The sequence below is a fragment of the Mycobacterium sp. ITM-2016-00317 genome (assembly GCF_002968295.1).
Lineage (GTDB): Bacteria > Actinomycetota > Actinomycetes > Mycobacteriales > Mycobacteriaceae > Mycobacterium.
Genome location: NZ_CP134399.1, coordinates 518,669 through 575,430 on the forward strand (window position 1 = coordinate 518,669; position 56,762 = coordinate 575,430).

Consider the following 56,762-nt stretch of genomic DNA (forward strand, 5'->3'; position numbering starts at 1 on the left):
GTTGAAGAACACCGAGCCGCCCGAATCGGTCTTGAACAGGCGCTGGATCGCGTAGCTGAAGTCGGACGCCTTGATCGGCGTGCCGTCGGAGTACTTCATGTTCGGCCGCAGTTTGAGCTTGTAGGTCAGCTCGTCGGGCGAGATCTCCGGCAATGACTCGGCCAGCCCCGGCACCACCTTGGTGCCCTCCTCACCCGCCTCGTGCTTGTAGGTCAACAGCGGGGTGTAGACGTTCCACAGCACCTCCCAGCCCTCCACGGTGTAGGACATCTGCGGATCGACGTAGTCGGGGAACGAGGTCGCCGACACGGTGATCTCGCCGCCTCCGCCACCGCCTCCGCCGGAACTGTCGTCGCTGCCGCAGGCCGTCGCCCCGGAGGCCGCCAGCGCGACGATCCAGGCGATGGTCAGTGCTTGTCGCGCCACGCGCGGTAGGTGCATTGCGGTCCCCTGCTGTTATCGGTGAATTCCGTGAATCGTTCCGCTTACTTATTCGAACCGTTAAGCATCTTGGAGGAATTTTTCCGATCGGCAACTCGAGTTTCACAGGTTTCTTCCAGTCAGGCCGGTTCGGGGCGACAATGGGGCGATGCCAGTCGAACAGAACAACAAGGTCGCGATCGTCGGGATGGGCAGCGTCGGCACCGCGATCGCGTACGCGTGTCTGATCCGGGGCTCAGCCGGAGCGCTCGCCCTCTACGACGTCAATGTCGCCAAGGTGCGCGCCGAGGTGCTCGACCTCAACCACGGCAGCCAGTTCGTTCCGCACTGCCGCATCACGGGCTCCGACGACATCGCCGTGACAGCGGGTTCGGCGGTCGTCGTGGTCACCGCGGGCGCCAAACAGAAGCCGGGGCAGAGCCGGCTCGATCTCGCCGCGGCCAACGTCGCGATGGCCCAGGAGCTGACTCCGCAACTTCTCGCGCATTCACCCAACGCCATCATCATTTTCGTCACCAACCCGGTCGACGTCGTCACCTTCGCGGCCACCCGGGCCGTCGACGCCGCTCCGGGACACGTCTTCGGATCCGGAACGGTGTTGGACTCCAGCAGGTTCCGCTATCTGATCGCCGAGCAGGCCGACCTCGCGGTCGCCAACGTGCACGGCTTCATCGTCGGCGAGCACGGTGACTCGGAGATCTCGCTGTGGTCGAGCGTGTCGATCGGCGGAGTTCCCGCCGCTCGGTTCCGCCGCGACGGTGTGCTCGTCTTCGACGAGGAGAACCAGCGCCGGATCTCAGCGGAGGTGGTCAACGCCGCGTACGCGATCATCGAAGGCAAGGGCGCGACCAACCTGGCCATCGGGCTGTCGTCGGCCCGCATCATCGAGGCCGTACTCGGCGACCAGCACCGCGTGTTGCCGGTGTCCACCGTGCAACAGGGGGCTCTCGGGATCTCGGGGGTGGCGCTGTCGTTGCCGACGGTCATCTCCGGGCGGGGGACCGGCCAGGTGCTGGAGGTGTCGGTGTCGGACGCGGAGCGGGAAGGCCTGCTGGCCTCGGCGGAGACGTTGCGGCAGGCCCAGCAGTCGCTAGGGCTGTGACTGGCGCGCGACCCAGCGCCGGCCGTGCTTCGCCGACCTCGCCAGCGCACCGCACTCGCCGAAGTAGGAGGCCACCGCGCCGACACCCGGCACCAGCCCCAACAAGCGGAACGGCGCCCGAGGTTGCGGGCGCTTGGCGAGTTCGTCGCCGATCGCGTCGAACAGACCGACCAGATTCCACCACGCCTTGACGACGCCGGCCGGGTGCTGCGGGATGCGGGTGAGCGGGCGGGCGGCGCTCGGCTCGTACACGATCACCGACAGATCGCGGTCGCACAGCACCGCAGCCAGCATGCGCACCTGCGCGCGTGGGTCGGTCAGGCCGAGTTCACGCGCCACCGCGACCAGCACGGTGGCCTGACTGACGAACCCGAGCAGATCCTGGATCGGCAGCCTGCGCCCCAGAACCCCCAGCACCCCGGGAAAGGCGACCGCGACGGTGTTCACCGCGCCGACCCGCCACACCCACCAGTCGATCCGGTCCTCGGCGTCCATGTCGTCCCACGCCGCCGTGCCGGGCAGGTCGACGGCGTTGAGGAACTGGCCGATGCCGTCGTCGCGACGCTTCAGCGCGAACGGGTCCATCCCCCACAACACGTCGAGCAGTGGGTTGATGATGCGCACCGCGGCGGTCAACGCGGCGTCCACCCCGGCGTCGGTGATCTGCACGTCGGGGGTGGGCAGCATCGGCAGCATGGTCACGGTCCTCTTGATGTCCGTCGATCCCGGAGCTCAAACGTCGGGGTGTTTGCCAGGGCGGGCTAGAACTTCAGGTAGCCGCCGTCGAGACGCAGCACGTCGCCGGTGTGGTAGGCGCTGGCCGGGCCGGCCAGATAGACGGCGACACCGGCGACGTCGTCGGCGGTGCCCCATCGCCGCACCGGCACCCGCGGCAGCACCCGTGCGCTGAACCGCTCGTCGGCCAGCCCGTCGGCGGTCATCTCGGTGTCGAACCAGCCGGGCTGGATCGTGTTGGCGCGGATGCCGTAGCGGGCCAGCTCCACCGCCATGCTGTCGATCAGCGACGTCACCGCGGCCTTGGACGCCGCGTAGGCCGGCTGCCGCGGCATGCCCTGCAGCGCGCCCAGGCTCGACACACCGACCAGGCTGCCGCCACGGCCGGCCTCGACCATCTGCCGCGCCGCCTCCCGCAGCGTCACGAACACACCGTCGAGGTCGACGCTGGTCACCGCGCGGAACTCGGCCAGCGACGTCTCCAGCGTCGGGGTGAATGTGCCGCGGATGCCGGCGTTGGCGAAACATGAGTCCAGGTAACCGAATTCGCTCCGGATGCGCGCCATCGCGTCGGTGACGGCCGGTTCGTCGGTGACGTCGCAGACCAGCGGCAGCACCGGATTGCCGTGTGCGCGCAGGGTCGCCGCGGCCGACTCCAGCCGCTGCGCGGAACGGCCCAGGATCGCGACCGTGGCCCCGGCGCGTGCCAGCCCCTCGGCCATGCCCAGCCCTATCCCGGAGCCGCCGCCGGTCACCACGGAGACGTGGCCGGTCAGGTCGAACGGGTTGGGCGCGGCGGCATCGGTCACAGGGTGACCCTACGCGGGCGGCCTCCGCGCGAAGTCCGGTGCGCGCTCGGGCCGCACCCCGACGCCGACGAGGTAGGCGGGAACGACCGCCAGCCAGGGCGCGCGCTCGACCACGCGCAGCAGCGCCGTGGGTGGACCGGCCAGGTGTCCGTGCACGATGGGGCCGAGGAACCGCCGGTCGATCAGGCGCTGCAAGGCCTGGGTGAGCACGGTCGGGACGACGCGCCTGCGCCGCACCGAGGCCAGTCGCCGCGGCGTCACCGTGCCCTCGCGCAGCGGTGCGGCCAGCAGCCGGGCCGCGGCCACGCCGTCCTGGATCGCCACGTTGATGCCGACCCCGCCGGCCGGGGACATCGCGTGAGCGGCGTCGCCGAGGAACAGCAGACCGTCGGTGTGCCAGCGCCGCAACCGGTTCAGCCGCACATCGAGGAACTTGACGTCGTCGAGCGTGGTGATGGTGCCGACGGCCGCGCCCGCTTCGGGCAGCAGCGCCAGCACGTCGGCGTGGAACGCGTCGAGACCCCTGGCCCGCAGTTCGGCGTCGGCGCCCTTCGGGATCAACAGCGCGATCTGCAGGTAGTCCTGCCGCGGGATCACGATCATCGCCTTGCCCGGCGCGAGCCGGGGGAACAGGGTGTAGATGGCATCGTCGTCGGGGCGGGGGAGCCGGAACCACCACACGTCGAAGCTCACCGGGAACTCGCGCAGTCGCAGACCGGTCTGTTGCCGCAGAACGGAATTGCGGCCGTCGCAGGCGATGGTCAGGTCGGCGCGCAGCTCTCCGGGACCGTCGTCGTCGCGGTAGCGGACGCCGGTGACGCGGTCACCGTCGCGCACCGGTCCGGTGACCTCGGTGCGCATCCGCAGCGTGAACGTCGGCTCGGCTTCGCCGGCCTCGGCGAGCAGGTTGAGCAGATCCCACTGCGGCACCATCGCGATGTACGGGTGGGGCTGGCGCAACCGGCCGAAATCGACCATCGTGACGGACCGCCCGGGCGCCACCTCCAGCGTCGCCCGCCGCAGTTCACTGTGCGGCAGCGCGGCGAATTTCGGCCACAGGCCGAGCTCGTCGAGCAGCCGCAATGTGGTCGGGTGCACGGTGTCGCCACGGAAGTCGCGCAGGAAATCCCCGTGCTTCTCCAGCACCGTCACCTCGACGCCTGCCCGGGCCAGCAGCAGGGCGAGCACCATGCCGGCAGGGCCACCGCCGACCACGGCGCAGGTGGTGGTGTCACTCACCCGGATCATGGTGCCACTTCGGCCGACTCAGATAGGCGTTCCGGCAGCATCACCTCCGATTCGCCGGGCAGTCACACCACACCAGCGCGATCGCGATCACTCAGTCGATCGAGTTCCTGAAGTCAGTTCGGATGGATCTGAAAAATGTTCAATGGAGCGGAGTCTTCATACTCCTTGCCCGAAGCGCCGAGGCGCGACGCCCAGGTCATTGCGTATTTCACTCGGCCCTCCTAGCACTTGGCTGAACTAGCGTGCTCAAGTGTGCCCCGCAACCGGCCCGCGTACGGACGAACGGAGGACGCCGACACAGCTACTTGCAGCGCGAAAAGCTAGCTGCTGCAACGGGTTGTCGCTGCTCGCCGGACGGAGGTGCTGCCCCGGGATGCGGGTCGCTTACCTATCTGATCTTGTCGGTTCGCCGTCAGTCGCGGTCCGAGGGCTCGTGGGTGACGTTCTCTTCGCCGGTATGCGCGACAAAGGAGCCGCCACGGTGCACAATGAACTGCGTAATTCGGCACCTGGTCGGGTGGCTTCACCAGGGGGGCCCAGTGGAGGCGAGCAACGAGCGAGCCGCCGACAACCGCCGCCGGGCGATTCGCGTCGCGGTAGTCGACGAGAACCACATCTTCCGGCGCGGAGTTCGGGCCTGCCTGGAAACAAGCAGCGACATCCTCATCGTCTTCGAAGGGCCCACCGGGCCCGTCCCTGAGGGCGTCGACGTCGTGATCGCCTCCGACCGGGCTGCCACCGACATCGCATCAGAATGGCCGACGTTGGTCTGCAGTGACGCCTCCGGCACGTGCGAGAGCGCGACAACCGCCGGCAACGTGGTCGCAGTTCTGCCCCGTGGCCATCTCACCGAGAGCCAGCTCGGCGCGGCCGTCCATGCCGCCGCGAGCGGACTTCGGGTCGTCGCCGCCGGCGCCGGTGCGAGCACCGTGCGGGGTGGCCTGCCCGAACGGTCCCTCAAGGTACTGCGGCTGCTGGCCGCGGGGTACGGGACACGGGAGATCTCGGACACCGTCGGGTGCTCCGAGCGGACGGTCAAGTACGCCATCCGCGATGCGGAGCGGCATCTGGAGGCGCGCAGCCGCGCCCAGGTGGTCGCGGAGGCGATTCGCCACGGCATGATCTGACATTTCCCATCGGGGCAGCACCAACGGGCAAACCGCCCGGCCGGAATGCCCGAAGGTACGCACCGCAACCCAGTCCGGTGAGGCGGCGATGTTGGTTCAATGGACCGATGGAGCACACGGTCACCCTCTGGGTGGATGACTCCAACGCGATCTTCCGGCGCGGCCTCGCACATTGCCTGACCTCGTCCGGGTTCGCGATCGTCGGAGAGAGCGTGCACCTCATTCCGGCACCGGACGTGACAGCTGCGGAGATCTGGTTGCTTGAACTCGACGGGCCGGCCGCGCTGGCCGCGGCCTGCGTCGCCGCCGACGGACCGCGATGTGTCGGTATCGCGGAAGCGGGGTCCTCGGCCCTGATGCAGAACGCCGTCAAGGCCGGATTCACCGGGCTGCTGATACGCGAGGAGATCACCCCCGCCTCATTGGTCGCTGCGTGCCGGGCAGTGGCCTGCGGCATCGGATCCATACCGTCGGCGATCCTGACGCCGCTGCTCGGCTGCGGAAGCAGTCCGGGCTCGCTGGTCGATCGCGGCGTGCTCGCCTGCCGTGAACTGAGCGTGCTGCGACTCCTCGCCCAGGGCAGCACAACCCGCGAGATCGCCGGTGAATTGAGCTATTCCGAACGCACGGTCAAAAACATCGTCCACGACACACTCGCCAAGCTGCACTGCCGGACGCGCGCCGAGGCCGTCGCGGTGATGGCGCGCCAGGGAGCGCTCTAGCGCGAAAGCTCGTTGCCCCGAAGGTTGCCCCGTGGGCTCTCGTCGCGCACGACGCGGCCCATTAGCGTCGGTCTCGTTAAGGGAGGAGGCCACATGTGCTCCAGGTTCTGCTGGCCGGTTTCGGCGAAGTGGCGCGGCGCGGCATCCGGGCCATCCTCTCGTCGCCGGAGTTGGTCATCGACGAGTGCGCGATCGAGCGTGTGATGAGCGCCGTTGTCGTCCTCACTCCGGACGTGGTGGTGATCGAGGCCGGTGTACGCGAGCTCGCGCGCGCCGAACGGGTGGCTTCCACCTGTCCTGCGGTGACGGTGGTGGCATGTTCGGCCAGCGAGGCGACGATCCGAATCTTCCCGAGATTCTGTGGCGGGCAGTACCGCTCGCGGCCCCTGAGTGCCGAGGCGTTACGCGAGAGCGTGCGGGACCGATGAGCATCTCCTGCGACACCGGCACCGCTCTCCTGACCAAATCCGGCGGGCCATTTCGTGTGACAACCAGACGCATACCGTCGGGGGCGCGCGGAACGGACTGGACGCTGGAGCAGATAAGGTCCTTCATCCTCGACGGCGCGAAGGACTTCACGGTGCGCAGGCGGGTGGTCGACATCCTGATGGCCCAGCGGGTCCGTGCGAGGGATTATCTCGGCGAGGTCAAGGCACTGTTCGAGTGGGTGCAGAGCAACGTCCGCTATACCCGTGACCCGCATCGAGTGGAGCTGCTGCATTCCGCACGACGAATGCTCGAACTGCGCGCCGGAGATTGCGACGACATGACCATTCTGCTCGGCGCGATGCTGCAATCCATCGGTCACCCGGTCCGGATCGTGGTGGTCGGGCCGGATCCCAAGCGTCCCAATTTGTTCACCCACGTCTATCCCGAGGTTCAGTTCCGGGGGCGGTGGATTGCTCTGGACGCCACAGTGCCGCATCCGATGGGGTGGAGGCCCCGGGCGATCGTGAAGAAAGTCATCTCGCTGCGAAGGAGACCGGTCATGAGCCTGCATGACTTCGACGACGGACTCGGTCAATCGTACGGTGCCGAGGATCTGATCGAGGCGGTACGGACCAGTGGTCTGCAACCGCGCGATCCACGGGTGAAGTCTGCCTGGGATCAACTGCGGTCCCGAGGAATACTGGCACGCGAGCTCTGGGTGCGGCGGCTGCTCGTGCGTTTGTGGCGGCAGGGGCTACCGCCGGGTAACCGGCCGCGCAGCGCCGCCAGACTCGACGTGGCGATCCGCAGTCCAGGACCGTCCGGCTACGAAACCCCGGTGGCGCCGGCGCATTACCCAGGCACGACGGTGTACTACCCGGGAACAACGGGTCTTTACCCACGTCCTGCCCCCTACGGTTGGCGTCCCGGACAGCGCCCCCCGCCGTGGCGACCGCGTCCTCTCCCGTGGCGACCGCCACGGGTGGTTCCCGGGCCGCCTTCCACGTACTACCGGCCTGTGGTCCGGCGGCATCGATGATCCGAAAGTTCGAGGAGGACCAGCAATGACCGAGTTCAAAATTGCACGCGTGAAGGGAGATTGAGACCATGGCACGTGTGACCGGCGTCAAGGAGAAGCTGCACAGCCCTCTCTACGATGCCATTTTCATCAACGAAGGGGAAACCCTCGCGGATGTGATGCGGGACCCGAGCGTCATCCGGTTCTTCGTCGACGTCCAGAACAAGACCCGACTGGAGACCAACCTACAGGCCTCCGGCGTGCTTCCCAGCCTGAACACATTCGAGGCCAGGGCCATGCGTGTGGTGATCAGCGGTCCGAACGCCGATCGCTACGACACCCGAGACCTGTTCATCCCGGAACTGATCTACGGATCGGTGGTGTCACTGTTGGTCGGTGAGAAGGAAGCCATCACGGCTCCGACGTACATGTTCCCTTCCGGTGCCGGCGTACTCGGAGGCGGCGGTGAGATGCCGCTCAGCCACGGCGAACCCGATCCCCTGTCGACTTTCCGGTTCGCTGAGCCGGTGTTCATCGATCCGCAGCAGAATTTCCGCGTCGAGATGCTGTTCCCGCGAGGGGTGGCGCCGCTGCTGCTTGAGGAGATCGGCCCGCGGCACATCTGGGTGGTCCTCGACGGCTACCTCACACGTGACGTGCAGTGACGAAAGGCGGCGATACCGATGCAGGACAACAATCTTGACGGCCTCGGCGACGAGGAGTTGATGACCGTGCAGGGTTTGGATGACGTCGCGGACTACGGTGCGCTCTATGAAGCGCCGGACGGGTCGCTGTTCCAGGTCCAAGGCTTCGACGATGGTCTGGAGGATTCGGCGGATGCGATGCCCGGCGAAGTACGGTTGGGCGATGACGGCAGGCTGTACCAGTGGGTGCAGGGGTACGACGGTCTCGGCGATCCGGTCGGCTTCTGGTCGCTGATTCCCGGCATAGCCAAGACAGTGCTGCCGATGGTGGCGTCCAGAATCGCACCACGCTTGCGGCGCTTCCTCGCGCCGGCGGTGCGGCCGGCGCCGGTCGTGCGGCGGGCACCGGTCGTGCGGCGCGCACCGGTGATGCAGCCGCCCCCCGACGTGCAACAGGCGATGGAGCCACCGGTGCCCGTCCCGGACGAGGCGGGCGATGTCCTTACCGGATTCGGCGCTCTGTACCAGGCGCCCGACGGGAGCCTGTACCAGATGCCGGGCGTCGGCGACGACGACCAGCTCTCCGACGACGATCTCGACGGTGACGACGACGAATTGCGCGGCACCGAGGGCTATCTCAGAGATCCCGGGGGTGGGGCGTGCTCGTGTTCCGGGTTGCGCGGGATGGACGCCTACGTGCCGGCCGAGCCGCCGCAGACCCCGGCATTCGTCCGGCCCGTGGTAGCACCCGACATGTGGCGCCCGCTGTGGTAGGAGGAGGACCTCATGCAGGATGAACAGTTGGGAGCCGCACGGTTGCTCGGCCCACGACAGGAGCTACAGCCCAATGGCTGGGTAGTACCTACGCGGCTCAAGGAGATTCCCTACGACCACGTCGCGGTCTTCACCCTGGCCGGCAGACGCGGTGCGCGGGTCGAGGACGTCATCAACGTCTCCGTCGACGGGGTGTTCATCGCGACATCCATCGGGTACAGCTTCGTGCCCGCCGAACCGGCGGGTCCCGTGGTGTTCAGCCTGCCTGACGTCAACCAGCTGTTGGCCGGCCTGTTCGATGATCCCAGGATAGGGCTGCGCGCCCTCGCCGCAAAGGTTTTCGGTATCGACTTCACCTACAGCATCATCGACAGCGGGACCGGTCGCGAGTTGCAGAATCGGTCGCTGCACAACATCGCCGGACTGGGCAGCCCGGACGGTCGGCGCCCGTTCCGGCCGATGGCCAAGCCGATGTTGTTCCAGCCGCGGTCCACGATCCGGGTGGTGGTCGACGAGATCTCGGCGGGTCCTCTGTACGAACGCGGACAGTTGTTCATCGCCCTGCACGGCTACAAGATCCTCGGCACCGGGATGTGACCGATGCCGGCGCATCAGGTGTGCGGGTGTCCCGGCGCAGGCCAATGCGATGTCTGCGACAACCCGCTCGATTCCGGGCCGTTCGACAGCAGCGCGGTTCTACCGGCTCCCGGACCGGGCCAGGAGATCGTGCTGGCGCGGTACTCGTTACGGCCGAGGCACTGCGGAATCTTGCGCTACTTCAATCAGTTCACCGACCGGCACGCCGCCGATCCGACCAAGATCCGGACACCGGGCTACCACTGGCAGATCCGCTCGGGAGCGCAGCCGCTCGATCCCTATCTGACATTCGAGCACATCATCAACCCGTGGGGATCCTCGGCCGTCCCGGTGGACATCCGGCTACCGGAGTCCGCGACCGTCGAGTTCATCCTCCGCAACGTCGGTGCCTCCGGTGCCGACGTGCTCTCCGAGGTCGGCGGACGGATTGTCGGACGCCATTGGTACGACACCCGTTTCGGCGGCGCGCCGCGTTCGTTGTGAACTGGTCGTCAGGGTGAATCAGGAGGCTCGTCAATGTATCTCAGTGATCAATCGACGCGTGCGGACACACAGAAAATGGTGCACCGCCGCAAAGCGGTCCGCGTCACGACCGGAATGGGTGGCGCGAGCACCGCACCGGATCTACTCGGCGCACCGATCTTCGACTTCCCCGCATGTGCGCCGTGTCCGTTGCCGAGTGCAGAACAGTGCGGAGCCGCCCTGCGGCAGGCGATCGTTCGGGCGATCGTCCTGGCCGACAACGCTGCTGACAAGGTCGACGCATCGATCAGCGTGCCGCCCGCAGCCCGGAGCGCAGATGCCGTGCGCACCGCCACGGTCTTCCGCAGCTTCTTCGGGCATGATCCGTCGCGACCGGTTCCGTGGGCCGGCAACGAGGCGTCCGGAGTCAGCGTCGCCAAACGATTGCGGTCAGTGGCCAGGGAGCTCGACGGTGGCCGTCGCATCACCTTCGAATGCCGGCGGTGGCCGGCTGCGCAGGCAACGATCTGACGTGTTGCACACCGTGCGACAACGCCTGGGTGCATGCGAACGTCGGTCGCAGCACGGTGGTGCTCTGCCCGATGTTCTGGGCGGCCACCCGAGAGATCCGGGCCGGGATCATCATCCACGAGATTCTGCACCTGCTGTACGGGCACCTTCGCGATGTCGGCCGGGGCCGGATCCTCAACGCGTGCTACGAAGCGTTCGCCCTGCGGCTGGCCGGAATCACGCCGGATCCCTTCGACGTCTGCAACTGTCGGGCCACGCCGTGCCCCGCACCGGTCTGCTGACGCGCATTCACGTCGACTGCACTGTGCTGTGTGGGAACGGCCTGTCCCAGGCCGGAGGTCCGTAGGCACCTCTGCTCCGCCGTCACAGGTATCACGGCAACTGGACGTCGACCCGGGTGGTGGCGGTGCCGGTGCCGTAGACGATGACGATGGTTCGCACGCCTTGGGCACGGCCGGGCAGGAACTTACGCACGGTGAGCGCGATCCGCCGGATCTCGCCGGCGATCGCCTTGCGGCTGCCGAAGTCACCGCTGCCATATTGCGGTAGAACGACTTTCACGAAGCTCGAGTTGGCACGCCGGGCCTGCTCGAGCTGTTCGGCAAGACTCAACGCCAACACCTGGGCGTCGGGATAGGTCTGGGCCTCCTGCTCCGCCGTGTCCCGGGCGTACCGCGCCGCGTCCTCTTCGGTGGGTCCCGCGGTCTCCAGTGCCCGTCGCGTCCTGGTCAGTCGTACCCGCACATGTGAGGGCAGCAGGGCTTCGGGACTGACCTGTGCCTTGACCGCGCGTTCGACGCGGGTCACCACGTCGACCGGCAGAAGGGCGCCCGCCGGGTTGGGCGTCCGGGGTCTCTGGGCTGTGCGACCCCCGCGCCACGTCAAGCGCAGAACGTCGGAGGTCCCCGGATCCTGCCTCGGCGAGGGTGGGACCGGGGGAGGCGCGGCGGGTTCGGGAAAGACCTGTACGCCCGGTATTCCGGTGAGTTTGCGGAACCCCTCGGGGACCACCTCCCGACCGATGTGGGCGACGGCGGCTACCGAGGGGCGGTTCGAACAGAAGCTGCTTCCGGTGTGTTCTGGCGTCGGGGAGTACAGGTCGATGTGGGCGTCGAACTCGTCTCGTGATCGCGGCGAGCCGACCGAGATGTGAAGGCTGTCGGATTTCGAGATCTCCCGCAGCGTGGTCTGTCCTTTGTGCAGGCTCGCCCCCGCTCCCTGGGCCATGCAGAATCGGCCGGTCGCCATCAGCGCCGTGATCAGCGCGTCGCCGGAATGTGCGGCGAAGTACACCGCCGGTGTGACGCCGGGAACCCGAAGTGCGCGATCGGCGACCATGAACGGCGCCTCGCCGGCGGTGACCTTGACGATGCGACGGACCTGCGGCCACACCCCGTACCGGCACAGGCGATTGAAAATCGCGGTCAGCGCGACGCGGATGTCGCGGTCGAGCCCGTCGAACCATTCGGCCGGCTTGGCGAACGACGCGGACACCACCCGTTTGAGCTCGGCCGGCTGCTTGTCGAACCGGTCGACGGAGACCGCCGAACAATCGGTGGAAGCGCCCGGAGGCTGTCCGAGGCCACCGCCGGTCACGACATACATGGCACGCCACCAGTCTGGCTCGAATCCCCGCCCGGGGCGCGTCTATTCATGACGTCATCCTCGCGGCGACAGGGGTGTGCCGGCAGGGGTGAGCGGGCAGACTTTCGGGCATGCCGGGAACCGGGGTGGGCTGACGTGACCGAAGTGCAGATGGGTACGGCGGCGGGCCGATGGGTGCTGCTGGCGACGGTGCTCGGATCCGGTCTGGTGATGGTCGACGGCACGGTGGTCAACGTCGCCCTCCCGCACATCGGCAGCGACCTCGGGGCGGGTTTCGGCAGTCTGCAGTGGATCGTCAACGCCTACACGCTCACGCTGGCGTCGCTGATCCTGCTCGGCGGCGCACTCGGAGACCGGTTCGGGAGGCGGCGCATCTTCCTGATCGGGGTGGTCTGGTTCGCGCTGGCCTCGCTGGCCTGCGGCCTCGCCCCCAACGCCGAGGTGCTGATCGCCGCGAGAGCCTTACAGGGCGTCGGCGGCGCCCTGCTGACACCCGGAAGTCTGGCGTTGATCTCGGCGTCATTCCGTCCCGGTGACTGGGCCGCAGCGATCGGCGCATGGTCCGGTCTGGGCGGGATCGCCGGGGCCGTAGGCCCGTTCCTGGGCGGCGTCCTGGTCGAGTGGAGCTGGCGTGCAGTCTTTCTCATCAACCTGCCGCTGGCGGTCATCGTGGTGGCGGTGACCGCGGTGCGGGTGCCCGAAAGCCGTAACTGGGAAGCATCGAGAGGTCTCGATCTCGCCGGTGCCGTGCTGATGGTGTCCGGGCTGGGGGCGCTTACGCACGGGCTCACCGAACTCGGAACCGGCCGTGCGGACTTCGGGTCGGTGTCGAGCATCGCGGTCGGCGTCCTCGCGCTGACCGCGTTCGTCGTCGTGGAGCGCCGCTCCGATCATCCGCTCGTGTCGCCGAAGTTGTTCAGCGACCGGAACTTCCGGGTGGCCAATGCGATGACGCTGTTGATCTACGGGGCGCTGGGCGCGGTGTTCCTGTTGCTGGTGCTGCAGCTGCAGATCGTCGCCGGCTTCAGTCCGGTCGCCGCGGGTACCGCACTGCTGCCGTTCACCGCGGTGATGCTCGTCTTTTCGTCGCGTGCCGGAGCGCTTTCCAGTCGGATCGGGCCGCGGTTGCCCATGACCGTCGGCCCGTTGATCGCCGCGCTCGGTCTGCTGCTGATGATGCGGATAGGCCCCGACGCGTCGTGGCTGTTCGACGTCGCGCCCGCAGCCGCTGTCTTCGGTGCCGGCATGGTGCTCGTGGTGGCCCCGCTGACCGCGACGGTGCTGGACTCCGCCCCGGAGAGCATGGCCGGGTCCGCCTCGGGGGTGAACAACGCGCTGGCCCGTGCCGGGGGGCTGCTGGCCGTGGCCGTGCTGCCCGGGCTCGCCGGGATCAGCGGCGGCGGCGACTACGCCGCGCCCGACGCCTTCGCGGCCGGCTTCCGTGTCGCCTTGCTGATCTCGGCTGCGCTCATGGTGATCGCAGCAGCGATGGCGGCCGTCGGGATCCGGCGGGCGCCGGTTGGTCGGACCGGGCGGATTCCGGTCGAGAACTGCACCCACTGCGCGCTCGGAGGTCTTCCGCCCCACCCGGCCACGGACAGCTGCTGACGACAGGACCCACGGTGCGTAGGCGGGCTCTGCGGCGGGTATGCCCGCATGGCCGCCTCATCCACAGGAGCCGCTCATGATTCATCGATTACTGCGTCTGGCGACCGGCGTCGTCGCGGCGGTTCTGCTGCTGATCGGGGCGAGCCCGCCGACCGCGCTGGCCGACGACCGGCTCGACTTCACCGCGACCACGCTCAGCGGCGCACAGTTCGACGGGTCGTCATTGCAGGGCAAGCCTGCGGTGCTGTGGTTCTGGACTCCGTGGTGCCCGTTCTGCAATGCCGAGGCGCCGTCGGTCAGCAAGGTCGCCGCGGCGAACCCGGGAGTGACGTTCGTGGGCGTCGCTGCGCGTTCCGACGTCGACGCGATGCGGGGATTCGTGTCGAGATACGGCCTGAACTTCACCAATCTCGACGACGCCGACGGCGCCATCTGGGCGCGCTACAACGTGCCGTGGCAGCCCGCGTACGTGTTCTACCGCGCGGACGGCTCGTCGACGTTCGTGAACAACCCGACGTCGGCGATGCCGGAGCAGGAACTCCAGGAGCGGGTGTCCGCGCTGGGCGCGTAAACGCGTGCAGCAGAATCTGGTCGGGCTGGCGTTCGCGGCCGGTCTGGTGGCGGCGCTGAACCCGTGTGGGTTCGCGATGCTGCCCGCCTATCTCGCGCTGGTGGTGCGCGGGAGCGGCACCCGGGTTTCGGCGGCGGTGGGACGTGCGGTCGCCGCGACGGTGGCGATGACACTCGGCTTCCTCGTCGTGTTCGCGGCGTTCGGGCTGCTGACCGTCGCCCTGGCCTCTGTGGTGCAGCAGTACATTCCGTACGTCACGGTGGTCGTCGGCGTCGTGCTCGTGGCGCTCGGCGGCTGGCTGCTGTCCGGGCGCGCACTGACCGTGCTGATGCCGGACCGGTTGGGCACGGGCGTCGCCGCCCCCACGGCACGCCTGGGCTCGATGTTCGGTTACGGGGTGGGCTATGCGCTGGCGTCGCTGTCCTGCACGGTGGGACCCTTTCTCGCCGTCACCGGCGCCGGTCTCGGCACTGCCGGCGCGGGACGACTGTGGGTCTATCTGGCCTATGCCGCGGGATTCGCATTGGTGGTCGGCGCCCTGGCGGTCAGTGTGGCCGTCGCAGGTTCCGCGCTGGCCGACCCTCTCAAGCGAATCCTGCCGTATGTCAACAGAATCGGAGGAGCCACGCTGATTCTGGTGGGACTCTACGTCGCGTACTACGGCTACTACGAGATCCGGTTGTTCGCGGGCGGCGACCCCGCCGACCCGGTCATCGCCGCGGCGGGCCGGTTGCAGGGCGCCATCGCCGGTTGGGTGCACCGGCAGGGATCGTGGCCGTGGCTGCTGCTGCTCGCGGCCACGTTCGCGGCCGCGGTATGGCTCGTCCGACGCGCCTACGTCCGACGCGGTCAGCTGAACCGGTAGGACCTCATCGCGTCGACCGAGCGCGTGCCCGCCGACGTTGAGCGGGCTGGCGGGTCGGCGTGATCCGGCCCTTCACGCCGTTGACCGAGGCCCGGTCCAGCAGTTCCTGGTAGAAGCCGGTCGACACGGCCGGGGTCCGGCTGAGCAGGAATCCGCTCCGGCCGGTGGAATCGGTGACGACGGCCCACTGGTATCGGTCGCCGAGATCGACGATCCAGTAGTTGCCCGGCGGCCTGGCCGACGGGGCGCCGACGAACCTCACGTTGAGCCGGTTGTTGGCGGCGTCCACCGGCAACGCCGCGCCGACGATCGACGACTTCGGGCCGTTGTCGACGAAGTAGTTGCCCGAGTTCTCGACCCGCACCGAGCCGTCCGGGTTGAAGCTGTACACGGCCTTGGTGTTGACCAGACCGATCGAGAAGAACTGGTTGACGCTGCCCACCTCGTACCAGGTGCCGAGGTAGCGGTTCAGGTCGACCACCGGTGCGGGCGCAAGCACGACGCCCGCGGCGTCGCCCAGGACGACGTACTGCCCGGGAGCCCCGTAGATGCCGCTGCCGTCGCCCGGGCTCAGGCCCAGGTACATGTCGTTGATCCAGCCGGTGGCCAGCGTGAACGCGGCTTCGGTGTTGCCGCGCGGCGAAACCCCGGCGACCAGTTGCGCGAAGAAGTCGAACAGCGCGTTTCCGCCGATCAACGCGTCGGCGTGGGAGCCGCGGGCCAGGGTCACCCCGACGAACCGATCCGGGCGCGCCGCCACCAGTTCGCGGGTGGTTGTTCCGTTGCCGTTCCAGGGCTGCGGCGGGGCTGCGACCTGATAGACCGGCACGAACGGGTCGTCGATCTTGGCCAGCGCGCCGGGGAGCACACCGTTGTACGCGTAGCCGTCGAACATCACCACGCCGCGGAGGCTGCCGTTGTTGGCCGGATCGTCGGAGTAGTAACCGCCGACCGCCGTGGCGAACCCGCCGCCCCCGGACTGCCCGGAGAGCACGAACTCCTCGGGCAGCGCACCGAGGAAGCCGGCAGTGTTCGCGCTGCTGGTCAGCGACGCGCGGTCGCCGAGGAACATCGACGCGACCGCCTCCTGCATCGGTACGCCGTTGATCCAACAGCCGGAACAGGCCAGCGGGAACGACGACAGGTTCGGCGCGACCACGATGCTGTTGGTCTGCTGCGACAGCGTCTGGGCCAGCCTGGACAGGGCCGCCTTGTTGCCCAGGAAACCGTGCTGCAGCCAGATCACCCCGGTCGCCGCCACCGAACCGTCCGCCTGCGTCGGCAGATACCAGTCCGCTCGGGTCGTGTAACCGTTGCGGCCCACCGGAATCGTCAGCGCCGCCCGCCCGGTCTTGACGCCGGTGACCGCGGGCTCGGGTTCGGTGATCTCGGGTTCGGTGATCTCGACGGTCTCGGGCGAGGTGACCTCGGGTTCGGTGGCCTCCGGCTCGGTGGCCTCCGGCTCGGTGACCTCCGGCGTGTAGGCGTCACCCGTCGCCTCGTCCACCTCGTCGGTCACTGCCGCGGCCTGCTTCTCGACCGGCTCCTGCTCGACCGGCTCCGTCTCGACCGGCTCCTGCTCGACCGGCTCCGTCTCGACGGGTTCTGTCTCGACCGGGTCGGCGGTGTCGACCGTGTCGGAAGTCTCCGTGGCTGAGGTTTCGGCGCCGGCGGACGTTTCGGTGTCCGCGGCGGCCACACCGTGGCCGGCACCCAGTGCGATACCCGCGCCCGCGCCCAGCGTGGACAACCACAGCGCCCAACGTCTCGAATCCACAGGCGGAATCTAACCGCCGCGCGGCGGCGCGCACACCGAATTGTCCCCAACGTCAGTGAGATGTCATTAAAGCGGAGGGCCGGAGCGGCGTCACACCCGGAAACAGTTGTGCCACAGTGGGATAGCGGGCACAGGCGACCCGCGAGGGCGCCGACGTACACCGCGCAACGCGCGAGATCCGCGATCTCACGATACCGGTGCCGCGTTCCGCGGTGCCAACTATGCTGTGGTCTGGCTCACAGGTCAACGACCACCGGGGGCGTGGTTCGGCGGACCGGGCAGGTCGGCGTTGGCGCGACCGTGCGGGAGCGACGACGCAGCGACAACCCGGGGGGCCGGCGATGGCGATCGATTTCTCAGCCGCTCGGCCGGTACTCGACCCGGCGGGGGATGGGCCGCGGCGAGGACGGGGACGTAGTCCTGACGGGGGCGGTCACGAGGTGCAGGTGGTGGAGATCAAGGACGTCGAGATCCCGGAGTCGATGCAGCGGGCGATGGCCCGGGAAGTGCGCCGGGCCGCCGACCAGAACTCGACGGTGGTGTTCCCGCTGCCGGTGGACATCGTCACGCCGTTCCTTCGGTCCGCGCTCGGCTCCGCGGGCGGGGAGCAGGAGACCGCGTGACGCTGCACAGCTTCGACGAACACCTGCACCCGGCGCGGCTGAGGGCGATGCGGTTCCGGCCGAGGGCGACATCCCCGATCGAACGCCGCACGCCCGCAGAGAAGGGCGAGCCCGTCGCCGGGAACCCCGACTACGTCGCCTGGCTGCGCGCCAACTCGATGCTCGCCGACGCCGACCAGCTCAGCCGGCAGTTCTCCGGCCAGGGTTCGATGTGGCAGAACCCGTACGCCAGGCCGGATCCGCGGGCGGCCGTCGAGGCGGCGTCGGTGTGGTTCACGGCGTACCCGATGTCGCTCATCACCCGGCCGCAGGATTCCTTCCTCAAGGCGATGGGCGACGAAGACCTGTGGGAAGCGTTCTCCCAGATCGGGATCGACGCCGTGCACACCGGTCCGGTCAAACTCGCGGGCGGCATCGAGGGCTGGCGCCGGACTCCCAGTGTCGACGGCCATTTCGACCGGATCAGTACGGACATCGACACGATGTTCGGCACCGACGAGGAGTTCCGGCAGATGTGCGACACCGCGAAGTGGCACGGCGGCACCATCATCGACGACATCGTGCCCGGCCACACCGGCAAGGGCGCCGATTTCCGGCTCGCCGAGATGAAGGACGGCGACTACGCGGGGATCTACCACATGGTGGAGGTCGAGCCCGAGGACTGGCCGCATCTTCCCGAGGTGCCACCGGGGGCGGACTCCGTCAACCTCTCGCAGGACACCGTGGCGTGGCTGGACCGGGCCGGCTACATCATCGGCCGCTTGCAGCGGGTGATCTTCTTCGCCGAAGGGGTCAAAGAGTCGAACTGGAGCGTCACCGCACCGGTCACCGGGGTGGACGGCGTGGTACGCCGGTGGGTCTACCTGCACTACTTCAAGGCCGGGCAGCCGACCATCAACTGGCTCGACCCGTCGTTCGCCGGGATGCGGCTGGTCATCGGTGACGCACTGCACTCGCTGACGTACCTGGGTTCCGGTGCATTGCGGTTGGACGCCAACGGTTTTCTGGGCGCCGAGAAGCGCGCGGAGCCTGGTGAGTCCGCGTGGTCGGAGGGGCATCCGCTGTCGGAGGCGGCCAACCACCTGATCGCCGGCATGGTGCGCAAGCTCGGCGGATTCACCTTCCAGGAACTGAACCTGACCATCGACGACATCCGTGCCATCGGCGCGGTCGGCGCCGACCTGTCCTACGACTTCGTGAATCGGCCCGCTTATCACCACGCGCTGGTCACCGCCGATACCGAGTTCCTGCGGTTGACGCTGCGCACCGCGCGGCAAGCGGGGGTGGAACCTGTCTCACTGATCCACGCACTGCAGAACCACGACGAACTGACCTACGAACTGGTGCACTGGTCAACCGTGCACGCCCGGGACAGCTACCCGTTCCGCGGCGGCAGCATTGCGGGGGCCGAGCTCGCCGACACCGTGCGCACGGAGCTCGCCGACGCGCTCACCGGCACCAGCGCCCCGTACAACCAGGTCTTCACCACCAACGGGATCGCCTGCACCACAGCCACTGTCATCGCCGCCGTGCTGGGGTACCGCGAGCTCGACGCCATCACCGACATCGCCCGGATCCGCCAGGTCCATCTGCTGTTGGCGATGTTCAACGCGCTGCAGCCCGGCGTGTTCGCGCTGTCGGGCTGGGACCTGTGCGGCATGGCCACGCTCGCCGCGTCGCAGGTGTCCCATCTGACCGCTGCCGGTGACACCCGTTGGTTGCACCGCGGCGCGCACGATCTGATGGGGGTCAATCCGGGTGCGACGGAGTCACAGGCCGGCATGCCGCGCGGCCGCAGCCTGTACGGATCGATTCCCGAGCAACTCGGCGATGAGTTGAGCTTCGTGCGGCAGTTGCAAGCGATCCTGGCGGTGCGCTCGCGCTACGGCATCGCGACCGCCGAGCAGGTCGACGTTCCCGACGTCGCGCACCCCGCGATGCTGGTGATGGTGCACCGGCTGGCCGACGAGGCTCAGCTGCAGCTCACCGTGCTCAACTTCGCCGACGAGGACATCCATTCGGTCGTCTCGTCGGCAACCCTGCCGGCCGGTGCCCAGATCAGTGACATGTTCACCGGATCGGCCGTCGGGACGGTCGACGAGCACGGCAACTTCCCGGTGGCGATGACGCCGTTTCAGGGCATGTCGTTGTTGATCGAGCCGGCAGGTGGTCGCTAGAAGACCCTGATCCAGTCGATCAGCATCTCGGCGGGATAATTGCCGCCGGCCGGTTCGCGGCCGCCGGAGCCGCCCACGGCGATGTTGAACACCGGGGCCATCGTGAAGCCCGGATCATTGAAGGGCCAGTCCGGCAACGAGTTCGACAGCACCGTGAAGAACGGCTCCATGCCCGGCTCGTAATCCTTCCAGAAGTACATGCCCGACGGCAGCCACGTCATCCGCCATCTGTGCCAGTCCGAGTCGACCGGGTGCTTCTGGGTCTGGAACATCGTGCCGTCCAGCCGCGCGTGCACGGTGGTGCCCGAGGGCCAGTCCCGGTTGCCGTACCACTCGACGAGGTCGATCTCGCCGCCGCGCACGGGGTTGTCGTTGATCAGCCAGAAAGCCGGCCACGCGCCGTCGGTCAGGCAGTTGAGCTTGATGCGGGCTTCCCAGGTGGTGCCGACCCCGCCGCGCCAGTTGCCGATGACCTTTCCGCTGGCGTACTTCTCCTGGATGTTCGCGCCCTCGCCACGGGTGGCGCGGATGACCAGGTTGCCCTTTCCGTCCTGGAACACGTGCTCCTGGTCGGTGACGTAACGGCCCATGTTGTAGGGCTTGTCCCATTCGACAGGGTTACGGATGGTCTCCCGCTCCGGGACGATGAACCACCATCGCGGATCCGGCGGCGCACCGGCCGGGCCGTTGAACTCCTCGTCGAACAAGAACACGGGTGCGGCCGCCTCGGCGACCTCGGGAACGCCCGGCTCGCCGGGGCCGGGCGCCGGTTGTGCCCCCGCCCTCGGTAAGGGCAGCGCGGCAGCTGCCACGCCGAACCCGAACATCATCATGGCGCTGCGACGATCCACGCTTGACACCCCCAAACCGTAAACGTCGGGGCCGTGATTTGGGTTGAAAAGACCGCCGATGTCGCGGAAAAGTGAACAATGAGTCCTGTCGATCAGGGCCGGAACAGGATTCCGTCGTCCGAGGCGGCCTTCATCAGCTGGGAGATCGACAACGCGCCGTAGCCGGTGTGCACAGGTCCACGTGCCGTGCCCAGGAACAACATCATGCCGGGATCCGGCGTGACGTCGAGGTGATAGGCCTGCACGCCGGGCAGGTGGTACTGGAAGAAGTTCATCAGGTAGTCGACCAGGAAGATCGTGCTGCCGATCAAGCCCTTGCCCCACAAGGCCGAGGCGTTGTACAGCGGCGTCATCGCCGCGGGATCGCCGACCATCACGATCGGTCCGTAGTGCGGCTTGCTGCCACCGCCGGGCACAAAGGGCGGCATGAACGGTTGCAGGCCAGGCAGATCGGTGGACATGTACGGCGCGGAGCTGCCGTAGGTGCCGATGTTGACGAATTTCGAGTCGACGCCGTTGCCCGGAACCCGGGTGTTGATGCCGGGGGCCTCGAATCCGATTCCGGCGAGGCCGATCTGCTGCGCGACGTACTGGGCCTCCCAGCCGCCCAGCGAATGACCCGTGACGAAGATGTCGTCGGACGTGTAACCCTGTTCGGCCGCTCTGATCTGGACACGCTTGGCGAAGTACAGGGCGTCGTGGAAGGCCCACGGGGTGGTCCTGGTGAACACCACCTGAAGGTCGGCGAGCACCTGCGAGATCGTGATGAGCGGGTTGAACAGCAGGTTCGACCCGCCTGTGGTGCCCTGGTAGGCGATGATGATCTGCCCCTCCGGGGTCACCCAGGTCTTGGCCACCATGCCGGAGAAGATGTTGGTCGACGACATCTGGAAACCGTTGACGGTGAACGGCACCAGCCCGGCAGGTGTTGAGCCGAGCACGTAGCCGGCCGCGGACGCATTGAGGAATTGCGCCACCGTCGGAGTCTTCTCCGTCGTGGGTCCGTCGTAGATCAGGGTCGGCACCTCAGGCTGCGGGGGCGGCGTGCGATGCAGCCCCAGCAGCCGCTCCAGTTCACGGAACGCGCCGAAGATGAGGTCGTTGATCGGCCCGAGGCCGTTCGGCACGCCGGGACGGCCCGCGGACGTACTGAAGCCGAACGTCTGGAGTAACGCATTGACGATACGGCCGGGCAGCTGCAGCAGTTTGGCCAGCGGCGACAACGGTTTCGGCGCGTTGGGCGGCGCCTCGATGGTGGTCGTCGTGGTGACGGCGGGGATCAGTGCCGGCGCCGGTGCGGGTGCGAGCGTCGCGACCGCGGCGGCGGTCTCAGTCTGGGTCTCGGCTTGGGTTTCGTGCTCGGGACGGTCGGCGGCGGACACCCGGCGAACCGGACCCGGCGAATCAGGCTCTGTGGCAATGGCTTCGGAATCGTCGGTGGGCTCCGAGCCCGGTTCCGCTTCCGGGTCTGGGTCCGGCTCTGCTTCGGTCTCGGTCTCCGATCCCGTCTCGTCCTCGGCGACAGGCTCTTCGGTGGCTTCGTCTTCGGTCGGCAACTCCTCGACCGGGGTCTCGTCAACCGGCGCATCTTCAACCGGCGCATCTTCGACCGGCGCCGTGTCGGTCTCAGCCGGTTCGGTGTCAGCGGGGGCGCTGTCGGTGACGCTGGAGGTCGACTCGGTGGTGGGGGACTCCGCCCACGCCGTCCCCTGCACCGGAACCGCCGCCACGACCGCGGCGACGGTGATCGCCGCGATCCCGTACGTCAGCGACCGGACTCTGTGGCGGTCTTCCGCCGGATCGACCTCTGGCATCGCGGACGACTCCCTTCTGGCAACGGCATCCGAGACCGTGACAACGTACGTTGTCGAGCGGTCCCGATGCCCCGGAATCGCGGAAAAAGTTAACGACTATTCAGCCGCAGACGGAGTTTTCGGGGGGCGTAGCCTGGCCTGATGACCGTTCCCGCGCCCGCGCTGCATCCCGACGTGGCCGTGCTCGCGCCGCTGCTGGGCAGCTGGTCAGGTGAGGGCGTGGGCGAATATCCGACGATTGAAACGTTCGGCTACGCCGAGCAGATCAGCTTCGGCCACGTCGGCAAGCCGTTCCTGGCCTACGGTCAGCGCACCCGGGCCGCCGACGACGGCCGGCCGTTGCACGCCGAGACCGGTTACCTGCGCGCGCCCGCGCCGGGGCGCATCGAATGGATCCTCGCGCACCCGACCGGCATCACCGAGATCCAGGAGGGGGCGCTCATCGTCGACGGCGACGTGCTGCGGATGGAGCTGCTCTCGACCGCGATCGGCCGCAGCGGTTCGGCGAAAGAGGTGACGGCCGTCGGCCGGACGATCGAGGTCGACGGGGACACCCTCAGCTACACCCTGCAGATGGCGGCGGTCGGTCAGCCGCTGCAACATCATCTGTCGGCGGTGCTGCGCCGGGTCCCGCCCTCCTGATCGGCCCTTCTCGGAGGTTGGGATTACGGGCGTCCGGGAATCCCTCTGGGCAGGCGGGCGCAGGGTCTGCCGTAAGGGGGTTCCTGATGAGACGGATCGCATGGACAGCGTCGGTCGGCGTCGCGGTGATCTCGGGGGCGATGGCATTCGCGGGCAGCGCGGTCGCGCAGCCGCCGCCCGTCGACGACGACACTCTGCCGGAGAACGCCGAGCAGGCCGTCAACCAGTTGCAGAGCCAGGGTTACCAGGTAGAGGTGCTCGGCGGCAACGGTTCTCCGTTGGTGTTCTGCGAAGTCGAGGAGGCGACGCAGAAGGCCGATCCGCCCAACACCGTGACCGTCTTCATCGACTGCGTGCCAGACTGACCGGTAGCACCTCGCACTGACAAATCTGCCCGGGAGGCGCGGGTTGTCCACAGTGCCGAATTTATCCACAGACCCAGTCGCGGGCCTGGCTGGGCGGCCCGCCGAAGACTAACTTCGAAAGTGTGTTCGACAAGATTCTCGCCTCACTGGCCTCGGCGCGGACCTCTGGGGACGGAGTCCGGGCGTGCGCAAGGCTGGAGAACGCCGCGTGTGCCGCGCGCCTTTCCCATATGGCCGACATGCTGGCGGCCGCCTACTCGGCCTCCGGCTCGGCGGAGCGCGAGCAGTGGCGGGTGGACAACTGGGGCGCGGTCTGCGCGCGAATCGGCGCGGCGCACGCGGTCACCAGTGGCGTCGTCAGCGGGCTCCTGATGGATGCGGTCACCCTGCGGGAGCGCCTGCCTCAGGTGGGCGAGGTGTTCGCCGAAGGTCTGATCAGTTACCGCATGGTCCACCTGATCTGCACACGCACCATGTTGGTCAAGGACGCCGGGACATTACGCCGGCTGGATGGCGAGGCCGCCGAGATGTTACGGCGGTGGGGAGCCAAAACCGTCACAGAGGTTCAGCGAGATATCGACGCCCTGGTCCTGCGACACGATCCTCACGCCGTGCGGCGCAACGAATCGAGCAGCCGAGGCAACCATGTGGACGTCGACACCGATCCCGGTGACGGCGTCGCCTATGTGACGGCCAGGGTGTCGACCACCGACGGCGAAGCTTTCGACAGCCGCGCCGACGCATTAGCCCGCACCGTGTGCGACCGGGATCCGCGCGATCGGGATCAGCGTAGGGCGGCAGCATTGGGTGCGATGGGCTTCGGCTGGGACCGGCTCCCGTGCCTGTGCGAGACCGACGGGTGCGACGCCGCCGGCAGGCCCGGCGCCGGGGGTGTGGTGGTCCATGTGATCGTCGGTCCGGAAACTGAGGAGTCCGAATCCGACTGTATTCCAACAGAATCGGCGGATGAGCACAGCCGAGGAGAGCTGACGACCCAGCGGCGAGCCCTGGTGGGGGCGCGTACGCCCTTGTTGCCGAAGCCGTGGTACCGCTACACCCTGCGTGGGCTGATCGCCGCCCTCGCCCCCGGGTCAGGCCAGTTCTGCGCGGTCCGGCCGGGACTCATTCTCGGTGGCGGTGTCCTCCCCGCTCCGGTCGCGGCGCAGGCTGCACTGCACGCCGTGGTGCGGCGGCTCGTCCACCCCGGCGACGCGACACCCGAACCGCGGTACCGGCCTTCGAGAGCGCTGGCCGACTTCGTCCGCTGTCGGGATCAGACATGCCGATTCCCCGGCTGTGCCAAACCTGCCACCCACGCCGACATCGACCACACCATCCCGTATCCGTACGGGCCGACGTGCGCGTCCAACCTGGTTTGTTTGTGCCGAGAACACCACCTGCTGAAGACGTTCTGGCCTGGGTGGTCCACCCAGCAGTTCACCGACGGCACCTTGGTCTGGACTGACCCGGACGGCGACACCTACACCACCCACCCGGGGAGTCGGCTGCTGTTCCCGGAGCTGTGTGCGCCGACGGCCCCCGTCACCGGGGCGCGGACTCCTCCGCCCAAGCACACCGCGGGCTTGATGATGCCCAAGCGGGCGATCACCCGCGCCGAGGCCCGCCGCCGGCGTGTCGACGACGAGCGCCGAGCCAACGCCGACGAGAACCCCGAGTCGTCTACGGGCGGTTGACCATCCGGGTCAGCACACAGCGCAACCCGAAGTGATCCGACGGGAAGACACGGGGCAGATCCGGCGAGACCGGTTCGGTGCCGAGCAGTTCGATCGCGTGCGGTTGCCACTGGGGACCCTTGACCAGGATGCGGTCGAATCGGACGAACCGTTCCTTGTTCGTGGCGTCGTAGCGCATGGCGTTGATCGCGGTGTCCTCGGTGAAGCCGTCGTCGTCGGGCCGCAACGCGGGCCATACGTCGATAAAGGGTGGCGCGATCCGCTGATTCTCGTTGTCGCGCATGTTGAAATCGCCGAGCACGATGGCATCGGCGTCGCGCTCCAGCGCGCCCAGGACCCGCCGCAGCTGCAGCGCCCGCAGGCCGGCCGAGCGCTTGCCGCTGTCCAGGTGCACCGAACAGATCGCCGTCGGCGCGCCGTCGACGAGCAGGTCCGCACGCAGAAAACCGCGCCGGGTTCCGGACGGCAGGCAGATGTGTGTCACGCCTGCCATCGGCACCCGGGACAGCAGCAGCATCCCGTAGGTCCCGACGCGTCTGCCGGTCACGGCAGCGCTGACGTAGTGCTGGCGGATCCACGGCTGGGCGTGGAAGACCGCCAGCGCCGCGTCGGTCACTTCCTGGAACACCATGACGTCGGGCGGCTGCGCGCCCAACAGGTCCGCGATCGCCCGGTACCTCTCAACGGCGTGGTACGGGTCGAACCAGATGTTGAACGTTGAGACCGACAGCGTGTCGCGGGGGACGCGCTGCGGGGTGCCGCCGGTGGAGGTCCATTGACCGGTCGCGTCGTCGAAGCGACGCAGCGCGACCCGTCGCCGGCGCGGCCACCGTGGCCAGCCCATCCGGCGGGCTGGCGGTCAGGCGCAGTCTGCGCAGATCGACTGGTCGCCGACCTTGCGCGCCAACCGGTGGCTGTGATGCACCAGGAAGCAGCTCGAGCAGGTGAACTCGTCGGCCTGTTTCGGAAGCACGCGCACGGTCAGTTCTTCGCCCGACAGGTCGGCTCCGGGCAGCTCGAAACTGTCCAGGTCTTCGCTGTCTTCGACGTCGAGGACCGCGGTGGCGGCGTCGTTGCGTCGTCCTGCCAACGCCTCAAGGGATTCCTCGACGTTCTCGTCGGGGTCCTTCTGACGGGGCGCGTCATAGTCGGTCGCCATGATGTCCTTTCGAAGAGCTCTCAGCCGTGACTCAACGTCAATGGCGGCCGATGCGTTCCCGCTCGGACAAGTGGCGAAACCACGACGCGTCAAGATCCCGCCGCGGCCGGTCAAACGTGGAGCCGGTGACGGGAATCGAACCCGCGTATTCAGCTTGGGAAGCTGATGTTCTGCCATTGAACTACACCGGCCTGCTTGATCAGGAAGGCTAACACCTAGCGGTTCCTCGCCGTGGAGGTGGCCGCACGCTGGTCACGCACACAACCGGGGGAACCATGAAACTCGCCGCCGCAATCACCGCAGTCCTCGCCGCTCTCACGCCCGCCACCGCCGGCGCCACGCCACCCGACGGCGACATCGAGCGTGCCGATCTCGGGCAGGGCACCACCGACGTGCCCGTCGTGATCGTCTCCGTCGGACACCCGACCACGCTGTACGTCCAGCAGCTCGAGCTCAACGGCCCCGCCGCCAGCGGCTGGCACACCCATCCAGGCCCCGAACACACCGTGATCACGGAGGGCACCGTCTACGTCCAGTCCGCCCCGGACTGCGTGCCGATCGCCTACCCGGCCGGCCGGTCCGTCTACATCCCGGCCGGCGTCCCGCACATCGTGCGCAACGAAGGCCCAGGCGATGCCGACGCCGTGGTCACCTACACGCTGCCCGCCGACCGCGCCGTGCGCGACGACGCGCCCGCCGCCTGCCCCTGACCGGGCGCGCTACGGATACTCTCGTGCGGTGCTGCTCTCCGACCGCGACATCAGGGCCGAGATCAAAGCGGGCAAGTTGGGGATCGAGCCGTACGACGACAGCCTGGTCCAGCCCTCCAGCGTCGACGTCCGCCTCGACACCCTGTTCCGGGTCTTCAACAACACCCGCTACACCCACATCGACCCCGCGCAGCGTCAAGACGATCTGACCTCGCTCGTCGAGCCCAAAGAGGGCGAGCCGTTCGTGCTGCACCCGGGGGAGTTCGTGCTCGGCTCGACGCTGGAGCGCTGCACGCTGCCCCACGACCTGGCAGGCCGCCTGGAAGGCAAGTCCTCGCTGGGCCGCCTCGGGTTGCTCACCCACTCGACAGCGGGGTTCATCGACCCCGGCTTCTCCGGGCACATCACCCTGGAGCTGTCCAACGTCGCGAACCTGCCCATCACGCTGTGGCCCGGCATGAAGATCGGCCAGCTGTGCCTGCTGCGCCTGACCAGCCCGGCCGAGTTCCCGTACGGCAGCAGCGCGGTCGGCTCCAAATACCAGGGTCAGCGCGGACCCACGCCGTCGCGCTCTTACCAGAACTTCATCCAGAACAGCTGATCGAAAAACGCCCCCGACGCGTCCCACCGGACGCGGGTAGTGTCGTCAACACCGGCGCCAGCGGTCCTCCGTGCCGATGCGTTCCGGCCTGATCTTCAACCGCTGTCAGCTAACAGCGCCGGTGTAACGCCCGAGCTGATCGCGCCGATGAAGTATCGAGTTGTCGGCTCGCCGTGCCCGCGTGGTGCATGCCGACCGCAACGCTGCAGCAAACTTTGGGAGGGGTTCAGTGGACATCGTATTGGGTGTATCGATGACACCTACGACGGTCCGCATGGTGCTGGTTGAGGGCGAAAAGGCCGACGGCGTCACCGTCGACCACGACACCTTCGACGTCACGTCGGTCGACGGCTCGGCAAACGCCGCCGACCATGTCGTCGCCGCCGTGCTCGGCACCAAGGAAAGCGCCGAGACCGGCGGGCACCACCTCAAATCCATCGGCGTCACCTGGAGCGACCACACCGAGGCGACCGCACTGCGCGATGCGCTGGCCGCCCACGGCATCGACGACGTCATGCTCGTCGCCGAGAGTCACGCCGCGGCCTCCCTCGCCCAGGCGGTGGGCCGCGCCGTCGGCTACGCCACCACGGCTCTGCTGTTCATCGACCGCGACACCGCGACGCTGTCGGTCGTCCAGACCGACGACGGTTCGGTGGTCAAGGTGCTTAGCCGCAGCCTGCACAGCACCGACGCGATGGCGGTGCTCACCGAGATGGCCGAGGCGGTCGCCGCCCAGCAGTCGCCACCGCAGGGCATGTTCGTGGTCGGATCCGGTGTGGACATCAGCTCGGTCAAGGCGCACCTCGAACATCTCGTCTCCCTTCCCGTCAGCGCCCCCGACGAGGGTGAGTTGGCGCTCGCCCGCGGCGCCGCGCTGGCGTCGGCGGCCGCACCGGCCTTCGAGGCCACCACGGTCGGGCTGGCGTACTCGCAGGACCCCGACGGCCCGACAGCCGGTTCGGCGCTGCCCGGACTGGTGGCCGCCGACGACGTCGTCGACGAGTTCGCCCCCACCGAGATGCGACCGGTGGACGAGGAGCGCAAGCCCTTCCTGCTCGTCGGCAGCGCGCTGACCTCCCTGTTCGTGGTCGGCGTTGCCGCGCTGGTGGTTTCGCTCGCCATCAGCATCCGGCCTACGGCCGACGAACGCCCGAGCCCCGCGCAGGCCGTGATCGTGCCGAGTGTCCAGGCGCCGGCCCCCGACCCGGCCTCGGCCCGGCAGGAGGCCGCCGAGGTGCCCGCGCCTCCGCCGTCCGCCGAGACCATCAAGCCCCCGATCCCGGTGGTGCAGGAAGCGCCCCAACAGGCCCCGCGCACCGTGTATGTCGAGCAGGTGCCCGCCCCGGCGCCCGCGGCACCGGCCCCCGCACCCGCACCCGCGGCACCGGCCCCCGCACCCGCCGCGCCGCCGGTGGTCGCACCGGTGGTTCTCCCGCCGCCGGTCGTCGTGCTGCCGCGCCCGCAGTGGACGCCGCCCAAGCCCGCCTGGACCTGGCCCACCCGCACCGCCGAGCCCGACAAGACGGACAAGCCCGAACCGTGGCGGCCGCCGTGGCAGAACGACGATGACAAGCCGGCGCCGCCGACCAAGACGGTGCAGCCGACCCGTCCCCAGCCCCCGGTCGTCGAGGTGCCTCAGCAGCCGCAGTGGCCGGGCAGCGGCCGCGGCGAGGGTCGGGGAGAGTCCGGCCGGGGTGAATCAGGCCGTGGTGAATCAGGCAGCGGTGAATCAGGAAGTGGTGAATCAGGCCGGGGATCCGGCAGCGGCGTTCCCGGCGACATCAACGGCGACGGCTGCTTCCTGGTGTTCTGTGCGCCCGGCGGCGGACGCCACTAGTTCGTCACCCGCCGTTGGCCTACCGCTTGGTGTCGCGTAGCGGGCGGCTCACCCCGGCCGCTTAGACAGTGCGGTATGCGGTGCCTGGGCCACGACGTGCTCGGCGTCGACATCGACGCGGGCAAAGTGGCCAAGCTGTCCGTCGGCGAGGTGCCGTGCTACGAGCCCGGCCTGCCGGAGATGTTGCGGCGCAACCTCGATGCAAGCCGGTTGCGCTTCACCACCGACTACGCGGAGGCGGCGACCTTCGCCGACGTGCACTTCCTCGGCATCGGGACACCGCAGAAGGAGGGCGAGTACGGCGCGGACCTGCAACACGTCCACGCGGTGATCGACACCCTGGTGCCGCTGCTGACCCGGTCCGCGGTCATCGTCGGCAAATCGACGGTGCCGGTGGGCACCGCCGCAGACCTGAGCGCGCGTGCCGCAGGCCTCGCTCCGGACGGCGTCACCGTCGAGGTGGCGTGGAATCCGGAGTTCCTGCGGGAGGGGTTCGCCGTTGCGGACACCCTGCACCCCGACCGCATTGTGTTTGGGGTGCAACGTGATTCGCCACAGGCCGAGCAGGTGGGCCGGGAGATGTACGCGGCGCTGCCCGCCGAGGGGGTGCCGTTCCTGGCCACCGACCTGCAGACCGCCGACCTGGTCAAGGTGTCGGCGAATGCGTTCCTGGCCACGAAGATCAGCTTCATCAACGCGATCTCGGAGGTGTGCGAGGCCGTCGACGCCGACGTCACGCTACTGGCCGACACGGTGCGGGCGAAAGTGGTTGTCGACGGCCGTAATTGCCTAGACGTCGGGAAATGGCGGCAAGCCGGCTGGCAGGTGTGGGCGCTGGGCCGCTTCGGCGGGGGATCCGGCGCGGCGTAGCTTTGGCGGCGTGGCCGTCTACGCGCTGAACCTGTTCGACATCGCCGACCGCGACGAGTACCTGGCCTACGCGAAACGCTCGCCGGCCGAGGTCGCGAGACACGGAGGCCGGGTCGTCGCGCTCGGACGGTTCCAGGAATCGGTGACCGGCGACATCGAGCCGCGGAAAGTTCTCATCCTCGTGGAGTGGGAGTCCCGGGAAGCCTTCGACGCCTACCGCGACGATCCCGCGCTGGCCGACTTGCACGCACACCGGGAGAACGGGTCGTCGTCCTACATCTGGCACCTGTTCGACCGCTTGGACGATCTGCGGCCACTGCTTAAGCTCAGCTGATGGCGACTGATGGTCTGCGGCAACGGATCCGCTGGTTGGCGCTGCACGGGGTCATCCGCGGGCTGTCCAAGGCTGCCGTGCGCCGCGGCGACGACCCGCAGGCCAGGCTGATCGCCGACCCCGCGGTGCGCGCCGACCCGGCCGCGTTCGCCGACGGACTGCGTGACCGCGGGCCGGTGATCCGCTGCCGCGCGGTGCTGATGACCGTCGATCACCAGACGGCCAACGACATCCTGCGCTCCGACGACTTCCGGGTGTCCTCACTGGGCGCCGGTCTGCCGAAGCCGCTGCAGTGGGTCAACCGCAAAACCCATCCCGGCCTGCTGCATCCGATCGAGCCGCCGTCGCTGCTGTCGATCGAACCGCCCGACCACACCCGGTGCCGCAAGCTGGTGTCCTCGGTGTTCACCACCCGGGCCGTCACCGCGCTGCGCGACCGGGTGCAGCAGACCGCCAACGAGCTGCTCGACGATCTCGAGAGGGAATCCGGGGTGGTCGACGTCGTCGAGCGGTACTGCTCCCAGCTGCCCGTCGCGGTGATCAGCGACATCCTCGGCGTCCCCGAACGCGACCGTCAGCACATCCTGCACTTCGGTGAACTCGGCGCGCCCAGCCTCGACATCGGGCTGTCCTGGCGGCAGTACACCCAGGTGCACCAGGGCCTGGTCGGCTTCAACGAATGGCTCAGCGGCCACCTCGCCGAGTTGCGCCGCAATCCCGGCGACGACCTGATGAGCCAGCTGATCCAGGCCAGCCAGGCCGCCGACGAGGCCAACCGGCTCTCAGACCGCGAGATGCAGGCCACCGCGGGCCTGGTGCTGGCCGCCGGATTCGAGACGACGGTGAACCTGCTGGGCAACGGCATCCGGATGCTGCTGGACACCCCGGAGCACCTGGAGACGCTGGCTGGTCGCCCCGAGCTGTGGCCGAACGCGGTCGAGGAGATCCTGCGGCTCGACTCGCCGGTGCAGATGAGTGCCCGGTTCGCCGGCAAGGACCTCACCGTCGGCGGCACCGAGATCAAGCGCGGCGAGCTCGTCGTCGTCTACCTGGCCGGGGCCAACCGGGACCCCGAGGTGTTCCCCGACCCGCACCGCTTCGACATCACTCGCGACAACGCCGGACGGCACCTGTCGTTCTCCGGTGGCAGGCACTTCTGCCTGGGCGCGGCGCTGGCCCGCGCCGAAGGGGAGGTCGGGCTGCGGACGTTCTTCGAGCGGTACCCGGACGCCAGGCTGGCCGGACAGGGGCGCCGCCGCGACACCAGAGTGCTGCGCGGGTGGTCAACCTTGCCGATCACGCTTGGAAAGACGCGCGCCGCGCTAGGTTCGTAAAGGTGGACTTCCGAGCGACCCTGCTCGAGCAGACTCGAGCCTTCGGTGACCTGATCCGATCCGTCGATCCGGCCACGCCCGTCCCTACCTGCGGGGAGTGGACACTCAAGCAGCTCTACCGCCATGTCGGCCGCGGGAACCGTTGGGCCGCACAGATCATCAGCGAACGACGCAACCAGCCGCTGGATCCGCGCGAAGTGCGGGACGGCCGCCCACCCGACGATCCGGACGCCGCGGCCGAATGGTTCCAACAGGGCGCCCAGATGGTCATCGACGCCGTCGACCGGGTCGGCGCCGACGCGCGGGTGTGGACGTTCATCGGGCCCCGCCCTGCCGGCTGGTGGATCCGGCGGCGCGTGCACGAGACCGCCGTGCACAGCGCCGACGCGGCCTTGGCGCTGGGCGCCGAGTTCGAGCTGCCCGCCGAATTCGCCGCCGACTGTCTCAGTGAATGGATCGAGCTGGCCACCGTCGACCGGCGACATCCGCCGGCGCTGGATCGCGGGCAGTCGATCCACCTGCATGCCACCGAGGAGAAACTCGGGCCGACGGGGGAGTGGACCATTGCCCACGACGAGGACGGTCTGTCGTGGTCGCACAGCCACAGCAAGGGCAGCGTGGCACTCCGTGGGCCGGTCAGCGCGCTGCTGCTGGCGACCGTGCGGCGCAGATCGGCCGCCGACGCAGGGCTCGAGATGTTCGGGGACGCCGCCGTCTGGGACGGGTGGCTGGAGCGCACCCCGTTCTGAGTGGGTACCTTCGCGATCATGACCGTTTCAGAGATGGCCACCGTCCTCGCCTGGCACGACGCGCTGAACGCCGGCGACTTCGACACCCTGGAGTCGCTGTCCACCGAGGACATCGAGATCGGTGACGCCGAGGGCGCCGCGCAGGGGCACGCCGCGCTGCGTGCGTGGGCCCAGTCGCTGGACGAGAGGATCGAACCCGGCCGGACCTATGTGCACGACGGTGTGGTCGTGGTTGAGCAGCAGACGGTGTCGGTGACCGGGGAGACGGGCTCGGCCGCGTCGGCGTTCCGCGTCGTCGACGACCACGTCGCTTCGGTGTTCCGGCATCCCGACCTCGCCACCGCGCTCGCGGCGACGGAGCTGACCGAAGCAGACCTGACGGGCTGATGCGCGGCATCATTCTGGCCGGCGGCTCTGGCACCCGGCTCTACCCGATCACGATGGGTGTCAGCAAGCAGCTGGTGCCGGTATACGACAAGCCGCTGATCTACTACCCGCTGTCCACGCTGATGATGGCGGGCATCCGCGACATCCTGGTGATCACCACCGCGCAGGACGCCCCGGCGTTCCACCGGCTGCTCGGCGACGGCTCGGACTTCGGGATCGACCTCACCTACGCCGTGCAGGACGAACCCGACGGGCTGGCACAGGCATTCGTGATCGGGGCCTCGCACATCGGCACCGACTCGGTGGCATTGGTGCTGGGGGACAACATCTTCTACGGCCCAGGGCTGGGCACCAGCCTGCAGCGCTTCCACACCGTCTCGGGCGGAGCGATCTTCGCCTACCGGGTGGCCAACCCGTCGGCCTACGGCGTCGTCGACTTCGCCGCCGACGGCACCGCGCTGTCTCTGGAGGAGAAACCGGCCACCCCGAAGTCGCACTACGCGGTGCCGGGGCTGTACTTCTACGACAACGACGTCGTCGAGATCGCCCGCGGCCTCAAGAAGTCCGCGCGCGGGGAGTACGAGATCACCGAGGTCAACCAGACCTACCTGAACCAGGGCAGGCTCACCGTCGAGGTGCTGGCCCGCGGCACCGCGTGGCTGGACACCGGCACGTTCGACTCGCTGCTGGACGCCGCCGACTTCGTCCGCACCATCGAGCGCAGGCAGGGACTCAAGATCAGCGTGCCCGAAGAGGTGGCCTGGCGGGTCGGGTTCATCGACGACGCCACGCTGGAAGCCCGCGCGCACACCCTGCTCAAGTCCGGCTACGGCGCGTACCTACTGGAGCTGCTGCAGCGCTGAACGAAGAGTGTCAGCGCGGACCGAGCTCGGCCAGCACCTTGTCCAGCGTCGCGGGCAGATCGCGCACCCGTACCCCGGTCGCGTTGTAGACGGCGTTGACGACCGCCGCGGCGGAACCGACGATCCCGATCTCCCCTGCGCCGCGGGAGCCCATCGGATTGGTGTGGTCGTCGACCTCGTCGAGCCAGATCGCGTCGATGTCCTGTACGTCGGCGTGCCCGCTGATGTGATAGGTGGCCAGATCCTGGGTCACCACATGCCCGAAGCGCGGATCGCGCACGCTCTCCTCGTGCAGCGCCATCGACAGCCCCATCGTCATGCCGCCGATCAGCTGGGAGCGCAACGTGCGGGGGTTGATGGCCCGGCCGATCGAGAACACCCCGAGCATCCGCGGCACCCGGACCTCTCCGGTGTCGCGGTTCACCTGCGCCTCGACGAAGTGGGCGCCGAAGGACTGCATCGTGAACTTCTCCGCCTCCGGGTTCTCCGGCGCTTCGGCCACGCTGGTCGCCCCGACCGCCGGCGGGTCGCCGTGATCACGTCGGAACTGTTGTGCTGCACTGACGATGGCGCGCCCCCAGGAGTTTATCCCCGACGATCCGCCGGCCACTGAGGCGTCCGGTAGCGCCGAATCACCGATCTGCAGATCCACCGCGGCGATGTCGCAGCCCAACGCATCGGCGGCGATCTGGGTCAGCGTGGTCCACGTCCCGGTGCCGATGTCGGCGGCACCTATCTGCACCAGATACCGCCCCTCGGCGGGGTAGCTGATCCGAGCGGTGTTGCCCGGCATCTGCATCGCCGGATACGTCGCGGAAGCGACCCCGAGGCCGGTGAACCATTCTCCGGCAAGCTGTTTGCCCGGCTCTGGATCCCGGGCCGCCCAGCCGAAGCGTTCGGCGCCCAGTCGCAGGCACTCCACCAGGTGCCGGCCCGACCACGGGTTACCGGTCTCGGGATCCACCTCGGGATCGTTGCGGATCCGCAGCTCGATCGGGTCGATACCGATCGCGACCGCGAGCTCGTCCATCGCCACCTCGGCGGCGAAGGTGCCGGGACACTCACCGGGCGCCCGCATCCAGAACGGGACCGGGACGTCGAGCGCGGCCAGCCGGTGGGACGTCCGGCGATTCGGTGACGCGTACATCTTGCGGGATGTGACCGCGGTCTGCTCAGCGAATTCCTTGACCGCAGAGGTCTGTTCGACCACCTCGTGGGCCAGTGCGATCAGCTTGCCGTCCCGGTCCGCACCCAGGCGGAGCCGCTGGATTGTGGGGGTGCGGTAGCCGACGAGCGAGAACATCTGCTGCCGGGTCAGCGCCAGCTTCACCGGACGCCCGCCGGCGCGCTGCGCGGCCAGCAGCACCAGCACATTGTGTGCGTGCGGTGCGCCCTTGGATCCGAAGCCGCCGCCGACATGCGGTGCGATCACACGCATCTGATCGGCCTCCAGACCGAACAGCGGCGCCAGCGTCTTGCGCACCGCGTGCACGCCCTGCGTGGAGTCGTACAGCGTGACCGACACGGTGTCGCCGCTGGTGTCCCACTGCGCGATGCACGCGTGCGGTTCCATCGGGTTGTTGTGTTCGGTGGGCGTCGTGTAGGTGTGCTCGACGGTGAACTCGGCAGCGGCCATCGCCGCGTCGACGTCGCCCTCGGCGGTGTCGGACGGATAGGACGGGTTGACCGACTCCGGCGTGTAGAGGCCGGGGTGGTCAGGCCGCAACTCGGCGTCGTGCGGCTCCGCTATGTACTCGACAGCCACCAATGCCGCTGCCTCGCGGGCAATTTCGGCGGTCTCGGCCACCACCGCGCCGATGATCTGCCCGCGGAAGTGCACCCGGGCGTCCTGCAGGATCGCCAACTCACCGTCGGAGGTGTCGGCCAACTCCGGTGCGTCGAACACCGTGAGCACATCGAGCACGCCGTCGAGGGCACTGGCGGCGTCGGTGTCCATCGCGATCACCCGTCCCCGGGCGACCGTGGCCTGGACCGGGTGCACGTAGGCCGGTGCGTCGACCTGCTGCTCGAACGCGTAGGGCGCGGTGCCCGTGACCTTGGCGCGGCCGTCCCGCCGCGCGACCGAGGCGCCGATGGCGCGCGGTTCCAGCAGCGTCATGAGCGGCCCCGTTCGGTCAGCATGCGTAATTGCGCGACCAGCGTGCGCCGCGCCAGTTCGACCTTGAACTCGTTGCCCGGCAACGCTTCTGCGGAAGACAGCTCCGCATCCGCGGCGACCGCGAACGCGTCCTCGGAGGCCACCGCGCCGATCAGCATCTCCTCGGCGTGGCGGGCGCGCCAGGGTCGGTGCGCCACGCCGCCCAGCGCGATCCGCGCGGTCGCGATGGCCTCGCCGACCAGACTGAGCTCGGCGGCCACCGACACCAGCGCGAAGGCGAACGCCGCGCGGTCGCGCACCTTGCGGTAGTCCGACACGGCGTTCGGCGGCGGCGGCGGGAGTTCGATCGCGGTGATGAGCTCGCCGTGGGCCAGTACCGTGTCGCGGTGCGGCTCGGCGCCGGGAAGGCGGTGGAAGTCGGTGGCCGGGATCCGGCGGGGACCGTCGGCGCCCTGGACCACCACCCGGGCGTCCAGTGCGCTCATCGCCACCGCCATGTCGGACGGGTGGGTGGCCACGCAGTGCGGTGACGCGCCCAGAATCGCGTGGTAGCGGACGTAGCCGCCGATGGCCGAGCATCCGCTGCCCGGCACCCTCTTGTTGCACGGCGTGGTGACGTCCTGGAAGTACACGCATCTGGTGCGCTGCAACAGGTTTCCGGCAGTGGTCGCCGAATTGCGCAGCTGGCCGGACGCGCCGGAGAGCAAGGCGCGGGCCAGCACCGGGTAGCGCGAGCGGATCACCGGGTGCGCGGCGAGGTCGCTGTTGCGCACATTGGCGCCGATGCTGACCCCGCCGTCGTCGGTCGCGGTGACCTCGGACAGGTCGAGACGGCTGACGTCGACAAGCAGATCCGGTTCGGCCACACCGAGTTTCATGTGGTCGACGAGGTTGGTGCCGCCGGCCAGATAGGCTCCGTCCGGATTCCGGGTCAGCGTGGCGACCGCGTCGGCAGGGCTGGTGGCGACGTGGTAGTCGAACGGTCTCACCGCGCCCCTGCCTTCTCGATGGCGGCGACGATGTTCGGGTAGGCCGCGCAGCGGCACAGGTTGCCGCTCATCCGTTCTCGGATCTCTGCGCCGGTGAGTTCCGGTGAGGACTCCAGGTCGTCACTGACGACGCTCGGTGCCCCGGACTTGAGCTCGTCGAGCATCCCGACCGCCGAACAGATCTGTCCCGGAGTGCAGTACCCGCACTGGAACGCATCCTCCTCGTGGAAGGCCTGCGCCACCGGGTGTAGATCATCCCCGGTACCCAGGCCCGCGGCGGTGGTGACGCGCGCCCCGTCGGCGGCGACGGCGAAGGTCAGACAACTGATGACCCGGCGACCGTCGACCAGGACCGTGCACGACCCGCACTGCCCGTGGTCGCACCCTTTCTTCGGTGCGGTCGCCGCGAGCTTCTCGCGAAGCAGATCGAGCAAGGTCACGCGGTGGTCGACGGTCAGGGTGTGCTCGCGGCCGTCGACTTCCAGGGTCACGTCGGAGGCGTGCTGGGGCTGGCTCACGGCGGCGGGGTACCCGGGGCCCTGCCCACCAAACGCGGACGTCAGCGCTTGCCGGCCTGCGGCGTCGCCAGCAGCGCCGCGATACCGGTGGTCAGCGGCACCGACAGGGCCAGCGCGATCCCGCCGACCGCCGAACGGGCGATCTCGATGGCCACGCTCTCGCTGGTCAGCACGTCGCCGAGGGAACGGTCCGCGACGCTGAACAACAGCAGCAGCGGCAGCGCGCTGCCCGCGTACGCGAGCACCAGCGTGTACACCGTCGAGGCGATGTGGTCGCGGCCGACCCGCATCGCCCCGACGAAGACCTCGCGCCTGCCGGCGCCGTTGCCGAGCGCGGCCAGTTCGAAGGCCGTGGACGCCTGGGTCACCGTGACGTCGTTGAGCACACCCAGGGAGCCGATGATGAACCCCGCCAGCAGCAACCCTGTGATCGACACATTGCCCAGGTAGGCCGCGACCTCGTTGTTCTGGTCTTCGGACAACCCGGTCAGATGCACCATTTCGATTGCCGCCCAGGACAGTACCGCCGCCAGCAACAGCGAGGCCAGCGTTCCCAGCAGCGCCGCGCTGGTGCGCAGGCTGACCCCGTGGGCCAGGTAGATCACCGCGTACAGGATGGCCGCCGACGCGACCAGCGCGACCGGCACCGTCGGGGCGCCGTCGCGCAGCGCCGGCAACAGGAACACGACCAGGACCCCGAACGCGATCACGATGCCCACCAGCGCGCGCAGGCCGCGCCAGCGGGCCACCGCGACGATGACGATCGCGAACACGGCGGCCAGCGCGGTCAGCGGCCAGGCGCGCTCGTAGTCGTAGAACGCGTAGGTGGTGGTGCCGGTGGCGTCGACCTGCCTGCTGATGCGGATGTCGTCCCCGACGGCGAGCAAGGGCTGACCCGGGCCGCCGCTGAACTCCAGTACGGTGTTGGCGCCGCGGTTCGGGCCAGAGTCGATCGCCACCAGTGTCTGGACGCACGCTGCCCGGTCGCCCTCGGCCGGAATCGGATCAGAGGTGAGCACCGCCCCGACCGACGGGCTGCCGCACACCGCGGCGCTGGTGGACAGCACATGCCCGGTCTCGGTGGTGACCGCGCCACCGGCCGCGTTCTGGTACGGCAGCGGAATGTCGTCCTTGGCCCCGCTCGGCCACAGCAACGCACCGCCGATCAGCACCGCTATCCCGGTCACGGCCAGGAGACCGACCACGATCCTGGCCGCCAGCGGACCCAGCGGTGACGGACCGCCGAGTGAATGCGAGTGCGAATGAGAGTGCGTCACCCGCTCAGGGTAGGAAATTGCCGCGCGGGGGCCGCGACCACCGGCCTTAGCCTGACTCCATGAGCAAAAGGGAGGTCGACCGGGCGCGGTTGCGCCGGTCGTTCGAGGCGATGCTGTCCGGGGCGGTGGACGAGTTTCTGTCGGAGCGGGGATTCGAGAGGTCGGGCCACGACTTCGAACGTCACCGGGGTCCGCTCCGCGACAGGATCAATTTCCAGAACAACTGGCACAACGGCGTCACCCGGTGGCACGGTTTCTTCGTCAACGTCGGGGTGGGTTCGGTGGAGGTCGACGCGGCTTGTCCGGGGCATGAGCCACCACTGCATCCGCGCGCGAGTCTCCTGCTGGATCGGCGCTGGGAGGGCCTGGCACCGGGCGCGCCCTACGAGCTGAGGTTCGACGGTGGCACCGACATGGCCGCATTCGCCGACGGGGTGTGCGCGGATCTCGGCCGGACGCTCTCGGCGATCGAAAGCATCGAGACGACAAGGCATCTGGTCGAGTACGCCGTCGAGAACAACCTGCTGATCGCGTACGAGACCACCTGCTGCTACCTCGCGGCCGCCGGCGACATGGACACCCTGACCCGCTATGTCGGGCTGTTGCACCGCGTTTTCGGCGATCAGGAGCGGTGGGCGATCTTCAGCAGCCGGATCGGCGACGCGGTCGGTCCCCGCGCGTCGGCACTGTCGGCGCGCGGTCTTCTTACTGCCGGTAGCTGACCAGGAAGTTGCCGAGCCGCTCGATGGCCGCGGTCAGGTCGCGGGCCCACGGCAGCGTCACGATCCGCAAATGATCGGGTGTGGGCCAATTGAATCCGGTGCCCTGGACCACCAGGATTTTCTCCTGCAGCAGCAGGTCGAGAACGAGTTGCTCGTCGTCGGCGATGTCGTAGACCTCGGGGTCCAGACGCGGGAACGCATACAGCGCACCCCGCGGCTTCACGCAGGACACCCCGGGGATCTCGTTGAGCTTCTCCCACGCGACGTCGCGCTGCTCGAGTAGTCGCCCACCGGGCAGCACCAGGTCATCGATGCTCTGATGACCACCCAGCGCCACCTGAATCGCATGCTGGGCAGGCACATTCGGGCACAGGCGCATGTTGGCCAGCAAGCTGATGCCCTCGATGAAACTGCTGGCGTGTTCCTTGGGGCCGGTGATCACCAGCCACCCGGAGCGGTAACCGGCCACCCGGTAGGCCTTGGACAGTCCGTTGAACGTCAACGTCAGCAGGTCCGGCGCCACCGAGGCCAGCGAGACGTGCTCGGCGTCGTCGTAGAGGATCTTGTCGTAGATCTCGTCGGCCAGCAGCAGCAGTTGATGCTTGCGCGCCAGGTCGGCGATCTGGGTGAGGACCTCGCGGCTGTACACCGCGCCGGTCGGGTTGTTCGGGTTGATCACCACGATCGCCTTCGTGCGGTCGGTGATCTTCGACTCGATGTCGGCGACGTCGGGGTTCCAACCCTGCGTCTCGTCGCAGAGGTAGTGCACCGGGGTGCCGCCGGCCAGTGACGTGCACGCGGTCCACAGCGGATAGTCCGGCGCCGGGATCAACACCTGGTCCCCGTTGTCCAGCAGGGCCTGCAGGGTCATCTGGATCAGCTCGGAGACGCCGTTGCCGAGGTACACGTCGTCAATGTCGAACCGGGGGAAGCCGTCGACGAGTTCGTAGCGGGTGAACACCGCGCGGCGGGCGCTGACGATGCCCTTGGAGTCCGAGTAGCCCTGCGCGTGGGGCAGCGCGGCGATGATGTCGCGCATGATCACGTCGGGGGCCTCGAACCCGAACGGAGCGGGGTTGCCGATGTTGAGCTTGAGGATGCGGTGGCCTTCGGCCTCCAGCCTGTTGGCGTGCTCGTGCACCGGGCCGCGGATCTCGTAGAGGACGTCCTGCAGCTTGCTCGACTGTGTGAACTCACGCTGACGCACGTGCTGGCCGCCGCCGGTCTGCCACGGCGCCTGATGGGTACTCACGACGACGATTCTCCCACGCGGGGCCAAGCCAATTTCTCGACGTGACACCCCGTCAGACAGCAAGGCCGCCGTCGCGGGTGCGACGGCGGCCTCGTTGTTCCGACGGTGGTTAGCGCTTGCCCGGGCGGCGGGCGCCCTTGGCGATGCCGAGCCCCTTCACCGGGGGCTCGTCGCCCACGACGCGCGCGTCGCTGTCGCTCGACCCGTTGGACGACGGGGCCGTCACCTCAGGCTCCGCCTCCGGTTCGGGCTGGGCCTGGGCTTCGGGCTGGGGTTCAGCCACGGGCTCGGGCTCGGGCTTGGCTGCCGGTGCCTTCTTCTTGGCGCCCGGCCGGCGTGCGCCTGCGGCGATACCCAGGCCCTTGACCTCGGGTTCCGGCTTGGTTTCCAGCCCGCGGTCGGAATCGGCGGTGTCGGGCGCTTCGGTGCCCGCGTTCGCCTGGTCCGGGTCCACGTTGGGCGGCTGGACCACAGTTCCCGCACCCTCGTTCGGCGACGCCGTCTTGGCCGGTGCCTTCTTGGCGCCCGGGCGGCGGGCGCCCGAGGCGATGCCCAGACCCTTGACCTCGGGTTCGGGCTTCGCGGGTGCCTCAGGTGTGGCCTCGGCAGGGGCGGCTGCCGGCGCAGCTGCTGCCGCCGGTGCCTTCTTGGCGCCGGGACGCTTCGCGCCGCCCGCGATGCCCAGGCCCTTGACCTCCGGCTCGGCCTTGGCCGGCGCCTCGGCGGCAGGAGCGGACTCGGCTGCCGGCGCGGCAGCGGCCTTCTTGGCTCCCGGACGCTTGGCACCTCCGGCGAGGCCCAGCCCCTTGGCCGGAGCAGCCGCGGCGGGCTTGTCCTCGGCCGGGGCCGCGGCGGCTTTCTTGGCTCCCGGACGCTTGGCACCTCCGGCGAGGCCCAGCCCCTTGGCCGGAGCAGCCGCGGCGGGCTTGTCCTCTGCGGGAGCCTCGGCCTCCGCGGGTGCGGCGGCCTCGGCCTGCGCCTCGTCCTCCTCGACCTCCGGTTCGGCGACCTCGGTGGGCGCCTCCGCCGCGATCCGGGCCGCACGCTCCTCGGCTTCCTTTGCCGCGGTGCCCTTTTCGGGCAGCGTGAAGGTGCTCTTGTCCAGCGAGCCGAGCAGCAGCTGCGCGACGTCGAGGACCTCGACCTTCTCGATGTCGCGGGTGGCGGCCACGTCGTCGACGCCGTCGGTGATCATCACGCGGCAGAACGGGCAGCCGGTCGCGATCGCCGAAGCGCCGGTGTCGATGGCCTCCTCGGTGCGCTCGGTGTTGACGCGCTTGCCGATGTGCTCTTCCATCCACATCCGGGCGCCGCCGGCGCCGCAGCACAGGCCGCGGTCGGCGTGCCGGGGCATCTCGGTCAGCTTCGCGCCCGAGGCCCCGATCAGCTCACGCGGCGCCGAGTACTCCTTGTTGTGGCGGCCGAGGTAGCAGGGGTCGTGGTAGGTGATGTCCTGACCGTTCGGGCTGCTGTCGGTGGAGGTGACGGGCACCAGCTTCTTGTCCCGGACCAGCCGGTTGAGCAGCTGGGTGTGGTGCAGCACGGTGTAGTTGCCGCCGACCTGCGGGTACTCGCGGCCCAGGGTGTTGAAGCAGTGCGGGCAGGTGACGACGACCTTGCGGTCTACCCGCTCCACGCCCTCGAACAGCTCGTTGAGGGTCTCGACGTTCTGCGCGGCCAGCTGCTGGAACAGGAACTCGTTGCCCGAGCGGCGGGCGGAGTCGCCGTTGCAGGTCTCGCCCTCGCCGAGCACCAGGAACTTCACCCCGGCCGCCGAGAGCAGCTCGGCGACGGCCTTGGTGGTCTTCTTCGCGCGGTCCTCGTAGGCGCCGGCGCAACCCACCCAGAACAGGTACTCGTAGCCGTCGAAGGACTCGACGTCCTTGCCGTAGACCGGCACGTCGAAGTCGACCTCGTCGATCCAGTTGGTGCGCTCCTTGGAGTTCTGGCCCCACGGGTTGCCCTTGTTCTCCAGGTTCTTGAACAGCACGCCGAGCTCACCGGGGAACTCGGACTCCATCATCACCTGGTAGCGGCGCATGTCGACGATGTGGTCGATGTGCTCGATGTCGACCGGGCACTGCTCGACGCACGCGCCGCACGTGGTGCACGACCACAGCACGTCGGGGTCGATGACGCCGCCCTGCTCGAGGGTGCCGACCAGCGGGCGGGTCGCCTGCAGCGGCGAATCGGCCGGGATGCGCTCGAAACCGGACTCCGGGACGTGCTCGTGCGAGTGCTTCTCGCTGTGCTTCTCGCCGCGCAGCTCCTCGCCGAGACCGCCTTCCGGCGTGTTCTCCAGCGGGCTCTCCTTGTCACCGAGGATGTACGGCGCCTTCGCGAACAGGTGATCGCGCAGGTTCATGATCACGAGCTTGGGCGACAACGGCTTTCCGGTGTTCCAGGCCGGGCACTGCGACTGGCAACGACCGCACTCCGTGCAGGTCGTCATGTCGAGGTAGCCCTTCCAGGTGAAGTCCTCGATCTTGCCGCGGCCCAGCACGGCGTCCTCGGCGGGATCCTCGAAGTCGACGACCTCGCCCTTGGACTCCACGGGCAGCAGCGGGCCCAGCGCGTTGGGCATGCGCTTGAACGTGACGTTGACCGGGGCCAGACCGATGTGCAGGTGCTTGGAGTGCAGCACGATCAGCAGGAAGACCAGCATGACCGCGATGTGGCCGAGCAGCGCGATCGTCTCGATCCACTCGTTGGCGGTGTGCCCGAGCGGACTCATGAGCCAGCCCATGGCGTGCGAGAAGAACGCACCGTTGCCGTAGGGCAGGTTGCCGACGACGGCGGCCGCGCCACGGACCAGGGCGTAGGTCCAGATGACGTTGAAGATCATGAACAGGATCAGCCAGGCACCGCCGGTGTGGCTGCCGTAGAACCGGGAGTCGCGGCCGTGCTTCTTCGGCTCGCGCACGATGCGGATGATCGCGAACGTGATGATGCCGAGCAGCACCGCGACGGCGAAGAAGTCCTGCAGGAAGCCGAGCACATCCCAGCGACCGACCAGCGGGATGTGGAAGTCGTGGTCGACGAGGAGGCCGAAGGCTTCCAGGTAGACGGTGGCCAGGACGAAGAAGCCCCACATCGTGAAGAAGTGCGCGATGCCGGGAATGGACCAGCGCAGCAGGCGGGTTTGCCCGAAGACCTCTTCGAATTGCGTGGTGATGCGTTTCTTCAGGTCGTCTTTGCGGTTGTTGCCCTCGCTGAGAGGCTGGCCCGAGCGGATCAGCTTCGTCAGGAAGAGGACGCGCTTGACGGCGAAGACGCCGACGACGGCGATCATCAGGACCCCGGCGACGATCCTGATCAACATCTGCGTATCCACGCGTGCCTCCGGTTTTCTTGTTACCCGCGGGTAACTTACAGTATGTTACTAGTCGGTAACTTTAGCTCGGTGCCTGCTCATAGTTACATCCACCGGGGAAACGGCGCTACAAAGGCTGACCTAACCCGGGAATCGGAGCGGTCAGTCGCGGTCCGGCGAGTCCATCAGCGCGCGCAGCATCGAGAGCAACTCGGAGCGGGATTCGGCGCCCAGCCGCCGCCGGATTCGGGCCACGTGATGCTCGACGGTCTTCGCCGAGATGAACAGATGCGACCCGATATCGCGATACGGCAGGCCTTGCAGGAGCAGTTCGGCGACCTCGCGCTCCCGGTCGGACAGGTGTGCTGCGGCGGGCCGCGCCGGCCGCGGGGGTGCCGCGGCGGCGGCGGCGGATTCGCCGTCGGATGCGGTGTCCGGCACGTCCGCGGCGACGGTGTGTTTCAGGTCGCGGGCCAGCTGCAGCATCGCCTGCGAGATGCGCGGGTCGTCGGTCTGGAGGGCGGCCTGTCCGGCCAGCCGGGTCGCGTCCCAGGTGTGGCCGAACTGTGTGAGCGCGCGGGCGGCGGCCGTGACCTCGTCCACCTCCACCTGGTTGGCCAGCACCTTGAGCCAGGTCCGGCCCGCGGTGGCCAGCGCGCGGGCGAAGGGAGAGTGCGGCGCCGCGGCGGTCAGCGCCTGCCCGTGCGGGGCCACCGCGTCGGGTGCATTGGCGAGGATGCCCGCGTGGACGCCGGCCCAGTGCAGCGGCACCGCCCACAGCACCGGATCGCCGAGCGCGCCGAGCAGCGCGAACAGCTCGTCGAGGACGTGGCGCAGCCGGTCGACTTGGCGCATCCGCGCCGCGGCGATCCAGAGCTCGCCCACCGGCAGCACCATGAACACGTCGACCGAGCACTCGGCGAGCACCTCCACGGCCGAATACCAGTGCTTCTGCATCGCGCCGCTGTCACCCGCGCGCCGCGCCACCCCGGTCTGCAGCGCCGCGGCCCACAGCGCGTCGCGGCGGTGCGGATCGGCCACCCCGCCCGGCCGCGCTGCGGCGGCCGCGGCGTGCAGCCGGCCGTCCTGCATGGAGGCCCAGCCCTGCAGCAGCCGGTGCCGCAGCGTGACGAACGCGACATCCGCCGGCGGGCGCTGGGCATCGGCGTGCACGGCGCGCCCGGCCACACTGCGGGCACGCACCGGATCGCCGGCGTGCAGCGCGGCCAGCGTCACCAGCGCGGCAGGGGAGTCGGGCAGGGTGGTGGCCAGGCCCAGGTCGGTGCCGAGGGCCTGACTCAACTTCGCGACCGCAACGGGATAGGGCTGCGCCAGCGTCATCACCAAGCCGTCGGTGAGGCCGGCCGCCGCCCGGGCGGTCGAGGTCGGTGGGCCCGGAGCAGGCGTGGCGGCGACGGTCCGGGCCGCCGCGGCGTCGCCCGCCGCGACAGCCGCGATGGTGGCCGCGGCGCCCAGCACCGCATCGGGGACCGGCCCGAGCCAGCCGAACAGCCCGTGCGCCTGTGCCGCGCTGCCGTCGTGCAGCGCGATACTCGCCGCGATCCGGACCGCCGCGGCCCGTTCGCCCGGGTCGGGGGCGCTCAGCAGGTCGTCGGCGATCCGGCCTGCGGTGGCACAGTCCCCGGTCAGCGCCAGCGCGTCGGCCAGCTGCGCACTCGAGGTCGTCGCGCCGGCGTCGGCCGCGGCCCGGTACAGGCGCGCGGTGCGGGCCGGATGGTCGCGGGCGTGGGCGGCCAGATCACCCAGCGCGGCGGCCAGCCGTTCGTCACGCAGCCCGTGCTCGGCCAGCCGCAGGGCCAGATCGGCTGTCAGCGTCCGCAATTCGAGCTGGGACACCAGCACCGACACTTCGATGTCGTGATGTCTTGCCGCGCCGACGATCTGGGCCACCGCGTGGTGCATCGTGTGCCGAAATGCCTGCGGATGCGACGGCTCGATCAGCCCGCTGGCGCGGGCCTGGTCGACGCTGGCCAGCGCGTCCTCGGAGGGCAGGCGGAGTGCGGCGGCGACGTCGTCGGGGCCGAGATCGGCACTCAGCGACGCCACCACGAACGTGTCCAGCAGGCGTTCGTCGCAGCCACGCAGCCGTTCGATGAGGCCGAACCGGGCCGCCCGGCGCATCGCCGCGTCGCCGTCGGCCGCCGAGGCGAGAACCGGCCGCAACAGGAACGGCAGCCCGGCCGTCGTGGACATCAACGCGCGCAGCAGTTCCGGCGTCGCCGGCACCCCGAGTGCGGCAGCGGAGACCCGGCCGACCTCGACCGTGGGGAGAGGGCCCAGCGTCACGGCCGGCCGCTCACGTTCCAGCGCGGTGACGAGGTCGCGCAACGGCCGGTGGTGGGCCAGTGGTTGGGTGGCGATCACCACCGTCGCCGTCGGGTCGGCGACCAGTTCGGTGAGCTGTGCGAGTTCGGCGGCGTCGAGCAGGTGGGTGTCGTCGACCACCGTGGCGGCCTCGGCCGGGTCGCCGGACCCGCGCGGGCGCGACGACACAGGGCGCCCAGCCGCGCGCAACACCGCGCGCACCGCCGTCAGCACCGTGGACTTACCGGTGCCGACCCCGCCTGTGACGACGAGCTTGTGCGCCGCGTGCGGAGCTGTCTCGACCGCCGCGACGGCCTCCCGCGCTGCAGGGGGCAGATCGGTGTGTCGCGGCGTCGCCGGACCGGTCATCGCCGCGGTCAGGCGCCGGGGTCGGGGATGACGGTCGTGATGATCGGATCGGGCGGGTCGACGGGTTCCGGTACCGGCTCGACCGTGGTGGGCGCAGGCGGGGGTGTCGTCGTCGGAGGTGGCGTCGTCGGCGGCGTGGTGGTCGGGCGCGTGGTCGTGGTCCGCGTCGTCGTCGTGGTCGGCGACGTGGTGGTGGTCGTGGTGGTCGTCGTCGTCGTGGTGGTCGGCGAGGTGGTGGCCGTCGTGGTCGTCGTGCTGGCCGGCGGCGGCGGAGGCGGCGGTGGCGGCTGGCTGACCGTGGTGGTCGCGACGCCGTCGGGTCCGACGGTGACGGTGGTGACCGGCGGCGGCAACTCCACCGGGGCGGTCTCGCTCGGCGGGGTCGCGGTCTCGGTGACCGTGCCCGGATCGGTCTCCGAGCTGGTCAGGGTCACCGCCAGCCCGCCCACGGCCAGCAGCGCCGCGGCGGCCGCCGCGCCGAACAGCACCGGCGGGCGCTTGTACCAGGGCAGCGGCGCCAGATCGTCGGCGTAGACCTCGTCCTGCGGGGTGAAATCCATCGCCGGACGCGCGGCGGTGCCCGCCGGGTCCGCATAGGCCGCGGCGGCGGTGTAGTCCCCGCCGGTGTAGGGCAACGGATCTCCGGCGTCGTCGTCCTGCGACCACGCCAGCGCGCGGAACGTCGCCGACGGCGCGCCGTCACCGGCGGACTGGGTCGCCGCCTGGCCGCCCACGCCTGCCGCCCACGCCGCGGGTCCCATCGCGGTGGGCACGTCGGCCGCGGGCGCCATCCCGGTGGGCGCATCGGCGACCAGGCCCTGGTTGGCGACCAGCGCCGCGCCCGCAGCGGCGTCCAGCATCGGGGCCGGCGTGGTGATGACCGGTGCGCGCAGGCGTTCGGACAGCCGCTGGGTCACCAGCGGGATGGCCGCGCCGCCGCCGACGGTGGCCACCGCCGAAACGTCGGCGGCCGCAATGCCGTTGCGCTGCAACGTGTCCTCGATGGCGGAGAGCAGTCCGGCCAGCGGCTCGGCGATCAGCTGCTCGAGCTCGGGCCGGGTGACCCGCACGTCGGAGGTGAACGAGGGCAGCGCGACCGGGACCGCGGTGGCCGTCTCGGCGGAGAGCCGTTCCTTGGCCGCCCGGCACTCGTCCCGCAGACGGGCCAGCGGGCCGACCGCCGCGGTGCCCGCGGTGCCTTCGGGATCGGGGTTCTCGGCGGCTGCGATGCCGGCGAGCACGTGGTCGAGCAGCGCCTGGTCGATCGCGTCGCCGGAGAACTCGGGGTAGCGGACGGTCTGGCCGATGATCGCGCCGCCGGCCGCGGCGTCGGCCAGCGTGATGCTGGACCCGCTGCCACCGAGGTCGACCAGCACGATCGCGCCCTGGTTCGGCAGGCCCGGCGCGGTGCGCAGCGCGGCGAGTGCCGCTGTCGCGTCCGGGATCAGCGCGGGCGGGACACCGCCGGGGGACAGGTACGGCACGGCGCGGAGTGCGCCGCGCAGCGCGCCGACGGTGCCGGGGCCCCAGTGCGCGGGCACCGCGACGGTGACCGGTGCGCCGCCGCCGACCAAGCGTGCGAGGGTGTCGAGAGCCTGGGCCAGGGCCTGCTCGCCCCGGTGGGCCGAGCCGTCCGCGGCGACCAGCGGGACGGGGTCGCCCACCCGCTCCACGAAGCCGGTCAGCACCAGCGCGGGTTCGGTGGAGCCGGAGATCTCGGCGGCCACCCCCAACTCGGGAGGGCGGTCGCCGAAGAGATTGAGGATGGATCGTCGCGTCACGGGCGCGCGACCCACGCGGGCCGCGACCAGGTTCGTCATGCCGATCGACAACCCCAGCGGTTCAGTCATGTGGGCTCTTTCCTGTCTGGACCGCTGAATACCTTAGCGGCTGAGATCGCCTCGGCCGGGGAACCTGCCCCTAATGGCGTCGACCCCCTAATCTTCCATCCCCTAATGCCCTCCTTGCGGAGTTGGGCTGTTCACCGATCCGGAACGCAGTCGACGCGCTTAGCATCGAGCCATGGCGAACGCACTGCTGGACTTCGTGATGACGCTGGTGCGGGATCCCGACGCCGCCGCGCGCTATGCGGCCGATCCCGCCGGGGCGCTCACCGACGCCGGTCTGACCGAGGTGACCAGCGCTGACGTGCAGAACCTGATCCCGGTCGTCACCGAGTCGCTGTCGCACAACGCGCCGGCCGCCCCGGCGGACAACGTGTGGGCCAGCGGCGCGGCGACCGCCGCCTTCGACGCGTTCGACCTGCCTGATGAGCCGCTGCCCCAGCGCGTGGTCATCGACGCCGAAGATCCCGCGCCGGAGACCGTCGACCTGCTCGATGTGCCGACAACGGTGCAGGTGCACGACCCGGTGATCGACGCGCCGGTCGACGACCAGATCGATGTGGCTGCACCGTTCGAGCTCGGCGAGGACTGGCACACCGTTGCCGGGTTCGACGCCGGCGACGACGACACGGCCTCCGGCTTCGACCTGTTCGACTAGCGCGCGGGCGGCCCACCGGCACCTCCACCACCCGCAGGAACCCCGGTTCCTGCGGGTTTTTTGGTGTGCGCTCCGCGCCGGAACGCCAGCCCCAGACCGACCCCCGGTATACCCCCTAATCCCCTACTGGGGGCGGCTGTGAACCCCTAGTGAACCCCGCGCGGGGATAGGCGCGAGCCCCGTTTCCAGGCTGTCGCGACGTCCATAGCGTGGTGTTCAGCTCGCCGGGATGCACGGCGAAACACCAGAAAGGGCAAAGTTATGAACGCCATCATCGACTTCATCCTCGACCTGTTCCGCAGCCCCGCGTCGGCGGCGACGTTCATCGCCGACCCGGACGGCGCGCTGCGTGACGCCGGCCTGCCGAACGTGACCGCCGCACAGCTGGCGTCGGTGGCCGCCACCGCCGCTCCGGCCGGCTACGCGCTCGGCGGCGGCGATCCGATCGTCGGCCTGCAGCGCGCGGTCGCCGACCACCACCAGCTCGCGTCCAACTTCGCCTCCCCGTTCTCCCCGCAGACCTCGTGGGCCCCGACCTTCGCCCCGGAGACCAACGTGCCGGTGGCCAGCCCGGTCCAGGACGCCGGCGCCAACGCCCAGAACGGCGGGTTCAACCTCGGCTTCGGCGACATCACGTTCGGCGACAAGACCAGCAACACCGCGACCAACGGCGGCGTCGTGGTCGACGGCGACAACGGCGGCGACATCGTCAGCGGTGACGGCGCCGTGCTCGGCGACGGCAACACCACCAGCAACGGCGACATCCTGGCTGGCTCCGGGTCCAACGTCGTCGTCGGCAAGGACAACGAGGTCGAGGACAACTCGAAGACCGCAGGCGGTGACCTGATCACCGACAACGACGCCCCGGTGCTCAACGACGTCGACACCAGCGGTGGCAACGGCGGCGGCGCCGACGGTGGCGGCAGCCTCATCGGCATCGGCGGAGGCAACGCGGTCGGCGGCTCCGGCGGCAACGGCGGCGGCATCATCATCACCGACAACGACGTAAACACCGGAACCCAGATCGACGGTGATGTGGGCAGCCGCAATGTCGAGGACAGCTCGGTGCACACGTCGGTGCAGACCGACATCTCGACCTCCGAGTCGAACGTCGGCTCGGGCAACGTGACCGACACCGACCTGTTCTCGGGCAACGTCACCGGCATCGAGACGGGAATCGACACCGACATCGCGTCGCACAACGACACCCTGGCGGCGCTGGACGCGTTCTGATCCACCTGCGCCACCGGCGGGAACCGCGATGGTTCCCGCCGGTCGGCGCGCCTACCGTGTGAACCACGCGCAGCAACCAGAGAGGCACCATGACGCAGCCTGCCGACCCGGTGATCGTCGAGCTGATCGACCACGCCGGCAAGATCGCGCACGCCCAGGGGCGCGGCGATCTGGCCGATCGCCTGGAGCGGGCCAGGACACGCCTCGGCGACCCGCAGATCCGGGTGGTGATCGCCGGGCAGCTCAAGCAGGGCAAGAGTCTGCTGCTCAATTCGCTGCTCAACATGCCCGTCGCGCGGGTCGGGGACGACGAATCGACCGTGCTGCCCACCGTCGTGTCCTACGGCGAACAGCCCTCGGCCCGGCTGGTCCTGGCCCGGCCCGACGGCCAGGAACCCGAACTCGTCGAGATCCCGACCGCCGACCTCGGCACCGACCTGCGGCGGGCACCCCAGGCCCGCGGCCGTGAGGTACTGCGCGTCGAGGTGAACGCGCCGAGCCCGCTGCTCAAAGGCGGCCTCGCGTTCGTCGACACCCCGGGCGTCGGCGGCCACAGCCAGCCGCACCTGTCGGCGACGCTGGGGCTGCTGCCCGACGCCGACGCGATGCTGATGATCAGCGACACGAGCCAGGAGTTCACCGAGCCGGAGATGACCTTCATCCGGCAGGCGCTGGAGATCTGCCCGGTCGCGTTGCTCGTCGCCACCAAGACCGACCTGTACCCGCACTGGCGGCAGGTGGTCGACGCCAACCGCGCGCACCTGCGGCGCGCAGGCATCGACACACCGCTGGTCCCGGTGTCCTCGACGCTGCGCGGCCACGCCGTCGCGCTCAACGACAAGGAACTCAACGAGGAGTCGAACTTTCCGGCGCTGGTGAAGTTCCTGTCCGACGAGGTGCTGGGCGGCGCCGAGACCGGGTCCGCGAACAGGTGGTCGGCGAAGTGCGCGCGGCCGCCGAACACCTGAAGCTCGCCGCGGAGTCCGAACTGTCGGCGCTCAACGACCCGCACACCCGGGAACGGCTCACCGCCGACCTGGAACGCCGCAAGCAGGAGGCGCAGGACGCGCTGCAGCACACCGCGCTGTGGCAGCAGGTGCTCACCGACGGCATCGCCGACCTGACCGCCGACGTCGACCACGACCTGCGACACCGGTTCCGCACCATCACCTTTCACACCGAGCAGGTGATCGACGGCTGCGACCCCACCCAGAACTGGGCCGCGATCGGCGCCGAACTGGAGGACGCGGTCGCCACCGCCGTCGGCGACAACTTCGTGTGGGCCTATCAGCGCGCCGAGGCACTGGCCGCCGAGGTCGCCCGTACGTTCCGCGAGGCCGGACTGGACGCGGTGCGGATGCCGTCGATCGACGCCCGCGAGATGGGCGCCGACGTCGGCGAATTCCGGTCGGTGGCCCAACTGGAGGCCAAGCCGCTGAAGTTCGGGCACAAGGTCGTCACCGGGATGCGGGGCTCCTACGGCGGCGTGCTGATGTTCGGCATGCTGACGTCGTTCGCGGGGCTGGGCATGTTCAACCCGTTGTCGCTGGGGGCGGGCTTCGTGCTGGGCCGCAAGGCCTACAAGGAGGACATGGAGAACCGGATGCTGCGGGTGCGCAGCGAGGCCAAGGCCAACGTGCGGCGCTTCGTCGACGACGTCGCGTTCGTGGTCGGCAAGGAGTCCCGGGACCGGCTCAAGGGAATCCAGCGTCAGCTCCGTGACCACTACCGCGCGATCGCCGACCAGACCACCCGCTCGCTGAACGAATCGCTGCAGGCCACGCTCGCCGCGGCCAAGCTGGAGGAGACCGAACGTCCGGCCGGGTCAGGGAACTCGAACGTCAGCTCGGCATCCTGCGGCAGGTCCTCGACCACGCGCAGAGCCCGGACGCGCAACCTCACTAAGCTCGAACGGTCAGCAGCCGAGCGACCCGGACGGTGAACCCTGAGCACCAGCGACCGCGTGCGGGCGATCCTGGGCGGCACCATCGCCGCCTACCGGTCCGATCCCGCCTACCGCGCCCGGCCGGACGTGCACGCCGAGCTCGAGCGGATCGGGCGCAGGCTCAACGAACCGATCCGCATCGCGCTGGCCGGAACCCTGAAGTCCGGTAAGTCGACACTGGTCAACGCGCTGGTCGGCGACGAGATCGCCCCGACCGACGCCACCGAGGCGACGCGCATCGTCACCTGGTTCCGGCACGGTCCCACCCCGAAGGTGACCGCGAACCTGCGCGGCGGACGGCGCGCCAACGTGCCCGTCATCCGCGGCCGGACCGGACCGGCCCGCGGCCTGACCTTCGAGTTCGCGGGCCTGGACGCCGACGCCGTGGTGGACCTCGACGTGGAATGGCCCGCGGCCGAACTGGTCGACGCGACGATCATCGACACCCCCGGCACGTCGTCGCTGTCCCGCGACGTCTCGGCCAGGACCCTGCAGCTGCTGGTACCAGCCGACGGGGTGCCCCGGGTCGACGCGGTGGTGTTCCTGCTGCGCACGCTCAACGCCGCCGACATCGCACTGCTGCGCCAGATCGGCCAGCTGGTCGGAGGGTCGGCCGGGGCGCTCGGCGTGATCGGCGTGGCATCGAGGGCCGACGAGATCGGCGCGGGCCGGATCGACGCGATGATGTCGGCCAAGGACGTCGCGCAGCGCTTCACCGCCGAGCTCGAACGCACCGGCATCTGCCAGGCCGTCGTGCCGGTGTCGGGGCTGCTCGCGCTCACCGCGCGCACGCTTCGCCAGAGCGAGTACGTCGCGCTCAAGAAGCTCTCCGAGATGGAGCCGGCCGAGCTGGCCAAGGCGATGCTGTCGGTCGACCGGTTCGGCCGCGAAGACCCGCAGTTGCCGGTCGGCGCAGCGGCCAGAGCCGAACTGCTGGACCGGTTCGGCATGTTCGGCATCCGGATCGCGATCGCGGCGCTGCGGGCCGGGGTCGGCGACTCGGTGGCGCTGGCCGACGAACTGCTGGAGCGCAGCGGGCTGCTCGCGCTGCGCGAGGTGATCGACCAGCAGTTCGCGCAGCGCTCCGACCTGCTCAAGGCGCACACCGCGATGCTGTCGCTGCGCCGGTTCGTGCAGCAGAATCCGATCTACGGCACGCCGCGGATCCTCGCCGACATCGAGCCGTTGCTGGCCGACACCCACGCGTTCGAGGAACTGCGGCTGCTGAGCCAGTTGCGGTCGCGGCCCACCACTCTCAACGACGACGAGATGGCCTCACTGCGGCGGCTGATCGGCGGCTCGGGCACCGGCGGCGCCAGCAGGCTGGGCCTGTCACCCGACGCGCTCGACGACGGTCCGCGGGCCGCGTTCGCCGCCGCCCAGCGGTGGCGCCGGCGCGCCGAACACCCACTCAACGACCCGTTCACCGCAAGGGCGTGCCGGGCCGCGGTACGCAGCGCCGAAGCGCTGATCGCGGAGTACGCCCGGGCTCGACTTGAGACGGGCGGCTAGGGGGAGGGCGGCGCCGGAGGCTCGGTGACCGTCTCGGTCTGCGTCTCGGTCTGGGTGATCGTGCTGGTGCTGGTGCTGACCGAGGTGCTCGGCGTCGTCGTGGTGGTCGGCGTCGTCGTCGTGGTGGTGGGCGTGGTCGTGGTGGTCGTGGGCTCGGTGGTGGTCGTCGGCGTCACCTGTTCGCTGGTGGCCGTCGCGGTCTCGGTCACCGTGGCCGGGGGCGCGACCGCGGGAGCCGTCGTCGTGGTCAGCGGCGTCAACGGGGTGGTCGTCGCGGTCTCGGGATCGGAATCACCGGTGATGACGCGGGCCAGGCCGAAGACGATGAGCGCGATCAGCAGTACGCCGGCCGCACCCAGCGCCACCAGCGCCGCCGGTTTGCGGTACCAGGGGGTCGCGGCCCCGTCCTCGGGCGGGAGCTGGTCGTAGCCGTACTCTCCGCTCGTCCCGTAGTTGCTGAGCTGGGTCGGATCGTCGTCGGAGTAGTTCTGATCGTCGGAATCGCCGTATCGGGCCACGGGATCCGATAGTAGGCCGCGGACCCGCTAGGGAACCGGGTTGAGCGTGCGTGTCACGTTGGTCCTGGGCCGGCTGCGCGACGTCGACGTCTCCCCGTCCTCGGTCTCGCGGGTACGCGGCGGCCGGGTGCTCCTGGTGGTCGTCGGCGACTCCGTGGTCGACGTGGTGGTGTCGGGGTTGATGTCGGTGGTCATCGGCGGGCTCGTGCTGGTGATCGTCGACGTGGTGGTCGCCGTCCCCGACGAGGTGGTCGCGGTGCCCGACTTCTTCGTCGTGCTGGCCGTCGACGCCGGCGGCACGTAGTACAGCGGCGCCTGCTCGGGCTCACCGAACTGGCGCGCGACAAAGGAGATCAGCGTGATGACCAGCGCGATCGCCGCCAGGCCTGCGACGCTCGCCGCGAGCAGGGTCGACGTACGGTTGTGCCACGCGACTGGCGGCTCCTCTGGCGCGTCGTCACGGTCGCGGCTGTTCACGGGCACCGATAGTAGCCGCGGGCGTGCCCCGGCCGCGTCGTCAGCCGATGCGGGGGATGATTTGCTCGGCGACGAACTCGACGTGGTCGAGGTCGGACATGTCCAGAACCTGCAGGTAGACCCGCTGCACGCCGGCCTGCAGGAACGGGCTCAGCTTGTCGGCGACCTCCTCGGGGGTGCCCACCATCGGGGAGTTGGCGCGCAGTTCGCCCACCTCGCGTCCGATCGCGTCGGCCCGCCGCGTGATCTCGGACTCGTCCCGGCCGACGCACACCACGAAGGCCGCCGAGTAGGTCAGCGAGTCCGCGGCACGGCCTGCCTTCTCGACCGCGGCCGCCACCCGGGCGTACTGCTCGGTCAGGGTGTCCAGCGGGACGAACGGGATGTTGAACTCGTCGGCGAACCGGGCCGCCAGCGCCGGGGTCCGTTTCGCACCGCCCCCGCCGATGATGATCGGGGGATGGGGGCGCTGCGCCGGCTTGGGCAGCGCGGGGGAGTCGGTGATGCCGTAGTGCTTCCCGGTGTAGTCGAAGGTCTCACCCGTCGGGGTGCTCCACAGGCCGGTGAGGATCTCCAGCTGTTCGGTGAGCCGGTCGAAGCGCTCGCCCACCGGCGGGAACGGGATGGCGTACGCCTTGTGTTCGGCCTCGAACCAGCCGGCGCCGATGCCGAATTCCACTCGGCCACCGCTCATTTCGTCGACCTGCGCGACCGAGATCGCCAGCGGGCCCGGGTAGCGGAAGGTGGCCGAGGTGACCATCGTGCCCAGCCGGATCGTCGACGTCTCGCGGGCGAGCCCGGCCAGCGTCACCCAGGAATCGGTCGGTCCGGGCAGGCCGTCGCCGGCCATCGCGACGTAGTGGTCGGAACGGAAGAACGCGGAGTAGCCGGCCGCCTCGGCAGTGCGCGCGACGGCGAGTTGGTCGGCGTAGCTCGCGCCCTGCTGCGGTTCGACGAAGATGCGGAAGTCGGGAGCGTGTGTCGGGGCCACGGTCGTCCAGCCTAGGCTCAGAGCCCGCCGCGGGCGGCCTTGACCGCCGCGACCAGGTCGGGGGCACCGTCGAGGCTCACCCGTGCCTCGTCGCGGCCGGCGGCGAACATCAGCAGCTCGCCGGGATCCCCGGTGACGGTGACCTCGGGGCCGCGGCCCGCGGCGGCCACGGTCTCGCCCTGCGGGGTCTGCAACGACACCCGCGCGGGTGCCTTGCGCAACGTCATCCAGGCCATCATCGCGATCGGCCTGCGCAGCGCCGAGGTGGTCTGTTCGTCGAGGGGACGGGGCTCCCACCCCGGGCGGGCCCGGCGCGCGTCCTCATGGTGGATGAACATCTCGGCGACGCCGGCGATCGGGTCGAGCAGCTTGAACGGCGAGTACAGCGGGGGGCCGTCGGCCACCTGGCCCAGCAGCACATCCCAGTCGGTGGACGCGGCGACGTGGTCCTGCACCCGCTCGGTGTAGTCGGCGAACGCCGGAATCATGATGCCCGGCGCGGCGTCGAGGCGTCGCTCCCGGACGACGAGGTGGGCGGTCAGGTCCCGCACATCCCATCCGTCGCACAACGTCGGGGCATCGGGCGCAAGCTCACGGAACGTCGCCACCAGGGCGGCCCGCTCGC

At 69.4% G+C, this 56,762-nt stretch carries 52 protein-coding genes, 1 tRNA gene and 3 pseudogenes (2 of these 56 running past the window's edge); 34 read left to right on the top strand and 22 right to left on the bottom strand.

What is annotated here, in order from left to right; genetic code table 11:
- On the bottom strand, positions 1–441 hold the start of the coding sequence (locus tag C6A87_RS02425; RefSeq protein ID WP_311115807.1) for an ABC transporter substrate-binding protein. It extends 1,218 nt beyond the left edge of the window; only the first 441 of its 1,659 coding nucleotides appear in the window; it begins with the start codon at positions 439–441; its stop codon lies off the left edge, out of view.
- A 148-nt stretch (positions 442–589) separates the two neighbouring features.
- Here C6A87_RS02425 and C6A87_RS02430 point away from each other — a divergent pair, with 148 nt between their 5' ends.
- Entirely contained in the window at positions 590–1,543 is a 954-nt protein-coding gene (locus C6A87_RS02430) for an L-lactate dehydrogenase (RefSeq protein ID WP_311115808.1), read from the top strand.
- On the opposite strand, the gene C6A87_RS02435 is transcribed toward C6A87_RS02430, so the two are convergent.
- From C6A87_RS02435 to C6A87_RS02445, 3 genes are all read right to left on the bottom strand, one after another.
- Positions 1,532–2,239, bottom strand: a complete 708-nt coding sequence (locus C6A87_RS02435) for a hypothetical protein (protein ID WP_311118160.1) — start codon at positions 2,237–2,239, stop codon at positions 1,532–1,534. The genes C6A87_RS02430 and C6A87_RS02435 overlap by 12 nt on opposite strands.
- A gap of 65 nt (positions 2,240–2,304) precedes the next feature.
- Entirely contained in the window at positions 2,305–3,087 is a 783-nt protein-coding gene (locus tag C6A87_RS02440; protein ID WP_311115809.1) for an SDR family oxidoreductase, read from the bottom strand.
- A 9-nt stretch (positions 3,088–3,096) separates the two neighbouring features.
- Positions 3,097–4,326, bottom strand: a complete 1,230-nt coding sequence (locus tag C6A87_RS02445) for an FAD-dependent oxidoreductase (protein ID WP_311115810.1) — start codon at positions 4,324–4,326, stop codon at positions 3,097–3,099.
- Positions 4,327–4,874: 548 nt separating this feature from the next.
- Between C6A87_RS02445 and C6A87_RS02450 the strand changes: the two genes are divergently transcribed.
- The 10 genes from C6A87_RS02450 to C6A87_RS02495 all read left to right on the top strand — a co-directional run bounded on the left by C6A87_RS02450 (position 4,875) and on the right by C6A87_RS02495 (position 10,920).
- Complete coding sequence (locus C6A87_RS02450; protein ID WP_311115811.1) at positions 4,875–5,462, top strand: LuxR C-terminal-related transcriptional regulator; 588 nt, start codon at positions 4,875–4,877, stop codon at positions 5,460–5,462.
- Positions 5,463–5,569: 107 nt separating this feature from the next.
- A complete protein-coding gene (locus tag C6A87_RS02455; protein WP_311115812.1) occupies positions 5,570–6,184 on the top strand; it encodes a response regulator transcription factor in 615 nt (204 codons plus the stop codon).
- 95 nt (positions 6,185–6,279) lie between these two features.
- Positions 6,280–6,612 (top strand): hypothetical protein, encoded by a 333-nt coding sequence (locus C6A87_RS02460; RefSeq protein ID WP_311115813.1) that lies wholly within the window; start codon positions 6,280–6,282, stop codon positions 6,610–6,612.
- Positions 6,609–7,652 carry a transglutaminase-like domain-containing protein gene (locus tag C6A87_RS02465; protein WP_311115814.1) on the top strand — a complete coding sequence of 348 codons (1,044 nt, stop codon included), beginning with the start codon at positions 6,609–6,611 and terminating at the stop codon, positions 7,650–7,652. Before C6A87_RS02460 ends, C6A87_RS02465 begins: the two co-directional genes overlap by 4 nt.
- Positions 7,653–7,720: 68 nt before the next feature.
- The gene (locus C6A87_RS02470; RefSeq protein WP_311115815.1) at positions 7,721–8,296 is read left to right on the top strand and encodes a hypothetical protein; all 576 of its coding nucleotides are present in this window, start codon (positions 7,721–7,723) and stop codon (positions 8,294–8,296) included.
- Between the two features lie 18 nt (positions 8,297–8,314).
- Positions 8,315–9,049 carry a hypothetical protein gene (locus C6A87_RS02475; protein ID WP_311115816.1) on the top strand — a complete coding sequence of 245 codons (735 nt, stop codon included), beginning with the start codon at positions 8,315–8,317 and terminating at the stop codon, positions 9,047–9,049.
- 12 nt (positions 9,050–9,061) lie between these two features.
- The gene (locus tag C6A87_RS02480; RefSeq protein ID WP_311115817.1) at positions 9,062–9,646 is read left to right on the top strand and encodes a hypothetical protein; all 585 of its coding nucleotides are present in this window, start codon (positions 9,062–9,064) and stop codon (positions 9,644–9,646) included.
- Positions 9,647–9,649: 3 nt separating this feature from the next.
- Complete coding sequence (locus C6A87_RS02485; protein ID WP_311115818.1) at positions 9,650–10,129, top strand: hypothetical protein; 480 nt, start codon at positions 9,650–9,652, stop codon at positions 10,127–10,129.
- A 75-nt stretch (positions 10,130–10,204) separates the two neighbouring features.
- Positions 10,205–10,639, top strand: a complete 435-nt coding sequence (locus tag C6A87_RS02490; RefSeq protein ID WP_311115819.1) for a hypothetical protein — start codon at positions 10,205–10,207, stop codon at positions 10,637–10,639.
- A 29-nt stretch (positions 10,640–10,668) separates the two neighbouring features.
- Positions 10,669–10,920 carry a hypothetical protein gene (locus C6A87_RS02495; protein WP_311115820.1) on the top strand — a complete coding sequence of 84 codons (252 nt, stop codon included), beginning with the start codon at positions 10,669–10,671 and terminating at the stop codon, positions 10,918–10,920.
- A gap of 91 nt (positions 10,921–11,011) precedes the next feature.
- Here C6A87_RS02495 and C6A87_RS02500 read toward each other — a convergent pair whose 3' ends face one another.
- On the bottom strand, positions 11,012–12,244 hold the full coding sequence (locus C6A87_RS02500) for a hypothetical protein (protein WP_311115821.1): 1,233 nt from the start codon (positions 12,242–12,244) through the stop codon (positions 11,012–11,014).
- A gap of 135 nt (positions 12,245–12,379) precedes the next feature.
- Between C6A87_RS02500 and C6A87_RS02505 the strand changes: the two genes are divergently transcribed.
- The 3 genes from C6A87_RS02505 to C6A87_RS02515 all read left to right on the top strand — a co-directional run bounded on the left by C6A87_RS02505 (position 12,380) and on the right by C6A87_RS02515 (position 15,288).
- Complete coding sequence (locus tag C6A87_RS02505) at positions 12,380–13,852, top strand: MFS transporter (RefSeq protein ID WP_311115822.1); 1,473 nt, start codon at positions 12,380–12,382, stop codon at positions 13,850–13,852.
- Between the two features lie 76 nt (positions 13,853–13,928).
- Entirely contained in the window at positions 13,929–14,423 is a 495-nt protein-coding gene (locus C6A87_RS02510; protein ID WP_311115823.1) for a protein disulfide oxidoreductase, read from the top strand.
- Positions 14,424–14,427: 4 nt separating this feature from the next.
- The gene (locus C6A87_RS02515; protein ID WP_311115824.1) at positions 14,428–15,288 is read left to right on the top strand and encodes a cytochrome c biogenesis CcdA family protein; all 861 of its coding nucleotides are present in this window, start codon (positions 14,428–14,430) and stop codon (positions 15,286–15,288) included.
- 4 nt (positions 15,289–15,292) lie between these two features.
- Here C6A87_RS02515 and C6A87_RS02520 read toward each other — a convergent pair whose 3' ends face one another.
- Complete coding sequence (locus C6A87_RS02520) at positions 15,293–17,065, bottom strand: lipocalin family protein (RefSeq protein WP_311115825.1); 1,773 nt, start codon at positions 17,063–17,065, stop codon at positions 15,293–15,295.
- A 431-nt stretch (positions 17,066–17,496) separates the two neighbouring features.
- On the opposite strand from C6A87_RS02520, the pseudogene C6A87_RS02525 reads away from it, so the two are divergent.
- Positions 17,497–17,688: pseudogene (locus C6A87_RS02525) on the top strand (slipin family protein); the annotation flags it as partial.
- A 47-nt stretch (positions 17,689–17,735) separates the two neighbouring features.
- Complete coding sequence (treS, locus tag C6A87_RS02530; protein ID WP_311118161.1) at positions 17,736–19,865, top strand: maltose alpha-D-glucosyltransferase; 2,130 nt, start codon at positions 17,736–17,738, stop codon at positions 19,863–19,865.
- Here the strand turns inward: treS and C6A87_RS02535 are convergent.
- Both C6A87_RS02535 and C6A87_RS02540 read right to left on the bottom strand, forming a co-directional pair.
- Entirely contained in the window at positions 19,862–20,716 is an 855-nt protein-coding gene (locus C6A87_RS02535; protein WP_311118162.1) for a glycoside hydrolase family 16 protein, read from the bottom strand. The two genes, treS and C6A87_RS02535, sit on opposite strands and share 4 nt — an antisense overlap.
- 92 nt (positions 20,717–20,808) lie before the next feature.
- Entirely contained in the window at positions 20,809–22,530 is a 1,722-nt protein-coding gene (locus C6A87_RS02540; protein WP_311115826.1) for a hypothetical protein, read from the bottom strand.
- Between the two features lie 141 nt (positions 22,531–22,671).
- Here C6A87_RS02540 and C6A87_RS02545 point away from each other — a divergent pair, with 141 nt between their 5' ends.
- From C6A87_RS02545 to C6A87_RS02555, 3 genes are all read left to right on the top strand, one after another.
- Positions 22,672–23,172, top strand: coding sequence for a peroxynitrite isomerase (locus C6A87_RS02545; RefSeq protein ID WP_311115827.1), 501 nt, complete (start codon positions 22,672–22,674; stop codon positions 23,170–23,172).
- Between the two features lie 86 nt (positions 23,173–23,258).
- Positions 23,259–23,537: a hypothetical protein gene (locus tag C6A87_RS02550; RefSeq protein WP_311115828.1), complete on the top strand. Its 279-nt coding sequence runs from the start codon at positions 23,259–23,261 to the stop codon at positions 23,535–23,537.
- Positions 23,538–23,659: 122 nt separating this feature from the next.
- Positions 23,660–25,231, top strand: a complete 1,572-nt coding sequence (locus C6A87_RS02555; RefSeq protein ID WP_311115829.1) for a DUF222 domain-containing protein — start codon at positions 23,660–23,662, stop codon at positions 25,229–25,231.
- Here C6A87_RS02555 and C6A87_RS02560 read toward each other — a convergent pair.
- The 3 genes from C6A87_RS02560 to C6A87_RS02570 all read right to left on the bottom strand — a co-directional run bounded on the left by C6A87_RS02560 (position 25,218) and on the right by C6A87_RS02570 (position 26,581).
- The gene (locus C6A87_RS02560; RefSeq protein WP_311115830.1) at positions 25,218–26,075 is read right to left on the bottom strand and encodes an endonuclease/exonuclease/phosphatase family protein; all 858 of its coding nucleotides are present in this window, start codon (positions 26,073–26,075) and stop codon (positions 25,218–25,220) included. The two genes, C6A87_RS02555 and C6A87_RS02560, sit on opposite strands and share 14 nt — an antisense overlap.
- Positions 26,076–26,090: 15 nt before the next feature.
- Positions 26,091–26,390 (bottom strand): DUF4193 domain-containing protein, encoded by a 300-nt coding sequence (locus C6A87_RS02565; protein WP_311115831.1) that lies wholly within the window; start codon positions 26,388–26,390, stop codon positions 26,091–26,093.
- Positions 26,391–26,507: 117 nt separating this feature from the next.
- A tRNA-Gly gene (locus C6A87_RS02570) sits at positions 26,508–26,581 on the bottom strand.
- An 84-nt stretch (positions 26,582–26,665) separates the two neighbouring features.
- Between C6A87_RS02570 and C6A87_RS02575 the strand changes: the two genes are divergently transcribed.
- From C6A87_RS02575 to rfbA, 9 genes and pseudogenes are all read left to right on the top strand, one after another.
- Entirely contained in the window at positions 26,666–27,100 is a 435-nt protein-coding gene (locus C6A87_RS02575; protein ID WP_311115832.1) for a cupin domain-containing protein, read from the top strand.
- Between the two features lie 28 nt (positions 27,101–27,128).
- Positions 27,129–27,701 (top strand): dCTP deaminase, encoded by a 573-nt coding sequence (dcd, locus tag C6A87_RS02580; protein WP_311115833.1) that lies wholly within the window; start codon positions 27,129–27,131, stop codon positions 27,699–27,701.
- 229 nt (positions 27,702–27,930) lie between these two features.
- Positions 27,931–29,538 (top strand): hypothetical protein, encoded by a 1,608-nt coding sequence (locus C6A87_RS02585; RefSeq protein ID WP_311115834.1) that lies wholly within the window; start codon positions 27,931–27,933, stop codon positions 29,536–29,538.
- 75 nt (positions 29,539–29,613) lie between these two features.
- A pseudogene (locus C6A87_RS02590) lies at positions 29,614–30,339 on the top strand (nucleotide sugar dehydrogenase); the annotation flags it as partial.
- A gap of 79 nt (positions 30,340–30,418) precedes the next feature.
- A complete protein-coding gene (locus C6A87_RS02595) occupies positions 30,419–30,742 on the top strand; it encodes a DUF1330 domain-containing protein (protein ID WP_311115836.1) in 324 nt (107 codons plus the stop codon).
- Positions 30,742–32,076, top strand: a complete 1,335-nt coding sequence (locus tag C6A87_RS02600; RefSeq protein ID WP_311115837.1) for a cytochrome P450 — start codon at positions 30,742–30,744, stop codon at positions 32,074–32,076. Before C6A87_RS02595 ends, C6A87_RS02600 begins: the two co-directional genes overlap by 1 nt.
- A 2-nt stretch (positions 32,077–32,078) precedes the next feature.
- On the top strand, positions 32,079–32,825 hold the full coding sequence (locus C6A87_RS02605) for a maleylpyruvate isomerase family mycothiol-dependent enzyme (protein ID WP_311115838.1): 747 nt from the start codon (positions 32,079–32,081) through the stop codon (positions 32,823–32,825).
- A gap of 18 nt (positions 32,826–32,843) precedes the next feature.
- Positions 32,844–33,212 carry a nuclear transport factor 2 family protein gene (locus C6A87_RS02610; RefSeq protein ID WP_311115839.1) on the top strand — a complete coding sequence of 123 codons (369 nt, stop codon included), beginning with the start codon at positions 32,844–32,846 and terminating at the stop codon, positions 33,210–33,212.
- Positions 33,212–34,075 (top strand): glucose-1-phosphate thymidylyltransferase RfbA, encoded by an 864-nt coding sequence (gene rfbA, locus C6A87_RS02615; protein WP_311115840.1) that lies wholly within the window; start codon positions 33,212–33,214, stop codon positions 34,073–34,075. Before C6A87_RS02610 ends, rfbA begins: the two co-directional genes overlap by 1 nt.
- A 10-nt stretch (positions 34,076–34,085) precedes the next feature.
- On the opposite strand, the gene C6A87_RS02620 is transcribed toward rfbA, so the two are convergent.
- Genes C6A87_RS02620 through C6A87_RS02635 form a run of 4 tightly spaced genes read right to left on the bottom strand, consistent with a single transcriptional unit; the run spans position 34,086 to position 38,978 of the window.
- The gene (locus C6A87_RS02620) at positions 34,086–36,194 is read right to left on the bottom strand and encodes a xanthine dehydrogenase family protein molybdopterin-binding subunit (protein ID WP_311115841.1); all 2,109 of its coding nucleotides are present in this window, start codon (positions 36,192–36,194) and stop codon (positions 34,086–34,088) included.
- Positions 36,191–37,183: a xanthine dehydrogenase family protein subunit M gene (locus C6A87_RS02625; RefSeq protein ID WP_311115842.1), complete on the bottom strand. Its 993-nt coding sequence runs from the start codon at positions 37,181–37,183 to the stop codon at positions 36,191–36,193. Before C6A87_RS02625 ends, C6A87_RS02620 begins: the two co-directional genes overlap by 4 nt.
- A complete protein-coding gene (locus C6A87_RS02630) occupies positions 37,180–37,701 on the bottom strand; it encodes a 2Fe-2S iron-sulfur cluster-binding protein (RefSeq protein ID WP_311115843.1) in 522 nt (173 codons plus the stop codon). The genes C6A87_RS02625 and C6A87_RS02630 overlap by 4 nt, the downstream gene beginning before the upstream one ends.
- A gap of 41 nt (positions 37,702–37,742) precedes the next feature.
- Positions 37,743–38,978 (bottom strand): YibE/F family protein, encoded by a 1,236-nt coding sequence (locus C6A87_RS02635; RefSeq protein ID WP_311115844.1) that lies wholly within the window; start codon positions 38,976–38,978, stop codon positions 37,743–37,745.
- Positions 38,979–39,037: 59 nt separating this feature from the next.
- Between C6A87_RS02635 and C6A87_RS02640 the strand changes: the two genes are divergently transcribed.
- Positions 39,038–39,700 (top strand): DUF4304 domain-containing protein, encoded by a 663-nt coding sequence (locus C6A87_RS02640; protein ID WP_311115845.1) that lies wholly within the window; start codon positions 39,038–39,040, stop codon positions 39,698–39,700.
- On the opposite strand, the gene C6A87_RS02645 is transcribed toward C6A87_RS02640, so the two are convergent.
- The 4 genes from C6A87_RS02645 to C6A87_RS02660 all read right to left on the bottom strand — a co-directional run bounded on the left by C6A87_RS02645 (position 39,684) and on the right by C6A87_RS02660 (position 48,809).
- Positions 39,684–40,979 carry a pyridoxal phosphate-dependent aminotransferase gene (locus tag C6A87_RS02645; RefSeq protein WP_311115846.1) on the bottom strand — a complete coding sequence of 432 codons (1,296 nt, stop codon included), beginning with the start codon at positions 40,977–40,979 and terminating at the stop codon, positions 39,684–39,686. The two genes, C6A87_RS02640 and C6A87_RS02645, sit on opposite strands and share 17 nt — an antisense overlap.
- Positions 40,980–41,061: 82 nt before the next feature.
- The gene (locus C6A87_RS02650; RefSeq protein WP_311115847.1) at positions 41,062–44,286 is read right to left on the bottom strand and encodes a heterodisulfide reductase-related iron-sulfur binding cluster; all 3,225 of its coding nucleotides are present in this window, start codon (positions 44,284–44,286) and stop codon (positions 41,062–41,064) included.
- A gap of 141 nt (positions 44,287–44,427) precedes the next feature.
- Positions 44,428–46,959 carry an isoniazid response ATPase/transcriptional regulator IniR gene (iniR, locus tag C6A87_RS02655; protein WP_311115848.1) on the bottom strand — a complete coding sequence of 844 codons (2,532 nt, stop codon included), beginning with the start codon at positions 46,957–46,959 and terminating at the stop codon, positions 44,428–44,430.
- An 8-nt stretch (positions 46,960–46,967) separates the two neighbouring features.
- Positions 46,968–48,809, bottom strand: coding sequence for an Hsp70 family protein (locus tag C6A87_RS02660; RefSeq protein WP_311115849.1), 1,842 nt, complete (start codon positions 48,807–48,809; stop codon positions 46,968–46,970).
- Positions 48,810–48,981: 172 nt separating this feature from the next.
- Between C6A87_RS02660 and C6A87_RS02665 the strand changes: the two genes are divergently transcribed.
- From C6A87_RS02665 to C6A87_RS02680, 4 genes and pseudogenes are all read left to right on the top strand, one after another.
- Positions 48,982–49,461, top strand: coding sequence for an Rv0340 family IniB-related protein (locus C6A87_RS02665; protein WP_311115850.1), 480 nt, complete (start codon positions 48,982–48,984; stop codon positions 49,459–49,461).
- A 261-nt stretch (positions 49,462–49,722) separates the two neighbouring features.
- Complete coding sequence (locus C6A87_RS02670; RefSeq protein WP_311115851.1) at positions 49,723–50,694, top strand: IniB N-terminal domain-containing protein; 972 nt, start codon at positions 49,723–49,725, stop codon at positions 50,692–50,694.
- Between the two features lie 89 nt (positions 50,695–50,783).
- Positions 50,784–52,599: pseudogene (locus C6A87_RS02675) on the top strand (dynamin family protein).
- Positions 52,600–52,639: 40 nt separating this feature from the next.
- Positions 52,640–54,151 (top strand): dynamin-like GTPase family protein, encoded by a 1,512-nt coding sequence (locus C6A87_RS02680; RefSeq protein ID WP_311118163.1) that lies wholly within the window; start codon positions 52,640–52,642, stop codon positions 54,149–54,151.
- On the opposite strand, the gene C6A87_RS02685 is transcribed toward C6A87_RS02680, so the two are convergent.
- On the bottom strand, positions 54,148–54,669 hold the full coding sequence (locus C6A87_RS02685) for a hypothetical protein (protein WP_311115852.1): 522 nt from the start codon (positions 54,667–54,669) through the stop codon (positions 54,148–54,150). The two genes, C6A87_RS02680 and C6A87_RS02685, sit on opposite strands and share 4 nt — an antisense overlap.
- Positions 54,670–54,709: 40 nt before the next feature.
- On the opposite strand from C6A87_RS02685, the gene C6A87_RS02690 reads away from it, so the two are divergent.
- A complete protein-coding gene (locus C6A87_RS02690; RefSeq protein ID WP_311115853.1) occupies positions 54,710–54,973 on the top strand; it encodes a hypothetical protein in 264 nt (87 codons plus the stop codon).
- A 213-nt stretch (positions 54,974–55,186) separates the two neighbouring features.
- Here the strand turns inward: C6A87_RS02690 and C6A87_RS02695 are convergent, their stop codons facing one another.
- Complete coding sequence (locus C6A87_RS02695; protein WP_311115854.1) at positions 55,187–56,137, bottom strand: LLM class F420-dependent oxidoreductase; 951 nt, start codon at positions 56,135–56,137, stop codon at positions 55,187–55,189.
- 17 nt (positions 56,138–56,154) lie between these two features.
- Positions 56,155–56,762 carry the 3' portion of a TIGR03085 family metal-binding protein gene (locus tag C6A87_RS02700; protein ID WP_311115855.1) on the bottom strand. The gene runs 16 nt beyond the window's last position, so 608 of the gene's 624 nt are visible here — the last part of the coding sequence; its start codon lies off the right edge, out of view; it ends in the stop codon at positions 56,155–56,157.

Bases quoted from the DNA above. Each gene is read 5' to 3' on its own strand.
- C6A87_RS02545 (WP_311115827.1), top strand. From the start codon at position 22,672: ATGACCGTTCCCGCGCCCGCGCTGCATCCCGACGTGGCCGTGCTCGCG.
- C6A87_RS02640 (WP_311115845.1), top strand. From the start codon at position 39,038: ATGAGCAAAAGGGAGGTCGACCGGGCGCGGTTGCGCCGGTCGTTCGAG.
- treS (WP_311118161.1), top strand. From the start codon at position 17,736: ATGCGGTTCCGGCCGAGGGCGACATCCCCGATCGAACGCCGCACGCCC.
- C6A87_RS02470 (WP_311115815.1), top strand. From the start codon at position 7,721: ATGGCACGTGTGACCGGCGTCAAGGAGAAGCTGCACAGCCCTCTCTAC.
- C6A87_RS02540 (WP_311115826.1), bottom strand. From the start codon at position 22,530: ATGCCAGAGGTCGATCCGGCGGAAGACCGCCACAGAGTCCGGTCGCTG.
- C6A87_RS02510 (WP_311115823.1), top strand. From the start codon at position 13,929: ATGATTCATCGATTACTGCGTCTGGCGACCGGCGTCGTCGCGGCGGTT.
- C6A87_RS02620 (WP_311115841.1), bottom strand. From the start codon at position 36,194: ATGACGCTGCTGGAACCGCGCGCCATCGGCGCCTCGGTCGCGCGGCGG.
- C6A87_RS02575 (WP_311115832.1), top strand. From the start codon at position 26,666: ATGAAACTCGCCGCCGCAATCACCGCAGTCCTCGCCGCTCTCACGCCC.
- C6A87_RS02430 (WP_311115808.1), top strand. From the start codon at position 590: ATGCCAGTCGAACAGAACAACAAGGTCGCGATCGTCGGGATGGGCAGC.
- C6A87_RS02490 (WP_311115819.1), top strand. From the start codon at position 10,205: ATGGTGCACCGCCGCAAAGCGGTCCGCGTCACGACCGGAATGGGTGGC.
- C6A87_RS02455 (WP_311115812.1), top strand. From the start codon at position 5,570: ATGGAGCACACGGTCACCCTCTGGGTGGATGACTCCAACGCGATCTTC.
- C6A87_RS02485 (WP_311115818.1), top strand. From the start codon at position 9,650: ATGCCGGCGCATCAGGTGTGCGGGTGTCCCGGCGCAGGCCAATGCGAT.
- rfbA (WP_311115840.1), top strand. From the start codon at position 33,212: ATGCGCGGCATCATTCTGGCCGGCGGCTCTGGCACCCGGCTCTACCCG.
- C6A87_RS02550 (WP_311115828.1), top strand. From the start codon at position 23,259: ATGAGACGGATCGCATGGACAGCGTCGGTCGGCGTCGCGGTGATCTCG.
- C6A87_RS02670 (WP_311115851.1), top strand. From the start codon at position 49,723: ATGAACGCCATCATCGACTTCATCCTCGACCTGTTCCGCAGCCCCGCG.
- C6A87_RS02500 (WP_311115821.1), bottom strand. From the start codon at position 12,244: ATGTATGTCGTGACCGGCGGTGGCCTCGGACAGCCTCCGGGCGCTTCC.
- C6A87_RS02560 (WP_311115830.1), bottom strand. From the start codon at position 26,075: ATGGGCTGGCCACGGTGGCCGCGCCGGCGACGGGTCGCGCTGCGTCGC.
- C6A87_RS02565 (WP_311115831.1), bottom strand. From the start codon at position 26,390: ATGGCGACCGACTATGACGCGCCCCGTCAGAAGGACCCCGACGAGAAC.
- C6A87_RS02475 (WP_311115816.1), top strand. From the start codon at position 8,315: ATGCAGGACAACAATCTTGACGGCCTCGGCGACGAGGAGTTGATGACC.
- C6A87_RS02435 (WP_311118160.1), bottom strand. From the start codon at position 2,239: ATGCTGCCGATGCTGCCCACCCCCGACGTGCAGATCACCGACGCCGGG.
- C6A87_RS02600 (WP_311115837.1), top strand. From the start codon at position 30,742: ATGGCGACTGATGGTCTGCGGCAACGGATCCGCTGGTTGGCGCTGCAC.
- C6A87_RS02665 (WP_311115850.1), top strand. From the start codon at position 48,982: ATGGCGAACGCACTGCTGGACTTCGTGATGACGCTGGTGCGGGATCCC.
- C6A87_RS02465 (WP_311115814.1), top strand. From the start codon at position 6,609: ATGAGCATCTCCTGCGACACCGGCACCGCTCTCCTGACCAAATCCGGC.
- iniR (WP_311115848.1), bottom strand. From the start codon at position 46,959: ATGACCGGTCCGGCGACGCCGCGACACACCGATCTGCCCCCTGCAGCG.
- C6A87_RS02610 (WP_311115839.1), top strand. From the start codon at position 32,844: ATGACCGTTTCAGAGATGGCCACCGTCCTCGCCTGGCACGACGCGCTG.
- C6A87_RS02480 (WP_311115817.1), top strand. From the start codon at position 9,062: ATGCAGGATGAACAGTTGGGAGCCGCACGGTTGCTCGGCCCACGACAG.
- C6A87_RS02660 (WP_311115849.1), bottom strand. From the start codon at position 48,809: ATGACTGAACCGCTGGGGTTGTCGATCGGCATGACGAACCTGGTCGCG.